Source organism: Bacteroides sp. 41_26 (assembly GCF_949740115.1).
In the GTDB taxonomy this organism is placed as follows: domain Bacteria; phylum Bacteroidota; class Bacteroidia; order Bacteroidales; family Bacteroidaceae; genus Bacteroides; species Bacteroides nordii.
The window spans coordinates 1-40,517 of the sequence record NZ_CATJGZ010000106.1 but is presented as its reverse complement, the minus strand read 5'-3'; the positions used below and the strand labels follow the sequence as shown (position 1 = coordinate 40,517).

The window sequence follows — 40,517 nt, the reverse complement described above, 5'->3', positions numbered from 1 at the left end:
CAATCCGACAAAACCAATAAAAACGCCAGTCTCTTTTTCCTCAACAGCGTATGCCCCAAATCCATATATAGTAAATTCCTCTTGTATTTGATTGTACAATGCAATCGTCTCTTGATAAGACAATTTTTTCAGAAAATACTCCATGACTTTATCATCACTGTTCAATCTGGCAAGATGCGAGATATCTTCCTCTTGCCAAGAACGGAAGATGAGGCGTTGGGTTTCAAAATATTGTTTCATCTGCTTTGTTTTTTATATCATTTCAATTGCTTTTCCTCTTTCCGGCATACACAGCCCATCAGGTGATCGTTAATAAACCCCGAAGCCTGCAAGTGAGCGTAACAAATCGTAGATCCGAAAAATTTGAATCCACGCTTTTTCATATCCTTACTCATCGCATCGGACTGGGGAGAAGATACAGGAATTTCGCTCAATGAACTAAAGGTGTTGACAATCGGTTTTCTGTCGGGAAAGAATGAGAGCGTATAGTTGTAAAAACTACCAAACTCTTTTTGTATAATGAGAAATTGCCTTGCATTAGTGATGGTTGATTTTATTTTCAGGCGGTTTTTCACAATACCATCAAACTGGACCAATCGTTGCACATCTTCATCGGTCATCTGTGCCACCCGCTCGACATCAAAATCACAAAAGGCTTTACGATACCCCTCTCGTTTTCTGAGAATGGTAATCCAACTCAATCCGGCTTGGGCACTCTCCAGCACAAGAAACTCGAACAGTATTTTGTCGTCAGTCACCAATTGTCCCCACTCCTCATCGTGGTATTTTACATACAGTTCGTCGGTTCCACACCAACCACAACGTCCATTTATTACATCTTTCATAAGCATATATTCTTTATTTTACCCACCGTTTGAGTTTTTGAAAAAAAAGTTTTCAATGTTAATTATACGATTATTCTATTTCCGGTGCTTCCCAAACACCTGTTTTATTCATTCGATAGCTTTTCTCTATCTTTTTCGGAGTGTCAGCCTCTAAAGCATAAAGTATTTCACGAGTAAACTCCAAAGCAGAAAAGCCGTTAGCAGTTACAATATTACCATCTCTCACTGCTGGTTTATCGACATAGTGACATTCGCCTTTATAGCCTGCTCCGCCATATTCTTTCAGATAATCCAATCCGTTGCTGGTGTGGTTCACCTCATTCAGGAATCCGTGCATTCCAAGAAAAACCGAAGCGTTGCAGATGCCTGCAACCAGTTTTTTGTTCCTGATGGCATCTTCTACTAACGGGACAACAAGTTCGGCACCTGGAGTAAACCAGCTCATACCTCCGATTAATACTACTCCGGCATAATCGGCAGGAATATCGTTGATACCGTAATCGGGCAATACCTTGAATCCACCGCACGAGACAACAAAGCCTTTCGTTACCGATACCGTTTTAACTACATATTTGCTCTCACTTCCGGGTTCAACTCCCCAACTTAGGTTTGGAGCAATATAGGCTCCTTCCCAATCGGCAAAATTATCGAGCAGTACAAATAAAATCTCTTGTTTCATCCTTATATTTTTTGTTTAAAGTAAATCATCTCTTTTAGTAATACCCCATCTTCAACCATTTGGTGATCGTAATTGTCAGTAAAAAAGTTCTCCACCCGATGGGAGTATTCAAAACCACAATTCGTATAAAAATTAACGGCACCCGGCACATCGCCCGTGCCAACTATCATTTGGCGATACGTTCCAAGCAGCAGTCTATCATGGACTTCTGCTCGTCGGCAAGCAACAACAGAGACAAATTCAGAGACAGATTCCCACACAGCATCTTCAGAAAGAAAATGGGTTGTATTTTTCATTACCACTTTATTTAATTCTTTCATAATAGAGCATATCGACAAATTGACCATTTTTATATGCCCCTTTGGTAAAGATACATTTTAGTGTAAATCCAGCTTTTTCAAGCACTTTTGCACTTGCTTTATTGTAGTCAAACGGAGTAGCGAAAAGTCGAACAACCTCCGTTGTTTTAAAATAATCTTCCACAGCTTCGCTCAAGGCAGCAGACATAATGCCTTGCCCCCAATAATCTTCACCGATATAATATCCAACCTCTGCCGTAAACCGTTCAATATCCTCACTACGTGTAAATCCAATATTACCAACGACCTCACCATCCACAACAATGCCATAACAAGTCAACAGTGGGTCATTTTGCTGAAAGTTGATAAACCACGCTGCATCCTGTGAAGTATATGGATAAGGAAGAGCATCACGCAAGTTGTCCCAAACTTTTTTATTATTCAATTGCCGAGCCAAACTGTCAGCATCGTTATCCGTCAGTGGACGGAGCGAAAATTTATTATTATTATTATTCATATCATCACTTATTTTACCGTAACTATAAACACTTCACTACCAGACATAAAGTTATTATCACCCAACAGTAGAGAACTTGCCGCACAACAGCAAAATTTCACTTTCATTTTTTGAGTATCCTCTTTAAATAGTCGATATTCAGCAAATTCACTGTCTCAAAAACTCCTTTATAAAACACAGCAAAATTATTGAAAACACAAGGTAATTCCTTGGCTTTTTGCAACGTATCTACTTGAATTAAAGATACAAGAAAGTCATTCATCTCACAATACTGCGCTATCGTCTCAATGTATTGATAAACGTAGGGGCATTGCATATCATAATAAATCGTCAGCTCTTCATTCTCTATTTTCAGCTTTTTAGCATTTTGTGCAAATGTCGGTACAGTTCCATCAAAAGAAAGAGCAAGCAATTCATATCCGTTATCGGTAGTATCAACCACCTCAAAACCAAATTTCTTTGCAAATGATTGATCGGAAAGCCAGTTCTTCTGTTTTTTTGCCCCAAGCATACAAATACCGGACTTTCCCTTTTCTCTGGCATCAGCCAAGCAATACTCCATCAACGATTTCCCATATCCGTTTCCTTTCGGACTACCCAAAACCCATAAGCAATACATATAATAATAGTTGTCACCGATTATGGGAACCCAAGCTGTCTCAAGAGGTGCATATTCAATAAAAACCGTAGCTTTTGCATTTAACTTTCTAAAGACATGCCCCTCGTTTAGCCGGTCAGAAAGCCATTGCCGTTTGGCATCAATACCTGGGTGGGCTTTCTTACTACGAATAATGCAGCACAAATGCTCATTGACAAGGTTCTCCGTTGTTAAGTTTACAAAATCAGTATTCATATGTATCTCTTACTTCAAATTGGATATTATCAACATAACCGATCACAATCATATCGCTTTTTTACCGATGTTGGCAGATTGTAAAATACAAATATAGTGAATTTATGCAGATCGCCTCTATATTATGTAAACTGTTTCTCAATAATGAATACCTCCTCTCTTTCTGTTCCTTATCGACCGAAAGGCCTGAATTCAGCTATTCCAGTTAGACAGGTTTTATTTCATGCAATCAATATATTACAAATGAATATCCGATGTTAAAGAAAAAATATAAAATATTTTGTATAAAGCCATCCTTGCTTTACTGAAATATACTACTTTTGTACGATATGAATCAATATATGAAAATCATTGTCCCTAAATTTAAATATATTTTTGGTTTTATTCTCTTATTAGGAACTTTCTTATGCGGATATAATTTCAAACAGTGGTATGTTATAAATCACCGGGTGAAAAAACATATATCTCTCGTATATTCTTTTTCAAGGAACAGTGTTGGCTACGGAAATTTTGAGAAACTTATCACCCGGGAACTAAGAAAAAAAGGCATAGAACCCATATTCAATCAATTTTATCTCGACTGTAATCAATTCAATCCAGAAGTTTGTCTCGATAACATAAATAAATACCTCGACGGTATTAAAAGCAAACCAATGGACCTCATTCTGGCAGTAGGAGATCAGGCTACCTTTTCTTTATTATCAACCCGGCACCGCCTCCTGTCTTCTATTCCGGTAGTAGCCTGTAATGTACATTTCCCCGATGAAAAACTTATAAAAGAATACAGTACTAAAGATATTTATATCCTCAGAGACAGTCCGGACTTTAAAAGCAATATAGATTTCATACAATCATTACAACCTAAAGCAGAAATAGAAATTGTATACAATATTGATCTGACCACACTCGGACGTAAATCTTATGATTTATTGACCAAGGTTGTGGATAGAAGGAACGTACAAATCTTAGGTCATAAGTCAGCATATTCCATGGAATATGAATACAAGGAAATGAACGAAATGATGAAGTACTACAATCTTATGGCTGCCGTAGCAAACGACCGTATCAAAGTAAAAAAAGATAAGTTAACCGTAAGCCTTTGCCCTTTCCGTTATATAAAAGGAGCTTCTTTACTTGTAATGATGGAAAAGTCAAAAAGTGAACAGAAGAAAAAAGCATTTTTACTCGATAAATTTGATTCAATGTCGCTCCCAATAATAAATGCCGTTAATATACCTTCTTTCAGTTGTATTTGCGAGGGGTTCGACGAAGGAACCAAGATTGTGGGTGGCTATATGGCTACAAAAGAAATTTCCGCTAAAGTTACCGCTGATCTATCCGTGCAATTAATGAATAAAGAAAAGACAGGTACCCCTAAAATAAGTGATTTGCCCAAAGAATATGTACTCGACTGGAGTAATATTTCGGTGCATGGCAGACAGGTTACCCAGAATATCCCCAAAAATGTACGCCTTGTCAATTATCCGTTTTATGACCACTATCGTGCTGAGCTCTATCTCCTTGCAATGCTATTTTTTCTTGCATTCATTATCGTATCGCTCAGCTTGCTGCGAATGCGAAAACGTTCTCGGATAGAACGCAAGAATCTGCAAATACTTGAAGAAGCTCATAAACGTTTAACGCTTTCTACAGATGGAAGTCAGATATCATTGTGGAACATGCAAGAAGATACCATTGAGTTTGATACTAATTATACGCGCAATGGGCTTGAAACAACGCTCATTCACCAAAGACGACTTTTTACAATATGCATACCCGGATGACGTAGAACTACTGAGTTCATTTTATGAAACACTTTATCAATCTCCAGGTATGGAAATACAGCGTGCACGTTTTGACTTCGGAAAAACCGAAAGCAACTACCAATGGTATGAACTACGATGCCGCAGCCTGAAAAATGCAAAGGGTGAAATGATGTTGGCAGGTATCATGCAAAACATCCAAAAATTAGTAGAACATGAACAACAACTGATTTTAGCCAAACAAATGGCTGAAAAAGCAGAATTAAAACAGTCGTTCCTAAATAATATAAGTCACGAGATTCGTACTCCGCTCAATGCCATTGTAGGCTTTACTAACATACTGGCGAGTGAATATGCCGACGAAATAGACCAGGAGGAAAAAGAAAGTATGCTCGAAATAATCAATCTTAATAATGAACTACTTTTGAAACTCATTAACGATATGCTGGAAATATCCAATTTAGACTCCGGTAACATGGACTTTGACATAAAGAACTATAATATAACGGATATTGTCAGAGAAATATATAATAACTATCAACCATTAATCCAACCTTCCCTAAAGTTCCATCTTGAATTAGATGACTCACTCTTTTTGCCAGTCAACATAGATCGTATTCGTTTTACACAAGTTATTTCCAATTTCTTAAGTAATGCTAATAAGTTTACCCAAAATGGCTCTATTACATTAGGATGCAAAATAGACAAAGAACATAATGCAGTTTGCGTGTATGTAAAAGATACAGGCAGAGGAATAGATGAAAAAGAACTCATGATGATTTTTGACCGTTTCTATAAAGCCGATGAATTTGAACAAGGTAGTGGCCTGGGGCTATCTATCTGTAAGGTTATTATCGAAAAACTTTCGGGGCGCATAGAAGTACAGTCGGAAGTAGGTATAGGCAGTTGTTTCGCTACAATTTTACCTTTAGCCACCCTCTCTTAAAAATGCACTTATTTGGAAAAATTAAGGATTCCTCGATAGGGATATTTTTATATATCCCGGTCTTTTTATATGAGAAGGTTAACATTCCCTTGAATAAATAAGGTAATCTATAACTTCTTATAAACATTTATATATTAATTAATAATACATCAAATGAAAAAATTACTCTTAGTTTTATGTGCCACAATCGGATTATTGACCGGATGTGGTGATGATGAAAACGAACCTGTTATCCCCCAAGAGTCAGAAGTGACCTTATTCGATAAAAGCACCCAGCCTATTGCCTACATAAACTATGTGGACAAAGATTCTACAATTTATATGTGGGATGGCACTCCAGTAGCTTATTTTGATGGAAAAGAAGACATTTATCATTTCAATGGCCGCTTTTTGGGATGGTATATAAATGGTGTACTATATGACACAGATGGTTATGCTGTTGCAGCCCAAAAAGGGATTGTAAGAGGAGAAATCATAATGAGTAACACTCACTTGGAATCAGTTAAAGGAGTTAAGCACATAAAACCTGTTCCCCATATTCATTCATTAAAACCGATAACTCCGTCTTTTAAAGATAAATGGAGTACCCATTCACTATCCCAGCTACTTCTTCAGGAAGACAATACCTCTACAGATTCTCCAATAAAAGAGAAACAATATTAGTGTCGGAACAGAGACTTCAAACCGTCAAATATTCCCGGAAGAGCAACAGTACCATGCATCTCTTCCGGAAACTTTTTATAAACAACCCGTAGATGCCGGTTTTCCATATCGGGAACAATCTTTATTTTCAAACTATCTGCCAGCGAGAACTGATTTAATTTCACTCCGGGACGTTGCTGAGTGGCAAAAGCAACATATAACTGTTTACCGGAAAAATCCTGTCCTGACGCTTTTTGCCTCCACTGCCTTAGGAAAACTCCCCGATCCCACCATAAGCTGGGATCTATTGCCATAAACGTATCAAATGATCCGGGGTGCTGAAGAAGCATCTCTAAAGTGAACAGACCTGCATATGAGTGTCCTACCAGAATTTTACTACCGCCACCAGACACTTCTTTTTCCACTTCAGGACGTAACTCCTCCGTCAGAAAACGATAGAATTGCTCAGCCCCTCCTCCCTGCGGTTTATCTCCGGAATGAATAGTTCCGTCCCGTCGTGCAGCCGAACAAGTGGGAGTAAAATCCCTGGTACGGTCCGTATTTAGTACCGCGACAACAATACATGGAGGCAAAGAAGAAACTTTGGAAGAAGAGAAAAAACGGGTAAATCCTACTACTGAATGAAAAAAAACATCCCCATCCAGTAAATAAAGAACAGGAAGGTTTCTAATCGAGCCCCCGGCCTGTCTTTCGGGTTCATAAACCCAATAAGCCCTCTCCTCATTTAATATCTGCGAAAACAGGGTATGCCGGGTTCCTATATGGATAGAATCCTGTGCTTGCACTGAAAAAGGAGTTAACCCTCCTATCACAACAAGCAATATTATTATATAAACATATTTCATTTATCGGATTTTTGGTGCAAAGTTCATGGAAAATATTGAGTTTATCAATCCCCACTTCTGGGTATTTATTTCCAAAAGAGTAACTACACAGAAATCATCCCAAAGACTTACATGCCAAATCGTGACGTATCTACTGATTTACTTTCTTTCTTTGTATATCCACCAAAGCGATAAGAGAAATGTACTGTAAATGCCCGTGAATAAAAAGCATTATCCATATCTAAATGTTGTCCTTTAAAACGGATTTTAATGTTAGGCATTCCGGTTTCAAAAATATCACTGCAACGAGCAGATACAGTCGCCTTGTCTTTGGCAAAGCTCCATTTCAAACCAGCCGTCAGATTAAAAACACTATTTACATCAAACGTCCCCTGTATGGCAGGTGTCTGCACATTCCCATTCAGTTCTAAAGACAAACCCTTATAAACTTTAAATGTATTATCAAGTGATCCGCTGAACAGCCATTTCTTCCGGTTGAAAGGTATATCAAAGAAATCGTCACAGCGTTGATGCATTTGCATTCCTGTCAAAGTCAGCCGGGAATCCAGCCAACTCCCGCCTTTAAAAGGTAATATGACATTTGCACCCCACAAGCGCATATAGTTCCAGTTCGTATTTTTATAAATCAAAGCAAGCCTGTCTGTTGACTGATAGGCTGCTTGTACGAAATAATCTGCCGTGTGCATAAAGAACATACCGAAAATATACTTTTGCTTCAGAATATAATTACCATTCAGATTGTATGTTGTCATAGGCCTTATTCCCGGAGTTCCCCACAATTCGGTATATCCGTCTATATAACTGACGGATGATTGCATATCCCAATAGCTCGGATAAGTTTTATCCGTTGACAGTGAAAACTGGAGAATATGCTTAGGTGTCTTCATATAAGTGAATGTTGCTTGCGGATAAACAGCCCATTTATGATAATTGCCAATGGTATAATATTCTCCCGTAGCTGAAGCTGAAAACGAAGTCCCTGTTTCATACTCCTTGCTCACCGACACATAAAAATTAGTAGTCTGCTCTTTTAACTTTGAATCCGTATTTTGTGTCTGAATACCACCACCGACTTCATTATAAATCTGATAGTCATGGTCATTGGCAAATCTGTAGGAAGCTCCATAACCAAAGTTCCAGCCTCTGGTTAGTTGATGGCTCTGGTCTGCATAAATAGAATAACGGTCTATTTTCTGCCCGGCTGACAAATTAAAATGACTCTGACTATTATCTTCATAATTGACGTTCAGGTTTTGTTCATTATCTGAAGTATAACGGGTATAATCTCCTCCTATTTCCAATCCGAATCCTGAATGATATTGCAGTGATATGTTATGCATACGGGTATCTATGTACTTATCAGTATTACTGGTCTGGTAGTTTCCGACAGTCCGGCTGTTATTGTGTTGATCGGGGCTAAAATTCCCTGTATAAGACACATTCAGATTGTTTTTATCATTAAAATTATATTCAAACGCTGTCCTCAAATTATGATTCCAATATTTGGTACTTATCCGGTTATTCTGATTAATCTCGTATATTTTGTTTTTCAATGTATGTCTGGAATAAATATTCATATATTCCATCTGTTTTACATCACTTGAACCATACATTACATCAAAAGCCATTTTGGGAGTAGACAACCGAAAATTACCGTTCATACTTCCACTATTGAAATAATGGTTCGTATAATCAGCATTTACTTCTCCCTGAAAAGAATAATCATTCGAACGTTTCAACACTACATTAATGACAGCCCCTCTTACATGATATTGGGGTGGCGCGCTATACATTACCTCTGCCTTTTCCACACGATCAACAGGAGTATTTCTCAATAAAGTTTCCAGCTGAGCAGCGTTCATCGTCATAGGTTTGCCATTCAAAATAACAGTAACACTTCCGGCTCCTGCCAAAGTCAATCCCTCTTTATCTTCTTGTACACCCGGTAACTTTGTTAAAGCCTCATAAGCATTATTCACCACCTTACCATCAGCCAATTGTGCAAGATTATACCCCAAACGCCCCTCCTCCACTTTCACAAAAGGGCGCTCCGCCTTTATGACTACTTCATCCAAAGCATAATCTTCGGGTTCTAATGTGACAATCCCGATGTCATTCTTCACGTCTGACAGCAATTTGGTTTTATATAACAGATGTTGGATGATCAAACGATATTGTTCCGGTTGATGATTCAGCAGAAACACTCCATCCGTATTCGATATCGAAGCGCCTATATAAATGGAATCCATCGTTTGTAACACAATAGTTGCTCCATCTATTGGTTGTTGATTACTATCTACAATCTTTCCTGTTATTGTCTGGGCTTTTAGTGCTACAGCAGCAATAAATATAAATGAAATTGAGACAAATAGTTTTCGTGTCATCGTTTGTTCTTTTAGGAAGCAAAAAGTGCTACACTATATTTGTCGGTAAAGGTATCGAATTTAGTCCTGTTCTTAGAAACTAATTATGAAAGATTATGGAACATATAACAAAACTAATGAATCGGATAGATGGGCATAACCTTAAAATCAGACTATGCCCTTATTTTTATACTATCATTTACCCAATCCTACCAAATACTCTACTATTTTGGGGTCATAATGTGAAATCCGCAATCACCGGCTACAATCAACAGAGTATCTTTCATCTGATATTGTACACAAAGTTTTAAAACCAACTGATTAAAGTCGCCATGTACATCACCCGAAATGACAAGATCTTTTGCTTCGAAAAAGGAAAGTGTGAAACACTCACTATCGCTTTTATTCATGCTTTAAGTTCTCCCAATAGGGTTTTAATGCAATTTGTAAGTAGCGAACCATATCTGAAAATGACAATTCACTTTTACTCGTTATCTTGCGGATGAATGCTTTCCATCTGGTTTGCATTTCTATATTGTCAGGGAACTCTGCTCGGAAGAACATTGTGTCGCTCATATATTCCGTATGCCGATTCTCAAAGGTTCGTTTAATTGCCTTTTTAAGTACTTCAGCATCATATTGACTGGCTGATAAAATCTGATAAAGGTCGTAGTAGTCCTTCATACGGCTACTTTGGTCTACCAAATCAACTACAGCATGCATTTTCTCTGCAATGACTGTTTCGATGGAATATGCCAAGATGTTAGCAGTTGGGAGATGCTTGAGTAAAATAGGGTAATCAAGAGGTATAGCCCCGGGAGTTACCACATCGCCAAATCCAATATCCATTGTCATTACCTGTGCAATGGTATCCATAGTAACAGAAATACTCAATCTGACACCATGATAATCTTTGAACTCTGTGATATTCTGTGCTGAGATGCGAGTAAGATCAAAGCATACACCGTCTTCATCGCAAGGTACAGCGCATATTTCTTTGAATACATTGACTATTTTTTCGCGATCATTACTAATGTCAGCTCCTAAGAAATCTATATCCAAGGTAGGTCGAGCTGAAAAACGTTCATAAGCATACATAAGTGCTCCACCTTTCAGGTAGAAGTTATTCTTGTAGTGTGTCTGTGACATACGATAAAGTAGCCGTTCCTGGAAATAGCGAGTCAATATCGTTTGGAAAAAGATATTTTCCTGTTTGGCTATATTAAGCAAACGAGCTCTTATAGATTTTCCGTAGTTCTTTATTTCTTCACTCATAGCTTTATTTCGAGATATTTTTCAAGAGTCTTTGTAACACGTAGTTTGCTTGCATAGTCCATCAGGAGAGTTAGGTTACGATTAGAAAGTGCTAAATAGCTGTTAACTACTTCGGAACATACATCCATACCAATCTTATTTCTATACTTAATAGCGTCACAAACAGAGCGTTCCACATTATATACTTTAACATGATAACCACTTACAATTCGGTCCTCAACACCAAGCTCCAATAGTGGCTCAGTAATGGAGTGTAGTTCTATCGGGGGATATTCGGGTAGCTGTATCTTTCTTCCTCTTTTGATGGCCACATGATAGGCCTGAGGCAAAGAAGTGGTAAGTCCATGGATATTCCATGCAGAAAACAAGCATAGAATACCAGCCGGCACCACAACATCAAGGTCTATCATGGTATCGGCCAACTGTTCCATTGTAGCGTACACACCTCGCCGGATGCAGACCATATTTCCTTCACGGGCACTCTTGAGGAGCTTATAGTATGCACTACGGCTCTTTTCCTTTACTTCTGAAGAAGAGATGAATCGATTTTTACTTTCTTCTGAATTCATTTCTGCAATTCTTTTATCACTGTACAAAAGTACTACAAATAATCAAATATGCAGTATGTTTGTACAAAAGTTATGTACTTTCTTTATTCTATTTGCCTTATTTTTCATATCTTTGCCCCTGCAAAACCATTTGTACCCAAGAGCGGTAAATGGCAGTAAATCAATCTTCTGAAATTAACTCCTACCAATTGTACAAACAGGGTTAAAAAAGTGCGGTACAACACGTATATCTAAAACACTGAAAATAAACACATTGCATTTGTGCCTACTTTCAATGTAATTGTAAAAATGAGGTTTGTACCATTTAAAAGAGCAAAACGCTAATAGTCAATAGTGTAAACATGCTGCCTTCACATAGTATCCCTATCATTCGCCTGTGGAGCTTTCAATCGTAAAATTCTCTGATTTAAAATTGCTATAGTATCTTCCGGAAACAGCAGTAAACTTTAAGACACAATAATCAGGATCCGTTACACCTTCTTTATAATACATCGTATCCCCTTCCCGCCATATCATTTCTTTACTTACATGATCTGTCAGGACTTCCACTCTTCCTTTTAGCATTATTCCCTTAAAAAAACGTGTATCACAAAAATAAAGACAAGAACGAGACTCCTTTAAAAACTGAAAGACGCGCAGGGATGAAGTATTTGTTGTTAAATAGATCACACTGATTCCCTCCCGTTTACGAGGTTGTAACATTGCTTTTATATTAGGAAAACCTTCTGTATCAACAGAACCGATAAAAGCGATTTTCTGTTTGTCTATCATATTTCCTACTGTTTTTTCTACATCTTTCATGATTTTACTGTTTTATGGTTTAATAAGTACCACAAAGATAAAGGGATAGAAAAGAAGTAATGTAATAGAAACAAAGGGGAAAATAGTACTTTTTACGGTTTATGCTCTTTACGATAAGCCAAGGGAGTGTAACCTGTACACTGACGAAAAGCACGAATAAAATAAGAGACGGACGAAAAGTTGAATTCAAATGCAAGTTCAGAGATAGAAGTATTTGTATAAACGAGCAATCCCCGGACTTCATCTATTACTCTATCCTGTATATATTGCTTGGCACTAATGCTCATAACAGTGTTCATCAACTCATTCAGATAGTTGGGAGTAACACAAAGTTTATCTGCATAGAATTGAACAGAATGGTGCTCTCTCAAATGAATATCAACTAATTTTATAAATCCACTGATATGAATATTACGGCTTTCCTTATTCATTGTTCCTACAGGTATCTCATTTTAATAGGTTCTGTCCAGCAACATGAGTGCTTCATAAAGCAGTGCTCTCAATACATGTATATCATTTTGTTTATACCCGTCTATTTCTGCTTTAATATTCTGCAAAAGCCGGAGCATGCATTTATAAAGTTCATCAGACAGGTGTAGCTTGGAGCATGATTTATCCCATCCAAAAAATGAAAGATGCTGCACAAACAAAGAATCTTTAAAGACGGAAGATAAAAACCGATCTTCAAAAATCAGCGCATAACCGTTTGTTATATGATTCGTATCCCAACTCCGTATTTCCCCCGGTTGAGAAAAAAACACGTCGCAAGAAGTCGCTTCATAATTCTTATTATCGATAGAAAAAGTCCCCTCCCCCTCAGTAATGAAAGTGATATCATAATATGTCAATGTATGAATAGGGTTTTCGGATAAAAACCTTTTTATGTATTTTAATTCTACGACGTCAATTAATAATTCACTTCCATACTTAGTCTTGTAAAAAGTATATTGAGGAATTGGGTTCTTCATATTCTATATTTAACTTCTGAATAAATATTCAGCAAAGATATTGAATCTCACGAAACTTTTATCACTCCATATACTTTCTTTATACTCATCTATTAAGGATCTCTTTATATCAACAGACTCTGACACACGGAATATCCAATAAGAAAGCAACTTTCTCCAGTTTATCCGCTATATGTCCTATTCCAATTGTACAATGATGTGAAGATCCCGATTTGCTCCATCTATCCATAAAAGTACGTGCACCACAAGAAAAGCGATAACGACTATTTGTATTACCAATCTGCAAAGTAGGTCTCCTTCTACTGATTCTGTTACTGGAATCCCCAAAATAAAATTTTAGAAAAAGACAAAATATAGAACTCACTTCAAAATTTGAAACATCATAATGAAACACATTTATATTACACAGCGGAAGAGAAAGAACGAATCGTCCGTACTTTAAAGCAGGCGAACGGAAACAAACAGCTTGCCGCCAAGCTCCTCGATATTGGAAGGACAAAGCCGTATACCCAAATGAAGGAATACGGGATAAAAAAGAATGATTCATAAAATCTTGATATAAGATGATTTTGATTGAATTTTTCTTTGTAATTTTGCTAAGGATAAAAACACTATTTGGTAAATGCAAATTTGAAAAATCTAATGAAATCGGTAAGTTGGCAAATCGTAACCCTGTGATAATGAATTTTAGTGTAATTCATTAGTAACCATCAGTTAATCAAAATTGATAAGCTTTTGAGCAGAAATAGGACAGCGTGATAAAAGGGACACTATATAATGAATGAAACAAAAAAGTGGTATAGTATAGAGAAACAATACATTCAAAAAGAATAACATAATATCGATAAAAAAGAAGCGCAATATGGAAAAGAAGTACGACCAATGGATATCAAAGTGTAATATGGCAATCTGTTTGAATCTTGATTCAGCAGATTTCTCAGATCGCGGACTTCTTTCCGTGAATATATTGAGCCAATTACGTAACTTAATAGATCACATTTGCGTGAAGATTTTTGCAACAAACGGAGGACATCTCGACGCAGTATATTACAATAACATCACGGAGGCAAAAAAGTATATACAAAGCAAAGGGGAATATCGTTTTATAAAACAGTTTTATGATTTATTGCAAATTTCCGCATCACACTATACTCTCGACCCTGAGAACTCAGAACGTCTGATGCTGAAATATTATGAATATTTGCTGCGAATAAAACAACTTATGAATGAAAAATATGGAGTGAAAATTTTGTATAACCTCAATAAATTCCCACTAAATACAGACCCTGCCTTTTCGACCTATTACAAAGCAATAGCAGACAAGATTACAAACCTTGATCTGTCAAATGCTTTAACCGAAGAAAGACGTTTCTATATTTATAAAATTAAACCTCTGTTCGTAGAAGATTCTATTTATTACGAAATCACATTCTCTCTTGCAAACGAAAGAGTGAGTAAATTCGACCGAATCATAGCCTTTTCCAAGGCAGAAATCATGCCTAATTATGCTACATTCCTACGTTTGACAACAACTGAAATCAGCGTATTGGGAGTGAATATGCCCATATTGATCATTGTAGACTGGAAGCCTTCAATAAGAATATGCGAATTGAAAAATTTTGGAAAAATATTAGGATTAGACTTTCCTGACTCGCGTACCAAGGAGTACGGTAATCTGATGAATTATCTGATGGACAGCCGATGCTCACTAACGGAAATTATAAATTTTGAGGACTCCCGTTTTAAGGATTTTTTATCAAAAATCCAACATGGAGGAAAAACACAGCACATCAGTTTGCTATTGGAGCGCTGCCGTTCTATCATTAAAAAGAACGATCCGGGAAGTAACGTATTACGCTACCTTTTATTAAGGATGAATAACAAAATTATCAAAAGCCAATACAATTGTACACCATGTTCTTCTCTCACCAACTTGTATCTTAGTATAAAAAGCAAGCCATTCGACAACATGCCTTTCAGCTTTTCGTTGTCCAATCACAATCCTCTATTATCCGATTTGTTGGAGGCTATTCCAACAGTTGGTCATGAGCCTGAATTTCTTGCCCGTCGCTTGGCAAATAACGCCGAACACAACGGAACACTTTATACTCCACAAACAGAACTGACAACTTTCACCAATGTTCCGTCGTTGGCAGAAGAGTACAATAACCGCCTATACTATAAGCATCAACACGCACGAATTGAAATGTTCAAGGAGTATTCATACATACGCAAATACGAAGAAAATGTCCATAGCATCTTACAAATACTGAACAATAAATCCAAAAGCGGGATTTCCAACTATACTGCAATTGCGAACAAATGGTTGGCAAACCCAGGAGTATATATAGATTGCAACGAAAAACGTACTGCCATACAAAATATCTTCTCCGATTCACAAGTAGCTTTTATCTATGGGGCTGCAGGTACGGGAAAGTCGACCCTTATCAATCACATTTCTCACATATTCAGCGATAAAGACAAACTTTATCTTGCAAACACAAACCCGGCAGTGGATAATCTGAAACGCAAAGTCAATGCTGCCAACACAAACTTTATAACCATTGCAAGTTATTTGAGTCGCAGAAACATCGAATGTGATATTCTGTTTATTGATGAGTGCAGTACAGTATGCAATGAAGACATGCTGGCCATATTAGAAAATGAATCATTCCGCCTTTTAGTACTCGTTGGGGATATGTTCCAAATTGAATCCATAAAATTCGGAAATTGGTTCAGTATTTCACATTCTCATTTCAAAGGTAACAACGTGGTAGAACTGACACAACCATATCGGACCTCATGCCTTGATTTGATAGAGACATGGGGAAAGGTAAGAACATTATCACCAGATATTCTTGAACATATCACTCGAAATGACTATTCGGCAAACCTTAACGAATCAATCTTCAGCAAGACAGAGCCGGACGAGATTGTCCTTTGTCTTAACTATGGCGGTCTATATGGTATTAACAATATAAACCGTTTTCTACAGAGTAGTAATCCCAATCCTCCTGTCCAATGGGGCATACATACTTACAAGAAAGGAGATCCTATTCTATTCAATGAGACAGACCGTTTTTTCCCTATTCTATACAACAACCTGAAAGGTGAAATCATAGACATCTCAACAAGTGACCATTCAATCTTTTTTACCCTAAAAGTAAACACACCGCTTTCTGATTTTGATCTTGAAGGAAGCGACATCGAGTATATTTCCACAAGTATGGATGGAACCACAACAATCCGCATTCAAGTGGAGGAAGAAGAGGACGGTGATTTCGATGCAAACTCCGACCGGGGAGTAATACCTTTCCAAATAGCCTATGCCGTCTCCATCCACAAAGCCCAAGGATTGGAATACCAATCAGTAAAAAGAGTTATCACCCATGATGTGGAAGAACTCATAACACACAATATCTTCTATACCGCAATAACACGCACACGTGAAAAACTAAAAATCTACTGGACCCCGGAGACGGAGAATAAAATTCTAAGCAATATGAAATTCCAATTTAGCAAAAAGGACTACGGGATTATAAGGAATAAATACCATGACTTTTAACAGTATGAAAAAGTACTGCTTTATGACACCCACGAATTTTCGTCTCGATGCAATGAGCAAAACAAAAGGTATTTTATATGCAGCAGTGTCCTCCTCTACTTTTGGACTGGCACCGTTCTTCTCCATCATGCTTCTCACAACAGGATTCTCCTCATTTGAAGTACTGAGCTACCGTTGGGGAGTCGCTTCCGCTACATTAATACTTTTCGGTTTAATATCCGGATGCAGTTTCCGATTAAATAAAAAGGATTTCGGTACTGTGTTTTTATTGAGTTTATTCCGGGCAGCCACATCACTGAGTCTGGTGATTGCTTATCAGAATATAGCCAGTGGAGTGGCCTCTATCATTCATTTCATGTACCCGTTGGCTGTAGCTCTGGCTATGATGCTCTTTTTCCATGAAAAGAAGTCACTATGGACTATTACAGCTATCCTGGCATCTATCGCCGGAGCTGTATTTCTTTCATCGGGAGACATCAGTCACAGTGGAGGTAACACTACCGTAGGAATCATAGCCGCCTGTATCTCTGTATTTTCTTATGGAGGCTATATCATAGGAGTACGAAAAAGCCGTGCAGTACAGATCAACTCTACTGTGCTCACTTGCTATGTAATGGGAATAGGCGCTCTCCTTTTTATTATATGCGGCTGTTTCACCAGCGGTATCCGGATCGTGACAGACTGGGGTACATGGCTGTATATATTAGGACTTGCCTTACCTGCCACCGCCATCTCTAACATGGCTCTGATCAAAGCAATCAAACACATCGGTCCTACCCTTACTTCTATCTTCGGAGCCATGGAACCGCTAACAGCTGTCATCATAGGGACGCTCGTTTTTCAGGAATTGTTCACTCCAAAGAGTGTTATAGGAATTGTTCTGATAGTAACAGCGGTTACTATCGTGGTTTTTAGAGAAAAGCGATCAGCGATAAACGATCATTCATCATCCACTGCAAATTATTTACCGTAAAAAAATATCTTTATCAATCGAAAACAAATCCATTCCGGCAGGTGTTGGTATAGGCAGTAAATAATAAAACCTAGACCAAAACGGAAATGAAAACAATTAAATTAATTTTAGCAGTAGGATTTCTGCTCGCCTTTGCTACGGGTACATATGCCCAAAAGCAAAGAACTCAAACCTATCTACCCAAATTTGCCATTAAAACAAATGCCCTTTACTGGGCCACAAGTACTCCCAATCTGGGATTTGAAATAGGACTGGCAAAGAAATTAACTCTTGATGTATCGGGCAATTACAACCCCTGGAAGTTTTCGGACAACAAACAGTTCAAGCATTGGTTAGTACAGCCTGAACTACGTTACTGGCTCTGCGAACGTTTTAATGGTAGTTTCTTCGGCCTGCACGGACACTATGCCGATATGGACATTAGTAACCTTGACATGTTCGGCCTGGGGCATGACCGGTATGATGGTAAACTTTACGGTGCTGGTATATCTTACGGCTATCAGTGGATATTAAACAAACGCTGGAGTATGGAAGCCACCATCGGACTTGGCTACGCTCACATCAAATATGACAAATATGAACCGGGAGACAACGGTCAGAAATTAGGTCATAGTACTAAAGATTATTTCGGTCCTACCAAAGTAGGCCTTAGCTTCATCTACATTATTAAATAATAACCTATAAACCAACTGTAACAATGAAAAGAAATGTTATATATCTCCTGCTGGCACTTGTCATAGCACTTCCCGCCAGTGCCCAGAAACTTTACAATGATGCCATCAGTTTATCTGACGTATCACTGTGGCAACAGGGCAACTCTCTTTATATCAGCATGACGATCGATATGAAGAATCTTGTAGTTAGTCCTCAACGTTCACTTACGTTGACTCCGCTGCTGACAGACGGCCAGCACAATGTACCCTTACAGGATATTATAATCAACGGTCGTCGTCGCCAGAAAGCATATATACGGGGTTTGGCAATAGAAAAAGAAAAACCTGCAGGTATCGTTATCCCTTATGATAAAAGAGAAGTACTAAACTATACGCAGGTAATCCCTTATCAGCCATGGATGCAAAATGCAGCACTGAATCTGGTTGAAAACCTCTGCGGTTGTGGCAATAATGAAGAGATGATTGCACAGGAACTCATTACCAACGATGTATCTACCGAGGCGAAACGTTTGGCAGCCATGTCTCCGATAGTCGCTTATATTCAACCAGCTGTAGAAGTAGTAAAAACCCGTAGCGAACAATACGAGGCTCATCTGGATTTCCCGGTAAGCAAATCTGTTATCCTGACCGATTTCATGAACAATCATAAAGAGTTGATGAATATTCACTCTATGTTCGATAAAGTGCAGAATGATAAGAACCTCACCATAACCGGTATCAGTATTGAAGGTTTTGCTTCTCCCGAAGGTCCTTTGAAATTCAACGAACAGCTTTCTCAGAAACGTGCCGAAGCACTGAAGAAATACCTGAGTGAGAATGAAAAAGTTCCGGCCAACCTCTATAAGGTATCCTTTGGCGGTGAAAACTGGGATGGATTGGTGAAAGCCCTGGAAGCTTCTTCCATGAAAGATAAAGAGACGTTTATCAATATCATTAAAAATACCAGTGATGATGCTTTGCGCAAAAAAGAAATTATGCGTGTAGCAGGTGGTGTTCCTTATCGTGCCATGTTGAAAGATATCTATCCGGGATTACGTAAAGTAGATTGCAAGATAGATTATACTGTGGTAAACTTCGATGTTGAACAAGGACGCATCGTTATCAAAACAAATCCGAAATACCTGAGTCTGAACGAGATGTACCAGGTAGCCAACAGCTATCCGAAAGGAAGTGACGACTTTGTAAACGTGTTCGATATTGCCGTACGCATGTACCCGAACGATGAAGTAGCCAACTTAAATGCCGCTGCCGTAGCATTAAGTAAGAAAGATGTGAGAACTGCCATAAAGTTTATGGAAAAGGCAAACAAACAGACTGCCGAATACATCAATAATAGTGGTGTATACGATTTCCTTAACGGGGATATAAATCAGTCCATTGCAGCTTTCACGCAAGCTGCCCACATGGGTAATGAAGCAGCAAAAGCCAACTTGAAGCAACTGCAAAAAATACTGGATATGAAGAAGATGCCTAACAAATAGACATCCCATCTGATAAAAAAAAGTCCGGATATGGTTAACTAAATAAATCATATCCGGACTTTTTATTCAACTCCATAATGTAACTTATCGTTTTTTGTTTAAATCCGGCATATCACGGATAAAATCATAAAAAAATTTGCTTTTCGGGCAGTCAAAACGATCTCCAGTTTTGTTATAAGAATATTATACATTATTAAATCTGACGATTATGACACTGATTCTTGCTATTATTCCGGTTTTACTCCTTATTGTATTAATGGCTTTTTTAAAAATGCCAGGCGATAAAAGTAGTGTCATATCTCTCATTGTAACGATGCTGATAGCCATCTTTGGTTTCCATTTTGCAGTGGACGATCTTGCTTATTCATTCCTCTATGGTGCATTGAAAGCAGTTTCTCCCATCCTGATCATTATCGTAATGGCTATTTTCAGCTATAACGTATTGCTAAAGACCCAAAAAATGGAAATCATCAAGCAACAATTTTCCTCTATCTCTACTGATAAAAGCATTCAGGTGTTACTATTGACATGGGGATTTGGAGGGTTACTTGAAGCAATGGCGGGCTTCGGTACCGCAGTTGCTATCCCTGCCGCTATACTTATCAGCCTTGGTTTCAAACCCGTTTTCTCGGCAGTAGTAAGCTTAATAGCCAACAGCGTGGCCACGGCTTTTGGAGCTATCGGCACACCGGTACTTGTATTGGCTAAAGAAACCAATCTGGATGTATTAACCTTAAGCACCAATGTCGTGCTACAGCTTTCCGTACTTATGTTCCTCATCCCATTGGTACTACTTTTTCTCACAGACCCCAAATTGAAATCACTACCCAAGAATGTGTTCCTCGCACTATTAGTGGGTGGTGTATCCCTTGTCAGCCAATATGTAGCCGCACGTTATATGGGAGCAGAATCCCCGGCCATTATCGGTAGTATTCTTTCTATTATCGTAATCGTGATTTATGGTAAACTCACAGCTTCTAAAGAAGAGAAAACACGCAAAAGTTCTCTTCGCGGAAAAGATATCCTGAATGCATGGAGTATTTATCTGCTCATTCTCTTGCTGATAATCCTGACCAGTCCCCTATTCCCGGGACTGCGCAATACACTTGAGAACAACTGGATAACACGTATCAGCCTTCCTATCAATGACTCTACAGTGAACTATACCATCTCATGGCTTACCCATGCAGGTGTACTTCTCTTTGTCGGTACTTTTATTGGCGGACTAATACAAGGTGCAAAAGTCAAAGACCTATTCATCGTACTTTGGAATACTGTGAAGCAGTTGAAAAAAACATTCATCACGGTTATCTGCCTTGTCGGCCTGTCAACCATCATGGATACTGCCGGGATGATCTCGGTTATTGCTACTGCCTTAGCTACTGCCACAGGTAGTCTTTATCCGCTTTTCGCACCGGTTATCGGATGTTTAGGTACATTCATCACCGGTAGTGATACTTCATCCAACATTCTTTTCGGAAAACTGCAAGCCAGTGTTGCCGGGCATATCAATGTAAACCCCGATTGGCTATCAGCCGCTAATACGGTAGGTGCTACCGGAGGAAAAATCATTTCTCCCCAAAGTATTGCCATAGCTACTTCAGCAAGTAATCAACAGGGAAAAGAGGGCGAAATTCTGAAAGCAGCCATCCCTTATGCACTTGCCTATATAGTGATAACAGGAATCATTGTATTTATTTTCAGCTAAAAAGTTAAGTTACGGAAGAAAAGACTTATTAGACTCATCGGGCATATCTTGCTGACATGTATGTACGTCATACAGGAAGACGGAAGTAAATTTGAATCTTTATTAATCGCTCCCCTTTCCGTCCTGCTCGAATACCGGGACCAGGGAGTAGGTTCCGCATTAATCAAAGAGGGCCTGAAGCGCGGGCGTGAAATGAGATATAAAGCTGTATTCCTCTGTGGAGATCCTAATTATTATCACCGGTTCGGTTTTAAATCAATTAGTGAATTCGGACTCACCAATCCCGATATTCCCGAACCATACGTGATGGGATACGAACTGGAAGCTGGTGCATTGGATCATGTTACAGGGATAGCAAAGCTCGTATAATTATAATTTCCGGATAGGATGAAAAAGAAAGCCGATATGTCTCTTATGAAAAGAGATGTATCGGCTTATTATTTCTTGTATCGTATTAGTAAAATACTTTAGAAAATTTCAGAAAGTATCTGGGATTTGATCTTCTCCCATGAAATATCAGTCAACATATACGGCATTATATCTTCTTCGGCATCATCAAAATATGCCAAACTTTTCATTGCCATAAAAGTGGAACCATCAGGATATTTCTGAGAATAGAAATCTAATATCTTATTTATAGAAAAGCGCTGCAGCAAGAAAGCAATATCAATAAAATCTTTCTTAGTTCCCCTACCAATGATAGCCGTAATCTTCATTGCTGCTATATCCCTTAAACTTGCCATTCGGATACCTTGCATCACCACTGCATCGTCAATCCAGGAATATTGATAATCAACGACATCAATCTTAACATTATTCAACTGATATATATGAATATGCGGTGATTCTTTCAGAACAACCAGCGAGCCGATTTGTTCCAGAGCCATCGTCAATTCATCCTTACTTGCATCCACTGTACCAAAGAAATCTAAGTCGACAGACTTTCGATGCCCTATTTGTAAAGCCAACGCAGTGCCTCCTACCAAACGAGTATTATGAAGTATAGGTATACTCTGCAACTTTTTCAGAAGTTCCAGTGTTGTGGAATCGACTGTTGATAAGTGTAACATCTGAACTTTTCTTTAGGAGTATTTGATATTGCAGCAACATAAGCCAAAGCACGAGGTTCCAATTCCCTCATTTTTTTTGCCTCCTCTACAATTTTCGGCAAACCATAATATGAGCGAATTATTATCCAATCATTCCACATCCCATATTCCAGCACCCTTTTTATTATGTATTTAGGATACTGTTCTAGGTCAATGTCTTCTTTCCGTATATCCCAAAAAAGATGACTGGAAAACGCATTTATACATTCATTTGCTGACATAGAAATTTTTCTTTGAAAACAAAGATAATGCATTTTATTCAATTTACAAATCTTTCTTTCTCAAGATAATAAGGATTAATTGAATTTATGTAAGCAGAAGAACCTCTTCATAAATAATAGATATAGCATGCTTAATAAAAAGACACTACCCAATAAATACCAGTATCCATATTCCCGTAATATCAAATACCCTATTACAACAATTGCCTGCACCATCATATAAATCAATGCCACCACCACATGAGGCATTCTCAGTTCATTAGCCATAATCTGATACATATGTTTCCGGTGAGGTAAACCAATGTTTTCATGCAACATCAATCGATGAACAATAGTTAACACACTATCTATCCCATACACTACTAACAGTATAATCCAGCTAAAATCCCCGGTTTGAATAATCAACCTCCCAATCAAAAAAAGAATGGTAAATGCAATACTAACCGCCCCCACATCTCCGGCAAAACACTTCGCCCTCTTTCGGAAATTAAAGAAATTGAAAACCAGCACAGCACACAGCATTGTATAAATAAGATCCGGCTCAACAAACGAAACAACCGAATGATTAATAAATGCCAAAGCTCCAAGTATGACCAAAGAATACCCTCCCGTGATACCATTAATACCATCCATAAAGTTATAGGCATTGATAATACCTGTGCAAATGATTAACGCTACAAGGATTGTCCACCAGGGAAGAGAGAATAATCCCCATTGATAAAACATCAATCCCATAGCCGAAAAATGAAACACCAATCGCAACGCCTGAGAAGTAGAACGGATATCATCAATAAAACTGATTAAGGTGACCAATGTCAAGGCAAGCATGAACCAGGGATATTCAAAATGATTCGTAAGGAAATAAGCCAATACGCCAAAATAGAAAATGATTCCTCCACCCCGCAAAGTGATCCGAGTATGCGAACTGCGTTCATTGGGGTTATCGATGATGTTGTATTTATCGGCGATATAAAAATAAAAAAGTTCTGCTAAGAAAAGCAGAACTAAGACTATTAAATAATACACAGCTTTATATATTTAAAAAGTATCTTCAATCGTAAGTCGTAAATTGTCCAATTGTAAATCATTCAAAGGACCTTATTGTCTTTATCAACCCTTCTTTTGCTGTAACAGGCATTTTATCAATACCTAATGCCCTTTTTATCTTTGCGTTACTTACTACATAATTCTCCGTTAGCTTCCGAAGCCGTTCTGTATTTAAAGGTAAGTGAAACAAAGTACCAATCCCGGCACATCCTTCCATTATCCCCCTATTTATTTTCCAAATGCGAGATTTCTTTCCCATTACTTCACATATAATAGTTATCAGTTCATTAGTAGACATCGCTTCATCATCCCCCATATGATAGATACCACCCGGAACGTCTTTCGTCAATAGTCCTTCTACCACGTAGCAAAGATTATCTATCGAAGTAAACGAACGACGATTCTCAAAAGCTCCCAAAGGCCACGGAATACCTTTCTTCACCACATTATAAAGCAAATTCAGGTTCCCTTTATTTCCCGCCCCATGTATCATACAAGGTCTTAATATATAAACCTGCTTGTTCAATTGACAGTGGACAGTGGACAATTGACAATTAGCTGCGCTATCATGCTGCATAGCAACTGTCAATTGTCCATTGTCAACTGTCAATTGTTCACCATCAACTGTCAATTTATTAATAATGTACTCTTCTGCCCTGATTTTACTTTCTCCATAAGGACCAACAGGAGTTGGAATAACATCCTCGGTGAGTATATCCCCCACAACGCTATCGGCAGCAGCTTTTACAGAACTGAAAAAGATAAATTTCTTGGCAGAAGATTGAAGAAAGAAATCAAAAATTTTCTGAGTTAAGCCGGTGTTGATATCAAAATAAGATTGGGCAATTGATTGATTTTTCGTGTCATGAGCTTTACCTGCTAAATGAATGATAGCATCAAACTTCGGAAGATTCTGAGAAGCAAAAGATTCCGGTTTTATATCCTCCCATGAGAAAGTATTTATTACTCCTTCTTTTTCCGGAGCCACAATGTCCAAGCCATAAAGAATATGACGGTTCTTTATAGCTGTAACAAGATTAAAACCCACGAAACCGTGGATACCGGTAATCAGTATATTCATCCTCTAAACTGTTATTTTCCTATACAATGATATATAAAACCTGCCTCCTGAAGTTCTTTCTTATCATAAATATTCCGTCCGTCAAAGACTATCGGTTCTTTCATCGTCCTTTTCACCACACCCCAGTTAGGCACACGAAACTCCTTCCATTCCGTCACTAAAAGCAAAGCATCCGCATCAAGTACAGCATCATACATACCCGTGGCATACTCCACCAGATCCCTCACTCGCCGCCGACATTCCGTAACAGCAACCGGATCATAAACCTTCACCATAGCACCGGATTCAAGAATTTTATCAATCAAAACCAGCGCAGGGGCCTCACGCATATCATCCGTTTCCGGTTTAAAAGCTAATCCCCAAAGGGCAATCCTCTTCCCTTTCAGATCTCCCCCGAAGTGTTTCAACAGTTTATCAAAAAGAATACTTTTTTGAATTTCATTTACCTCTTCCACTGCTTTCAATACTTTCATCGGATATCCATTCTTCTCAGCCGTTTTAATTAGAGCCTTCACATCTTTAGGAAAACAAGAACCACCATAACCACATCCCGGATACAAAAACTTACTACCAATACGGTTATCTGCACCCATCCCTTTACGAACCATATTCACATCTGCGCCTACCAATTCACACAAGTTAGCAATATCATTCATAAAGCTGATACGAGTAGCAAGCATCGAATTTGCTGCATATTTAATCATTTCCGCACTGGGAACATCTGTAAAGATCAGACGATAATTATTCATCATAAATGGCTTATAAAGACGCTCCATTATCGCTTTAGCCTTCTCCGATTCCACACCTACAACCACGCGATCCGGCTTCATGAAATCATCCACGGCATCACCTTCTTTCAGAAATTCCGGATTGGAAGCCACGTCAAATTCGATACAGACATTCCGTTTGTCTAGTTCTTCTTGAATGGCAACTCTTACTTTCTGAGCCGTACCTACGGGAACCGTACTTTTAGTTACCACCAAAACATACTTTTTCATATTCTGCCCGATGCCACGGGCTACTTCGAGCACATAACGCAAATCCGCACTCCCATCCTCATCCGGGGGAGTACCAACGGCACTGAATACCACCTCAACATCATCCAAACATGAAGCTAAAGAAGTAGTAAACTTCAAACGCCCGGCATTGAAGTTCCGGTGCACCAGCTCTTCCAAACCTGGTTCATAGATAGGGATGACGCCTTTTTTCAGATTCTCAATTTTAGACTCCATCACATCGACGCAAGTCACATCCACCCCCATCTCAGAAAAACAAGTACCTGTCACCAAACCGACATAGCCGGTTCCTACTATTGCGATTTTCATATTGTGTTATTTTTATTTTTTTTGATCTTACAAGTGGTAAAAAGAGCGATACCAGTTCACCGTTTCTTGCACGCCTTCTCGGATGGGTTTATGCGGTTTGAATCCCAATTCCTGCTGCAAAGCCGTCGTATCCGCATTGGTCTGATAAACATCTCCCGGCTGCATCGGCAGATAGATTTTATCGGCTGGATGTCCTATTACCTCTTCAATAGCCTGAATAAAGTCCATCAGTTTCACAGGAAGAGAATTGCCGATATTATAAATTTTATAAGGAGCTGTAGAAGTACTCGGATCGGGCTTCTCCGGATTCCAAACCTTATCGGGCTGCGGAACAGAATCGACCACCCGCAATACACCCTCTACAATATCGTCGATGTAAGTAAAGTCCCGAAGCATGTCTCCATTATTAAAGACCTTTATCGGACGATTATGTAGTATAGCATCTGTAAACAGGAAAGGAGACATGTCCGGCCTACCCCACGGACCATATACGGTAAAGAAACGAAGTCCGGTGGAAGGTATATTGTATAAATGACTGTATGTGTGAGCCATCAACTCATTCGATTTTTTCGTTGCAGCATACAAGCTCACCGGATGAGCAATACTATCTTGCTCCGAGAATGGAACCTTGCCATTCAATCCGTAAACGCTACTGGAACTGGCATACACCAAATGCCGGATGGCATTATGCCTACAGCCTTCGAGCACATTGAGAAAACCATCAATATTACTTTCCACATAAGCATACGGATTTTCTATCGAATAGCGTACACCAGCTTGTGCAGCCATGTTGATGACAATATCAAACTGTCCATTAGCAAAGAGCATCTCCATCGCCTGTCGGTCTTCCAGATTCATCCGTACGAAACTAAACTTCGGGAAAAGGTTGCTCGAAACAAACTTGTACCAAGTAATTTCGTCCTCACTAATCCCTAAAGTAGCAAGACGACCGAACTTCAGGCTAATGTCATAGTAGGAGTTTATATTGTCCACCCCTATTACTTCATCTCCACGTCGCAAAAGGCGCTTACAGACGTAAGAGCCGATAAAACCGGCAGCACCGGTCACTAATACTTTCATTTAGAATAAATAAAAAACAAATAATTAAAAATCTTGTACTTGGTATATAAAGCAGAATTACCAATTTAGTTAATGAAGGATTTTAGGAGTAGAGAAATATTAAATTTTTGTAATCATTCAGATCGGATATTTCTTCAATATACGTATTATTGATTCATAATCCTTCCTGACACATTCAATTTCTTTTTGTGAAATTGAACGCTTCTCCTGCATTCGTCTTTCAAAACGGCGTGCATCTTTTCCAAATAATATAGGAGTCTCTTTAACAGGTTTAGCCATAATTCTTTGTATCTTATTTACTTCCAGATATTTCTACACCCGACAAATCCTCATATATTTCCAAATGCCTTCTCACTACATTCTCAATAGAAAAATCCCATTCTGCCAAACGTCTGGAATTCTTTCCCATCTCTTGCCTGAGTGCTTTATCTTCAATCAACCTTTTCAGCCGATCGGCCAAGGTGTCACTGTCTTTTACCGGGATCAAGTATCCGTTATACCCATCCACTACCGTTTCTTTGCAGCCGATGGAATTTGTCGTTACAATAGGACGCCCTACAGCCGTTGCCTCTATCAGAGACTTCGGAAGTCCCTCTTTGTAGTAAGAAGGAAAAGCCACTATATGGCAATCTTTCAGCAGATTCAACACATCCGTCCGATAGCCAAGCCATTGGATATATTCCCCATCACATACCGCTTGCAACTCCTCTTCTCTGATGGCTTTGGGGTTATCATCCAACCCACCACAAAGCAGAAACTGCACTTTGCCTTTATACTGTTCTTTCAGTTTCAAAGCAGCATCCGTCAGGACGAATATCCCTTTCTCCACAATCATGCGGGCGGTCAACAATACTTTTATCTTCCCTTCTTCCGGTTCAGGGCTATAGCAAAACTGCTGCAAGTCCACTCCCGAACCTTTAATCATTGCAGCCTGATCCTCCCTGATAATACGGTTATTCAGGAAAAGAGACTTGTCTTCATCATTCTGGAAAATAACAGTAAGACGATCGCGATAATGTGAGAAACGCAGAACTTTAGGAAGTATTTTTGATAGAAGCGACTGATTCTCTTCCGAAAAAAAGATCCCCAATCCACTAACGGCATTCACTACTCCACGGACACTCGCCAACTTTGCAGCCAACGTTCCCCAAAGGATAGTCTTAAGCCCTACATGGTGCACCACATCCGGCTTTTCACGATGATATAGCCAATAGAGGAACCAACAAGTATGCAATTCTTCCATCACATTTTGTCCCGAGCGGCTCATAGGCAAATCAATTACTTTCAAACCAAGGGCTTCTATCTCTTTCTTTTTCCCAGTGTCTTTGGTAACGATAGTAACATTGTAGCCAGCTTTTCGGGCACGAAGTGCAATCTCTTTGCGGTGGGAAAGGAAAAACCAATCGACGTTGACGACAATAAATAGAAGAGGCATTATTTGTTTTTATAAAAAGATGAAATGTCAAATTGGCGACCGAGTTCAAAATCAAAAGAATCAGGGACAAATCCCCAATATCCACTCCCTGAATAAAAAGTAGTCTCTCCAAAAATGATATTTCCGTCAATATTATATAAATCAATCCGAACATGGGGAAAATCTTTCGATAAGATTTCCGCAATCTCTATCATACGATCAAAATTCTTAGGTTTCAAAATTTTCATTTTAGAAATAGGATAACTGTCCGATTTCACATTTAAAGGTGTCCAATCTCTTGTAAAGAAATTCAATTTAGCGCCTTTTTCTCTTTCAGTTAAGACAAAGAGGCTATGAACATGTCCATCAAAACAAAACATTTTATAGTCAACAAGGGAAACATCCCGATTATCTGCATTAGAAATAAGCTTCTCTATAATTATTCTTGGTTTTCCTCCCAAATACCCCCATTCTCTTCCTGGGTTAACTTTCGTATTCAGATTAAGCCAAGAGTTTACAGTTTTTATCGTTTTAAGAATATCCAAATTCTCTTTATTCCTACAAATAATGATATTATTACTTCCCCCACCATCCGTGGATTTTATAACAAAAGAATTGGGTAATTTATCAAACACAATATCTTCTGCTGAATCATAAACTCCATAAATTTCATTAAGATACTCTCCTAATCCCTTTGATTCCACATATCCTCTCACAGTATACTTATCAGAACAAATCTTCAGTAATGGATCTCGATAAAAACACTTGTACATTTGAATCTTTTCTGTAAAGCGTTGTGGATTTTTAAAATTCAACTTATGTCCCATTTTTATCCTATATTGCCATTTTAACATAATAGGATCAGGAATAAAAGAAAATAATCTCAATATCGCAAACCTAAGTTGTTGATTTTTAAATACTTTTTTATAATTCATAGAGTATATGTTTATATCGCAGTATTTTAGAATGTAACATAAATTCTCGTAGCCTCTTCTTTATGCTTCACACAATATTCAATAACTTCATCCGTATAATCCCCAAAAGCAGCACCTGTTGTAAACTGAAATAGCCATGTGGAAAAAGCTGATATATTATATTCTATTAGGCGAGGATTCCCCAAATAATCTATCATAATATCCAATGCAATACAATGAAAATGAGGAATACACTTACCAATTTCAATTGCAAACTGCTTGACTTTAAAAAACTCTGGGATAACAAATATTTCTTTCTGAAAATCAATGCCATTAAACACATGGCTTGTTTCACCATATTGATTGCAAACCCTATCATGAATCATCCCATCAGTTCCAACTCCAACAAAACAACCACCGGCATGTGCATTATCAACCAAAGATCCCGATTTTCCGATGCGCATAATCACATTCGGAATTACAATCTCACTATTTTTTACAGATCTATAAATCTGAACACGAAGAGTATTCACTGATGTTTTACAGAACTGCGACATAAACGGAGACTGTTTAAGTACTTCTTGCACCAAAAAGTTTTTGCCGAAAAAAGTAGTAAGAAAAGGAATAGATAATGTTTCACCACTACCTTTATTTACAAATAGACCATCTATATTCTTATCAAAAAACAAAATATTACGACCAGAGCTAGAATCTATTGACGGTTTCACTATAAGTTTATCAAATGAACAAAACATAGATACAATATCTATTTTATCTTTATCAAGTTCATTATAATTTTCATCATAATATATGCCATTTATATTCCTCAGCAGAGTCCGTGGAGTGACCGAAACTGCAAACTGTTTAAAAAGGAATTTATCAAACATACATTTATCTTCATAAAGACTTCGATATCTTATTGGATTTAAAATAGGTTCTATTACATTATGACAAATATCATCCGGCACTATATTGATATCCTCTCCAATATACTTTGAAAACGTTCTATAATACTTTCTATTGACATGTCCGGAAAGAGCCGACCATTTTCTCACCCATGCTTCTTCATTTTTGCACCTTTGATTACTGATACGAGAAATTTTCATTATTTCAGAAACTTCCCTATTTGCTATAATCTTAGATACTCCTAAAGCTAAAACGTAGTTATAGCATCTGTTTATTGTATATAGTATTTTCTTTACATTCGACATTTCATTCTACGACTTAAGTAAATTTCAAGAACACTTTCTCCGCTTTCCTCTTATTTTTATAACAATATTCAATAATTTCATCCGTATATTTTCCAAACATAGGTGAACCTGCAAATGGGTAAAACCAAGTACTCAATCCTGAAATATTAAACTCTATAAGTCGTGGATACTCTTTCTGATCAATCATTATATCCATCGCCAAACATCTATGATAAGTCACATAAGAGGCTATTTCTATAGCAAATTCTTTGATACGATTATAGGAAGGAATACTCAAGTCGTTACTAACAAAATTAATTCCGTTACGACTAAATGTTTCGCTGTAAAACTCTCCATTTACTAAAATATTAGTCTTCACCTTCAACAGAACTATTCTTAAATGCCTGTTGTTTCATAAAACATCTATAGTTCTTATCATATAAATAATCTGACATAACATTAATCATCTTCGTGTAGAGACGATTAAAAGAGAATGCCCAATATTTTATAGTAAAACGATTCATTACTTTTTATTTTTAAATATTTCTTTAATATGCTTCGATAATAGTTTAGTTCCCACTACAAAATTTCGATGATAATACATGTAAAGAACCGCTCTAACAATTTGTTTCTTCAAGTAAATTACCTCAGTCGGTGTTAGAGATCTATCACTCCAATCTATATACCATAAAGAAGTATCTTCAATTGAAAATCTTTTCTTGCATGCTCTGTTCTCTGCTTCCAGACGATACCAAGCCGTCACACAATCCGATTTTATAATCTGATAATACCGTGCTATCCTCCTCCACATATCAATATCTTCTCCTTTACTAAATCTTTCATCAAACATTCCTGCTTTACCAAAACATGACCGATGTATTACAATGGCATCTGTATGTATGAATGTAGAACGATGATTCAATTTAAAAAAATCATCTATCACATACGTCTTACCTTTTCTACCTAAATCCGCCTCTACGTAGCTAATAGAAGAAGCAAAAAACTTATAGTCGGGATATACTTCTATCAATCCATTCATCAACGATAGATAATTCGCATCCCATCTATCATCTCCATCAAGAAAAGTAATCCATTCATTATTTGCTTCTCGAATCCCCCTATTCCTTGCACCAGAAACTCCACCGTTTTCTTTATCAATAATCCTAATTCTACTATCTGCTATGTCAGCTATCACTTCCCGGCTTTTATCCGTAGAGCCATCATTGACCACAATCAATTCAAAATCATCATAAGTCTGATTTAATACAGACTGTATCGTAGAAGCAATACTCACCTCCTTATTATACAAAGGTATTATTACAGAAAAACGTACTTTATTTTTCATAAACACATAATATTACTTAAAAAAGAGGCTATTTTTTCAACCAAGGAATATGTTTTATCCAATAGACATCAACCATTTTGAAAAGAAATCAAAAGAAGCTTCATAACTATACTTATGGAGAAATAGATCACGGGCTTCCTGATAGAAACCGGCACAATCATGAGAGCTAACTAACTTATTAATTGTTTCTACAAATGAACAACAATCATTACATTCATACATAAGCCCGCATCTTTCATAACCTTCAAAAGCTTCCTTTGTTCCAATAATAGCCTTTCCATACATTAAAGCTTCCGCTGTTTTGGTTTTCATCCCTCCCCCTGAAAAAATAGGAGAGACAACAAAAGTAGCTATTGAATAATAATAAGATAAGTCTTCTACAAAACCGTACAATTCTATTCGGGGATCAGAAAAACGCTCTACTAAATGATCCATGCCTTTTCCTATAATAATCAACCTCCCAGGAATTTTAGGTAGCACTTCATTGGTAAACCATGTTATCCCTTCTATATTAGCAAAAAAGGCAACACCAACAAATAAATAAATAATTTCATCCGACTTCTGCAAGCAGATATCCGATTCAACATATTTATCAGCAAAAGAAGTCGGTAAAATCAAATCTGCATTACGACCATATAGCCTATGTAGTTCTCTCGCATCTCTACTATTCAAGGTTATTAAAAAGTCGGAATAACAAACAGCCTTTTGCTCCGAATACCAGGCAGCCCAATAAAAGGGCAAATGAAATAGACCGGCAACACGCACTAATTCAGAAGCATATTGTTTCTCTATATTATGAAAAAAGCAAATTACTATAATTTCCGGATATTTATTTTTGATATGCTCGGCAATTCTTCCTTGTAAAGATTGACTTATAAAGACTATATGATATTGATTTAGAGACAATTCTTCTAAAACTCGTTTTATAAAACTCCGATCTACGCCAAACAAATATTTTTTTATCTTTCCCTTTTTATTAGATGATGATAATATCTTCAAAAGATTTCCACTATCCAATAATAAATTTATATTTCTTTTATTCACTTGGTCTGCACCGCCCTTTATTTGTATCACCTCTTCTCCAATATACAATATATTCATCATTTAATAGGCTTTAAATGTCAGATAATCTACTACATTAGAAAATAAAATTTTAGAGAGAGAATTATCCATATAGCAAGAACGATAATCCAAATGTGGTGAAATAGTTCGAGAATAAGTCATTTGCAAATTTGTAACCAAAAAGACAATGAAGAAAATTGCTATTATTGATTGATTTCTCTTTTTATCTCTCAAAAATGGAATAAATACAAAAACAACAATAAACTGTATAAAGTTAACAAAACGCACAAACCCATCAAAGTTGGAATAGTTCAGTGTAGCAATTATCAAATACAAAAGTACTATATTAAGAAACTTATTCTCTTCATTGAAAACTTTTCTTTTGAGCAACAAGAGGGCTGTACAAAAAACAAAGAATAAAATTAAAACATAACGAATTGAAAACAGATTTTCACCTTCAAGCGCATAATGTTCTACTCTTTTCAATATTAGTCCTAAATAGCCTACATCTGGCAATAGTTCCATCAAAATCTCCATAAGGTTTAAGGAAGACAGAAAAATCGAAATAAGAAAAAAACAGAAAAGTAACTTAGAATTAATCCACTTATAAAAGAATAGAGGAAAAAGCATCAATATAGAACTATGAATCCCTACTCCTATAAAATACAGAATAAAGATTTTCATCAGATTCTCTTTTGCCAAAAAGCATGCAAACAAATAAAAGAAAAGTGCAAAAGCAGCAGCATTTTTTATAGTTTCAGTTACTTGAGTAAATAATATGAGACCAAATAACGATATAAAACAAACCCAGAAAAGATTCTCTTTCGTACAACGGATACCTTCAATAGAAAAAAGTTTTAGTACTGTAAGAAAAAATAACATGTATATAAAAAAAGTCCAAAACAGAGATATAATCTGAACATTTTTAAAAAAATACACTAAAAGAATATTCACAAACATAAAAGAATAGGTTAGAACATCCTCAAAAATCAAATAAGAATTTAAAGAAAAACTTGAGCCTACCATAAATTGATAAGAATTATAGTATCTCACAATATCCGTATCCATAGCCGCTAATGAAACCTGCGTATAGGCCAATAATGCAAAAGACATAGACATCAGAAAAAACAAAAAATTATATTGCCGGATATGTAATTGTACCTGACTAATGAAAAATAGTACCAGAAAAATAGAAAAAAAAGGAAAAAGAAACCAAACAAAGAATAGATACGCGATATATAAATTAGATTTATTTGTATACATTACTCATCAAATAATGACATATATTCCTCTGATACCTCTTTCCATGACTCCGGCATATATTTCTTTGTATAAGCTATTAAATCTTCCTGAACTATTTTAGAGTTTTCGTCATTCAATAATCTATTAATAGTAGCCACATCATCTTCTTCACTACCCAAATAGTAACAAACTGAATCAAATTCACTTGTTGTACAACTACCTTTAGTTGTCAAAACAATAGCTCCGTTTAAAATGGCAGCAAAAAAACTGCCTCTCCGTTCTGATACTCCATCAGGAAAGGGAAGATATATATATTTTGTATTATTTAGGATTGAAGCAACTTCCCTATTAGATAAATTAAAAATAAAATCTATATCACAATTCAATGCTTGTAATTTCAGTTGCTCTACATAATCTTTCCATTCGTCAGCAACCATACCTATAATTGCAGTTTTCAATAAACAAGATTGCGCCCGAAGTTTTTTTACCACACTTATAAATTTCTCTATGTTTTTCCCACTAGATATCAAGCCGAAAAAAGCAATATCATACTTTCTATCGACAGTTTTCTTTATGATGGAAACTTTATCTATATTTGAAAACAATTTAATCACATTATAGTGAAATTTTCTAAATGGAAACTTCTTTAAGGCATGTTGTCTCTCAAAATCGGTAGTAAAAATCACACGATCGGCAAACAACAAAAAAAGATTGGCAGCTAACCGATACCTAATATTCATTCTTGAATTCTCATGCAAAGTAACTGTAAATATTTTACTTGTAAACAACGCATAATATATACAAACCAAATGCGGAACAATACTTGCATAAGATGATTTTGTTGGATATTGTAAGTTTAGGTTCTTGATCTTAAATGAGTTTATTTCCCTTATAAGAGCTGGCAATTCTTTCAATATCCACTTTTTCCATACTAAACATTCCCATTTATCAGAATCAGAATTTACTAATTGATAAGAATAGTCTCCAATACCACATTTATCTGGAGGGAAGGCCCCAACCAATAACAAACACTTCTTATTCATACTTTTCGAAATAGTTTATACCAAATAAACAAGATAGCTCTGCACTATATAAAATATTACCAATGAATTAATACTGAACGTCCAAATTGGATGCTAACCATTCACTCTATCTCAAATTCAGTTTATTAAATAGATTCAACCATTTATTGATTAACTCTAATGGTTCGTATTGATGACTTTTTTCTATGGCAGAAGTTGCCATAGAAAAAAGTCGATCAGAATCATTCATTAACACTTCCACTTCCGATGCAAATACTTCCACATTACCATTGGGAACAATCAACCCATTTACTTTATCATCTACTATATCATGAACAGCTTCAAAACTATCCATAACTATAGGAACACATCCATTTTGAGCTGCTTCCAACAAGACTAATGGAAAACCTTCAAAAGCACTGGTCATAAAAGAAATCTTTGCCCGCTTATAATATGGTTCAGGATTTGCATATCCTGTCATAATGACACGCTGTAATCCAAGTTCCGATATCATTTTTTTTACTATGGCCAAATCACTTCCATCTCCTACAATTTCAAAATTCCACGAAGAAAAGGCCGGATTCGTCTCTATTTTTTGCCATATTTTAAGTGCCAATGAAAAGCGTTTATGAAATTCACTGATACGCCCTACCATAACTACTACATTTTCTTTCTTATCGTATTGACTCATATCAAAAAATGAGGAATAAGACAAAGGATTTCCAATAGCCTGTATTTTAGAACTTGAACCGAGCTGGCGTTGAAAGCTTGAGGATAAAACAACATAGGCATCACATATCCGTATATTCTTTTTATGATGTAGACATTCTCTAACCAACACATAAAGATAGTATAAAGGGAAAAGAGCCTTTCGTATGTTAAATCCTTGCTTTATGCATACAATGCTAAACAACGAAGAATAAGGTAAATAGATTTGTCCATGATGTAATGTTATTAAAGGTATACCTGTTTTTTCTTTTACTTTTTTACAAAGCAGCATACTATCGGAGATTGTATCATGATTTAAAAGAATTGATATTTCATTCTTAATCAAATCATTAGATAAATAATCCACATTCATGGAAGAAGCGATTTTTCTTTTATCGGGCAATGGTAGTATACTTATAGCTTTATCTAACAAGTAAGCAGGTTGATCCAGTTCTTGTTGAAAAGAGTATATAACAATTTCTACTCCTTTCTCTACAAATTCATTTGCAAGTACAGTCATAACTCGTTCTGCCCCGCCTAACGATGGAAAATATTTATAAATAAAAGCTATTCTCATGATTTGTTTATTTCGATTTCTTAAAAAAATAGTAGATCATATCAAACTCCCGCCAGCGCAATAAATAGGCTATTAATATATAAAAAATGCTTCCTGAAACACCTCCTATTATTATTTTAAGAAAGTTACTATCAAATAACAGAGTGATACCAGTAATCAATACACACATTAAAATAGATGTCAGTAAAAAACGAAACACCAAACGGAATTCATCAATGAAAGATATTCCGATAACCTTACGAGTATAAATCCCTACAATCAATAGATCTACCAAAGAATAGCAGGCCATACTTATGCAAATTACCTTTAAACCGAAATTTAATGAAACAATTAAAATAAATATTGATACTATTTTTTTTAGGATTTCACTATTCATAGTGTAATCGCTTCTGCCTTTTACACTCAAAACATTAGCATTCATACGCATTAAGGGATCCCACATATAGCCAAAACATAAAATTTGCACGTAAAACACAGAAGGGAGCCATTTATCCGTTAAGAGTATTTGAATTAGAGGTTCCGCTAAGGCTATTAGTAGAAACATAATAGGAAATGTAATAAAACAAGCCATACGAGCATACGCTAAAAAGTAACTCTTCAAACGTTCACTTTCACTTTGTATATCGCATAATACTGGATACATTGATTGTGTCATAACGGAAGTAAGATTACTCGGCAAAATATAAGCCATCGATTGACCACGTGTATAAAATCCTAAATCAGAAGGAGTAAATCTTTTCCCTATGACAATCGTGTACATATTTGAATATAAAGTATGTAACATTCCTGCCAACAGCAATTTTGACCCAAAGCCGAATAATCCACGAAACGATTTCACTGAAAACATTCGAAGCGGGAACCAACGAACATACGACCAATAACAGATAACTAACACCATATTACTCACTAATGTTTGACAAACCAAAGCCCAGACACCACGTCCGGAAATTGCCATATAAATACCGGTTCCTCCACCAACTAAAATAGACAAAAGTGAAAATATGGCTAACACTTTAAAATTCAAGACAGCTATCATTTTTGTCCTTTGTACCAAAAAGAACGAACAAAGTATTAAATTGATTCCAACTACTTTTATAAGATCTTTCAGTAGAGGTTCATGATAAAAATCAGAAATTAAAGGTCCACTCAAGTAGAGGATAATATATAAAAGAATTCCCAAAAAAATATTTGTGTAAAAAACGGTAGAATAATCTACTTCTGTTCGATCTTGTTTTTGAATTAAAGCGTTTGAAAAACCACAATCAATAAAACTTTGTGCCAATGCTATAAAAATAGACAACATGGCTATTAATCCAAAATCAGATGGTGACAATAATCTAGCGACTATTAGTCCTATCACAAACTGCATTATTTGAACTGAAAATCTTTCAATGGCTGTCCAAAAAACACTGATTATAGCTTGTTCTTTTAATGTTTTTCGTTGATTACGCATACATTAACATTTTCCCGACTCTATCTCTTACCAACTCGGATACGGATTACCTTCCAAGCCCTCTAAAATCTCAATTCCATTCATGGTTACCGTAGTAATATGTACATGAATCAATACGACTCCTACAATTAGCGGAAAGCGAAGGAAATTAATAGTCTTCGACTGAAGTTCATCATTGGTCATTATTCAATAGAGTTTCGTTATAAAAAAGTTTGATGAGTACATAATGATTCTGTGTTTCAACAAAAGACATAACTAAATGAAAGTCATTCTGTTTACCCGACCACTCCTCTATCTCACTCCTCAATATACTCCCACGGATAAGGATTGTCCACCACATTCTGAAATTCTGCAATGGCCTCCTGCTCTTCAGTAGTAAGCGACGCGGAATCCCACGAAGCGATGATGGCACGGGCTTCATCCGCCAAAGGCTCATCGAACACTTCACCATAGCAGGCGGTTAGCAGACGGAGTTTCAATAAGGAAGCGGGAAGGGCATCAAGAAGATGCCCAACAACGGTCCAGAACTTCCTGAATATGTTGCTGCTTTTCACCGTAATCGATGAAGGAGGCATTGTAACCCATCAGGAGAGCCAAGCAGACATGGGCCTGTTCTTCAAGGGTGGAACCTTTGGCACCGGAGTCATACAAGGCGGTGGTCAAACGGTAAACCTCACTGTTACGACGGGACAAATCATCACTATAGATGGGACTATCGTCCATACCCAAATACATCAGTTCATGCGCAGCGCGCTGAAGAGAGGCGGCTTCTTCGGAAAGAGTCATACTATTTTAGGAATTTGAATTATTTAATTACTTCTATCAGATCCGGATGGATGGACGCCATGGCAACGGCGATGACACCCTGGATTTTTATGACCAGACGACGGTCACGGGCACCCTTCACTTTCAGAAAAATGCCTTCCTGACCCTCGAAGTCACCACCCGTGACACGGACTTTAGTGCCTTTGGACAAATTCAATTCATCAGGACGGAAGTAAAGGAGCTGCTCATGGTAAGTACCGGCCACGGCAATGAAACGTTGCATCTCTTGATCGGGGATGATTATCTTCTGACCGCTTCGGGTATCGGTGATATACTGCAAATAAGCAACCATGGACTTGACACGTTTCACTTCGGAAGGACAAGCATGAACAAAAATCAAATTGTAGATGACGGGAACCAGGACACGGACTTTTTTCCCGTTTTTGATGCTTATTTTATATTGCATGGGAACGAAATAGTCGATATGTTCCTTCGCAAACAGTCGCATGGCATCAGGCTCTCTACGGTAGGTGGCACGCATGGCATACCAGACTTCGGTCTCTTTATCCGCTTCCATTTTTCTATGAGTAGTTCAAAAAAGGGTGTTCTTTCGGGGCTTTGAATATCTTATACACTATTGATATTCAATCACTTGCGACGCATTCGTGTAATATACAGCAATATTTGCATCTCTCTTTTCTAATAGTTTTCTGTAGTTGTTCATTAACTGACAGATAAAATACTATAAACGAGTCAGTTGAAAGCAAAAAGCGTTTCAATAGACGTTCGTTTAATGAAACACCAATTTGGGGAGATTTACGGCTGGGCATTCTTACAGAATAATGCATCAAATAACTAATTTTATCAATTACATAAACCGCTGAATATAAAGAATCTGCACCTTTAACTTTCAAAAACAAAAAAATATTTATAAGAATATTTTGTTATTCCAGATATACGTTTTAACTTTGTGCCATTAAACGAACGTCTATTGAAACACTTTTATAATTTCATCGACACCACATTAGCATTTACCGGATTCTCCCCCCTCTTTATACTCTTTTCCCTATAATAATGTACGCACGTGCTACACGCGCACAGACGCGTATTTTCTTCTTTTTTTAAAAGAAAAATCCCCGTGTATTAAATAGAGGGTAGGGTACCCTACCCTCTAT

37 protein-coding genes and 6 pseudogenes are annotated in these 40,517 nt (G+C 37.1%); 9 read left to right on the top strand and 34 right to left on the bottom strand.

Annotation, left to right across the window (positions count from 1 at the left end; all coding sequences use genetic code 11):
• The 6 genes and pseudogenes from QX565_RS16045 to QX565_RS16020 form a co-directional block, all read right to left on the bottom strand.
• Nucleotides 1-240: GNAT family N-acetyltransferase (locus QX565_RS16045; protein WP_289293478.1), on the bottom strand; the 240-nt coding region annotated here is incomplete at its 3' end.
• Between the two features lie 17 nt (nucleotides 241-257).
• Nucleotides 258-845: a DNA-3-methyladenine glycosylase I gene (locus QX565_RS16040; RefSeq protein ID WP_025867589.1), complete on the bottom strand. Its 588-nt coding sequence runs from the start codon at nucleotides 843-845 to the stop codon at nucleotides 258-260.
• 70 nt (nucleotides 846-915) lie between these two features.
• Nucleotides 916-1,524, bottom strand: a complete 609-nt coding sequence (locus QX565_RS16035; RefSeq protein WP_289293476.1) for a type 1 glutamine amidotransferase family protein — start codon at nucleotides 1,522-1,524, stop codon at nucleotides 916-918.
• A gap of 2 nt (nucleotides 1,525-1,526) precedes the next feature.
• Nucleotides 1,527-1,694: pseudogene (locus QX565_RS16030) on the bottom strand (GNAT family N-acetyltransferase); the annotation flags it as partial.
• A 133-nt stretch (nucleotides 1,695-1,827) separates the two neighbouring features.
• Nucleotides 1,828-2,340: a GNAT family N-acetyltransferase gene (locus QX565_RS16025; protein WP_256143792.1), complete on the bottom strand. Its 513-nt coding sequence runs from the start codon at nucleotides 2,338-2,340 to the stop codon at nucleotides 1,828-1,830.
• 103 nt (nucleotides 2,341-2,443) lie between these two features.
• Nucleotides 2,444-3,193, bottom strand: coding sequence for a GNAT family N-acetyltransferase (locus QX565_RS16020; protein ID WP_289293475.1), 750 nt, complete (start codon nucleotides 3,191-3,193; stop codon nucleotides 2,444-2,446).
• Nucleotides 3,194-3,534: 341 nt separating this feature from the next.
• Here QX565_RS16020 and QX565_RS16015 point away from each other — a divergent pair.
• Nucleotides 3,535-5,902: pseudogene (locus QX565_RS16015) on the top strand (sensor histidine kinase).
• A 153-nt stretch (nucleotides 5,903-6,055) separates the two neighbouring features.
• The gene (locus tag QX565_RS16010) at nucleotides 6,056-6,565 is read left to right on the top strand and encodes a 4-fold beta flower protein (protein ID WP_289293473.1); all 510 of its coding nucleotides are present in this window, start codon (nucleotides 6,056-6,058) and stop codon (nucleotides 6,563-6,565) included.
• Here QX565_RS16010 and QX565_RS16005 read toward each other — a convergent pair.
• From QX565_RS16005 to QX565_RS15970, 8 genes and pseudogenes are all read right to left on the bottom strand, one after another.
• Complete coding sequence (locus tag QX565_RS16005; RefSeq protein WP_289293472.1) at nucleotides 6,562-7,410, bottom strand: alpha/beta hydrolase; 849 nt, start codon at nucleotides 7,408-7,410, stop codon at nucleotides 6,562-6,564. The genes QX565_RS16010 and QX565_RS16005 overlap by 4 nt on opposite strands.
• Nucleotides 7,411-7,517: 107 nt before the next feature.
• On the bottom strand, nucleotides 7,518-9,794 hold the full coding sequence (locus QX565_RS16000; protein WP_289293470.1) for an outer membrane beta-barrel family protein: 2,277 nt from the start codon (nucleotides 9,792-9,794) through the stop codon (nucleotides 7,518-7,520).
• Nucleotides 9,795-10,018: 224 nt separating this feature from the next.
• A pseudogene (locus QX565_RS15995) lies at nucleotides 10,019-10,183 on the bottom strand (metallophosphoesterase); the annotation flags it as partial.
• Complete coding sequence (locus QX565_RS15990; RefSeq protein WP_289293468.1) at nucleotides 10,176-11,048, bottom strand: nucleotidyl transferase AbiEii/AbiGii toxin family protein; 873 nt, start codon at nucleotides 11,046-11,048, stop codon at nucleotides 10,176-10,178. The gene QX565_RS15990 and the pseudogene QX565_RS15995, both read right to left, overlap by 8 nt.
• Nucleotides 11,045-11,617, bottom strand: a complete 573-nt coding sequence (locus QX565_RS15985) for a type IV toxin-antitoxin system AbiEi family antitoxin domain-containing protein (protein ID WP_221649390.1) — start codon at nucleotides 11,615-11,617, stop codon at nucleotides 11,045-11,047. The genes QX565_RS15990 and QX565_RS15985 overlap by 4 nt, the downstream gene beginning before the upstream one ends.
• 366 nt (nucleotides 11,618-11,983) lie before the next feature.
• Entirely contained in the window at nucleotides 11,984-12,418 is a 435-nt protein-coding gene (locus QX565_RS15980; RefSeq protein ID WP_289293467.1) for a pyridoxamine 5'-phosphate oxidase family protein, read from the bottom strand.
• Nucleotides 12,419-12,510: 92 nt separating this feature from the next.
• A pseudogene (locus QX565_RS15975) lies at nucleotides 12,511-13,386 on the bottom strand (AraC family transcriptional regulator).
• A 109-nt stretch (nucleotides 13,387-13,495) separates the two neighbouring features.
• Nucleotides 13,496-13,678: pseudogene (locus QX565_RS15970) on the bottom strand (arabinose isomerase); the annotation flags it as partial.
• Nucleotides 13,679-13,758: 80 nt separating this feature from the next.
• On the opposite strand from QX565_RS15970, the gene QX565_RS15965 reads away from it, so the two are divergent.
• The 7 genes from QX565_RS15965 (at nucleotide 13,759) to QX565_RS15935 (ending at nucleotide 22,156) form a co-directional block, all read left to right on the top strand.
• Nucleotides 13,759-13,935, top strand: a complete 177-nt coding sequence (locus tag QX565_RS15965; protein WP_221649392.1) for a helix-turn-helix domain-containing protein — start codon at nucleotides 13,759-13,761, stop codon at nucleotides 13,933-13,935.
• Nucleotides 13,936-14,248: 313 nt separating this feature from the next.
• Nucleotides 14,249-16,951, top strand: a complete 2,703-nt coding sequence (locus QX565_RS15960) for an ATP-dependent DNA helicase (RefSeq protein ID WP_289293465.1) — start codon at nucleotides 14,249-14,251, stop codon at nucleotides 16,949-16,951.
• Nucleotides 16,952-17,003: 52 nt separating this feature from the next.
• Nucleotides 17,004-17,924 carry a DMT family transporter gene (locus QX565_RS15955; protein ID WP_289293481.1) on the top strand — a complete coding sequence of 307 codons (921 nt, stop codon included), beginning with the start codon at nucleotides 17,004-17,006 and terminating at the stop codon, nucleotides 17,922-17,924.
• Between the two features lie 86 nt (nucleotides 17,925-18,010).
• Complete coding sequence (locus QX565_RS15950) at nucleotides 18,011-18,598, top strand: DUF3575 domain-containing protein (protein WP_221649394.1); 588 nt, start codon at nucleotides 18,011-18,013, stop codon at nucleotides 18,596-18,598.
• A gap of 23 nt (nucleotides 18,599-18,621) precedes the next feature.
• Nucleotides 18,622-20,079 carry a DUF3868 domain-containing protein gene (locus QX565_RS15945; protein WP_122200626.1) on the top strand — a complete coding sequence of 486 codons (1,458 nt, stop codon included), beginning with the start codon at nucleotides 18,622-18,624 and terminating at the stop codon, nucleotides 20,077-20,079.
• A gap of 208 nt (nucleotides 20,080-20,287) precedes the next feature.
• Nucleotides 20,288-21,787, top strand: a complete 1,500-nt coding sequence (locus QX565_RS15940; protein ID WP_122200627.1) for an L-lactate permease — start codon at nucleotides 20,288-20,290, stop codon at nucleotides 21,785-21,787.
• A gap of 60 nt (nucleotides 21,788-21,847) precedes the next feature.
• Nucleotides 21,848-22,156: a GNAT family N-acetyltransferase gene (locus QX565_RS15935; protein WP_229091505.1), complete on the top strand. Its 309-nt coding sequence runs from the start codon at nucleotides 21,848-21,850 to the stop codon at nucleotides 22,154-22,156.
• A 98-nt stretch (nucleotides 22,157-22,254) separates the two neighbouring features.
• On the opposite strand, the gene QX565_RS15930 is transcribed toward QX565_RS15935, so the two are convergent.
• The 20 genes and pseudogenes from QX565_RS15930 to QX565_RS15835 all read right to left on the bottom strand — a co-directional run bounded on the left by QX565_RS15930 (nucleotide 22,255) and on the right by QX565_RS15835 (nucleotide 39,919).
• Nucleotides 22,255-22,857, bottom strand: coding sequence for a nucleotidyl transferase AbiEii/AbiGii toxin family protein (locus QX565_RS15930; protein WP_044158310.1), 603 nt, complete (start codon nucleotides 22,855-22,857; stop codon nucleotides 22,255-22,257).
• Nucleotides 22,812-23,117, bottom strand: coding sequence for a DUF6922 domain-containing protein (locus tag QX565_RS15925; protein ID WP_025867577.1), 306 nt, complete (start codon nucleotides 23,115-23,117; stop codon nucleotides 22,812-22,814). The genes QX565_RS15930 and QX565_RS15925 overlap by 46 nt, the downstream gene beginning before the upstream one ends.
• 75 nt (nucleotides 23,118-23,192) lie before the next feature.
• Entirely contained in the window at nucleotides 23,193-24,143 is a 951-nt protein-coding gene (locus tag QX565_RS15920) for an MraY family glycosyltransferase (protein WP_122200628.1), read from the bottom strand.
• A 58-nt stretch (nucleotides 24,144-24,201) separates the two neighbouring features.
• A complete protein-coding gene (locus QX565_RS15915; protein WP_122200629.1) occupies nucleotides 24,202-25,245 on the bottom strand; it encodes an NAD-dependent epimerase/dehydratase family protein in 1,044 nt (347 codons plus the stop codon).
• Between the two features lie 11 nt (nucleotides 25,246-25,256).
• Nucleotides 25,257-26,570, bottom strand: a complete 1,314-nt coding sequence (locus QX565_RS15910) for a UDP-glucose dehydrogenase family protein (RefSeq protein WP_122200630.1) — start codon at nucleotides 26,568-26,570, stop codon at nucleotides 25,257-25,259.
• Between the two features lie 27 nt (nucleotides 26,571-26,597).
• Nucleotides 26,598-27,650, bottom strand: a complete 1,053-nt coding sequence (locus tag QX565_RS15905) for an NAD-dependent epimerase (protein WP_122200631.1) — start codon at nucleotides 27,648-27,650, stop codon at nucleotides 26,598-26,600.
• A 117-nt stretch (nucleotides 27,651-27,767) separates the two neighbouring features.
• Nucleotides 27,768-27,929 (bottom strand): hypothetical protein, encoded by a 162-nt coding sequence (locus QX565_RS15900; protein ID WP_182416571.1) that lies wholly within the window; start codon nucleotides 27,927-27,929, stop codon nucleotides 27,768-27,770.
• Between the two features lie 13 nt (nucleotides 27,930-27,942).
• Nucleotides 27,943-29,085, bottom strand: a complete 1,143-nt coding sequence (locus QX565_RS15895) for a glycosyltransferase family 4 protein (protein ID WP_122200632.1) — start codon at nucleotides 29,083-29,085, stop codon at nucleotides 27,943-27,945.
• On the bottom strand, nucleotides 29,085-29,999 hold the full coding sequence (locus QX565_RS15890) for an ATP-grasp fold amidoligase family protein (protein ID WP_122200633.1): 915 nt from the start codon (nucleotides 29,997-29,999) through the stop codon (nucleotides 29,085-29,087). Before QX565_RS15890 ends, QX565_RS15895 begins: the two co-directional genes overlap by 1 nt.
• A 26-nt stretch (nucleotides 30,000-30,025) precedes the next feature.
• Entirely contained in the window at nucleotides 30,026-31,189 is a 1,164-nt protein-coding gene (locus QX565_RS15885) for a sugar-transfer associated ATP-grasp domain-containing protein (RefSeq protein ID WP_122200634.1), read from the bottom strand.
• A gap of 13 nt (nucleotides 31,190-31,202) precedes the next feature.
• Nucleotides 31,203-31,547, bottom strand: a complete 345-nt coding sequence (locus tag QX565_RS15880) for a hypothetical protein (RefSeq protein ID WP_147351239.1) — start codon at nucleotides 31,545-31,547, stop codon at nucleotides 31,203-31,205.
• A 144-nt stretch (nucleotides 31,548-31,691) separates the two neighbouring features.
• Nucleotides 31,692-32,513, bottom strand: coding sequence for a glycosyltransferase family 2 protein (locus QX565_RS15875; RefSeq protein ID WP_122200636.1), 822 nt, complete (start codon nucleotides 32,511-32,513; stop codon nucleotides 31,692-31,694).
• 54 nt (nucleotides 32,514-32,567) lie between these two features.
• Nucleotides 32,568-33,617: a glycosyltransferase gene (locus QX565_RS15870; RefSeq protein ID WP_122200637.1), complete on the bottom strand. Its 1,050-nt coding sequence runs from the start codon at nucleotides 33,615-33,617 to the stop codon at nucleotides 32,568-32,570.
• Nucleotides 33,618-34,688 carry an EpsG family protein gene (locus QX565_RS15865; RefSeq protein WP_182416573.1) on the bottom strand — a complete coding sequence of 357 codons (1,071 nt, stop codon included), beginning with the start codon at nucleotides 34,686-34,688 and terminating at the stop codon, nucleotides 33,618-33,620.
• Between the two features lie 149 nt (nucleotides 34,689-34,837).
• Nucleotides 34,838-35,860 carry a glycosyltransferase family protein gene (locus QX565_RS15860; RefSeq protein ID WP_122200639.1) on the bottom strand — a complete coding sequence of 341 codons (1,023 nt, stop codon included), beginning with the start codon at nucleotides 35,858-35,860 and terminating at the stop codon, nucleotides 34,838-34,840.
• Between the two features lie 106 nt (nucleotides 35,861-35,966).
• The gene (locus tag QX565_RS15855; protein WP_122200640.1) at nucleotides 35,967-37,124 is read right to left on the bottom strand and encodes a glycosyltransferase; all 1,158 of its coding nucleotides are present in this window, start codon (nucleotides 37,122-37,124) and stop codon (nucleotides 35,967-35,969) included.
• A 7-nt stretch (nucleotides 37,125-37,131) separates the two neighbouring features.
• Complete coding sequence (locus tag QX565_RS15850; protein WP_122200641.1) at nucleotides 37,132-38,577, bottom strand: lipopolysaccharide biosynthesis protein; 1,446 nt, start codon at nucleotides 38,575-38,577, stop codon at nucleotides 37,132-37,134.
• Between the two features lie 27 nt (nucleotides 38,578-38,604).
• On the bottom strand, nucleotides 38,605-38,760 hold the full coding sequence (locus tag QX565_RS15845) for a hypothetical protein (RefSeq protein ID WP_182416574.1): 156 nt from the start codon (nucleotides 38,758-38,760) through the stop codon (nucleotides 38,605-38,607).
• Between the two features lie 113 nt (nucleotides 38,761-38,873).
• Nucleotides 38,874-39,363, bottom strand: a pseudogene (locus tag QX565_RS15840) (UpxZ family transcription anti-terminator antagonist).
• A gap of 19 nt (nucleotides 39,364-39,382) precedes the next feature.
• Nucleotides 39,383-39,919 (bottom strand): UpxY family transcription antiterminator, encoded by a 537-nt coding sequence (locus QX565_RS15835; protein WP_122200643.1) that lies wholly within the window; start codon nucleotides 39,917-39,919, stop codon nucleotides 39,383-39,385.
• Nucleotides 39,920-40,517: the final 598 nt, after the last annotated feature.

Bases quoted from the DNA above. Each gene is read 5' to 3' on its own strand.
- QX565_RS16040 (WP_025867589.1), bottom strand. From the start codon at position 845: ATGAAAGATGTAATAAATGGACGTTGTGGTTGGTGTGGAACCGACGAA.
- QX565_RS16035 (WP_289293476.1), bottom strand. From the start codon at position 1,524: ATGAAACAAGAGATTTTATTTGTACTGCTCGATAATTTTGCCGATTGG.
- QX565_RS16025 (WP_256143792.1), bottom strand. From the start codon at position 2,340: ATGAATAATAATAATAATAAATTTTCGCTCCGTCCACTGACGGATAAC.
- QX565_RS16020 (WP_289293475.1), bottom strand. From the start codon at position 3,193: ATGAATACTGATTTTGTAAACTTAACAACGGAGAACCTTGTCAATGAG.
- QX565_RS16010 (WP_289293473.1), top strand. From the start codon at position 6,056: ATGAAAAAATTACTCTTAGTTTTATGTGCCACAATCGGATTATTGACC.
- QX565_RS16005 (WP_289293472.1), bottom strand. From the start codon at position 7,410: ATGAAATATGTTTATATAATAATATTGCTTGTTGTGATAGGAGGGTTA.
- QX565_RS16000 (WP_289293470.1), bottom strand. From the start codon at position 9,794: ATGACACGAAAACTATTTGTCTCAATTTCATTTATATTTATTGCTGCT.
- QX565_RS15990 (WP_289293468.1), bottom strand. From the start codon at position 11,048: ATGAGTGAAGAAATAAAGAACTACGGAAAATCTATAAGAGCTCGTTTG.
- QX565_RS15985 (WP_221649390.1), bottom strand. From the start codon at position 11,617: ATGAATTCAGAAGAAAGTAAAAATCGATTCATCTCTTCTTCAGAAGTA.
- QX565_RS15980 (WP_289293467.1), bottom strand. From the start codon at position 12,418: ATGAAAGATGTAGAAAAAACAGTAGGAAATATGATAGACAAACAGAAA.
- QX565_RS15960 (WP_289293465.1), top strand. From the start codon at position 14,249: ATGGAAAAGAAGTACGACCAATGGATATCAAAGTGTAATATGGCAATC.
- QX565_RS15955 (WP_289293481.1), top strand. From the start codon at position 17,004: ATGAGCAAAACAAAAGGTATTTTATATGCAGCAGTGTCCTCCTCTACT.
- QX565_RS15950 (WP_221649394.1), top strand. From the start codon at position 18,011: ATGAAAACAATTAAATTAATTTTAGCAGTAGGATTTCTGCTCGCCTTT.
- QX565_RS15945 (WP_122200626.1), top strand. From the start codon at position 18,622: ATGAAAAGAAATGTTATATATCTCCTGCTGGCACTTGTCATAGCACTT.
- QX565_RS15940 (WP_122200627.1), top strand. From the start codon at position 20,288: ATGACACTGATTCTTGCTATTATTCCGGTTTTACTCCTTATTGTATTA.
- QX565_RS15935 (WP_229091505.1), top strand. From the start codon at position 21,848: ATGTACGTCATACAGGAAGACGGAAGTAAATTTGAATCTTTATTAATC.
- QX565_RS15930 (WP_044158310.1), bottom strand. From the start codon at position 22,857: ATGTTACACTTATCAACAGTCGATTCCACAACACTGGAACTTCTGAAA.
- QX565_RS15925 (WP_025867577.1), bottom strand. From the start codon at position 23,117: ATGTCAGCAAATGAATGTATAAATGCGTTTTCCAGTCATCTTTTTTGG.
- QX565_RS15915 (WP_122200629.1), bottom strand. From the start codon at position 25,245: ATGAATATACTGATTACCGGTATCCACGGTTTCGTGGGTTTTAATCTT.
- QX565_RS15910 (WP_122200630.1), bottom strand. From the start codon at position 26,570: ATGAAAATCGCAATAGTAGGAACCGGCTATGTCGGTTTGGTGACAGGT.
- QX565_RS15905 (WP_122200631.1), bottom strand. From the start codon at position 27,650: ATGAAAGTATTAGTGACCGGTGCTGCCGGTTTTATCGGCTCTTACGTC.
- QX565_RS15900 (WP_182416571.1), bottom strand. From the start codon at position 27,929: ATGGCTAAACCTGTTAAAGAGACTCCTATATTATTTGGAAAAGATGCA.
- QX565_RS15895 (WP_122200632.1), bottom strand. From the start codon at position 29,085: ATGCCTCTTCTATTTATTGTCGTCAACGTCGATTGGTTTTTCCTTTCC.
- QX565_RS15890 (WP_122200633.1), bottom strand. From the start codon at position 29,999: ATGAATTATAAAAAAGTATTTAAAAATCAACAACTTAGGTTTGCGATA.
- QX565_RS15885 (WP_122200634.1), bottom strand. From the start codon at position 31,189: ATGTCGAATGTAAAGAAAATACTATATACAATAAACAGATGCTATAAC.
- QX565_RS15875 (WP_122200636.1), bottom strand. From the start codon at position 32,513: ATGAAAAATAAAGTACGTTTTTCTGTAATAATACCTTTGTATAATAAG.
- QX565_RS15870 (WP_122200637.1), bottom strand. From the start codon at position 33,617: ATGATGAATATATTGTATATTGGAGAAGAGGTGATACAAATAAAGGGC.
- QX565_RS15865 (WP_182416573.1), bottom strand. From the start codon at position 34,688: ATGTCTTTTGCATTATTGGCCTATACGCAGGTTTCATTAGCGGCTATG.
- QX565_RS15860 (WP_122200639.1), bottom strand. From the start codon at position 35,860: ATGAATAAGAAGTGTTTGTTATTGGTTGGGGCCTTCCCTCCAGATAAA.
- QX565_RS15855 (WP_122200640.1), bottom strand. From the start codon at position 37,124: ATGAGAATAGCTTTTATTTATAAATATTTTCCATCGTTAGGCGGGGCA.
- QX565_RS15850 (WP_122200641.1), bottom strand. From the start codon at position 38,577: ATGCGTAATCAACGAAAAACATTAAAAGAACAAGCTATAATCAGTGTT.
- QX565_RS15845 (WP_182416574.1), bottom strand. From the start codon at position 38,760: ATGACCAATGATGAACTTCAGTCGAAGACTATTAATTTCCTTCGCTTT.
- QX565_RS15835 (WP_122200643.1), bottom strand. From the start codon at position 39,919: ATGGAAGCGGATAAAGAGACCGAAGTCTGGTATGCCATGCGTGCCACC.